The sequence below is a fragment of the Paraburkholderia haematera genome (genome assembly GCF_905220975.1).
Lineage (GTDB): Bacteria > Pseudomonadota > Gammaproteobacteria > Burkholderiales > Burkholderiaceae > Paraburkholderia > Paraburkholderia haematera.
The window spans coordinates 1-55,826 of record NZ_CAJNBK010000031.1 but is presented as its reverse complement, the minus strand read 5'-3'; the positions used below and the strand labels follow the sequence as shown (position 1 = coordinate 55,826).

Genomic DNA, 55,826 nt, shown 5'->3' with positions numbered 1-55,826 from the left:
GGCGTTCAGGCAGCGCGCAAACCAGGCGGCGGTGGCTTCCGCGTCCGCCGAGCACAGTTGCAGATGATCCCACTTGAATTCAATCATTCGATTTCACCGGATAGTTGAAAGCGTCACAGTTCGATGCGGGAAAGCTTCCCCAGCAGCACGGAGTACGAGAGCGCGCCGAGCAGGCATATCGCGCCCATCAGGTTGAGCGCCCAATAGAAGTGGCCGGTGTGGTGGGTGATATAGCCGATCATGAGCGGCGTGGTGACAGCCGCGATGTTGGCCGCGAGGCTGGTGATGCTGCTGGTCAGTCCCACGTACTGTCGAGGCGCGATTTCGGAGACGGCGGCCCACGACATCGATCCGACGCCCTGCGCGAAGAACGCAATAGTCAGAATGGCGATCACCCCCTCGTTCGACTCGACGAAATTGACGAGCACGATAGACGCGCCGAGCAGTGTGCCGATAATGAGCGGCGCCTTGCGCGCAGTGGAAATCGACACCCCGCGCCGGATGAAAAAGTCCGAGAGGAAGCCAGCAAGGAGAATGCCGACTGTCGCGCCGATAAATGGGAGTGCCTGGAAGATCCCGACCTTGATCATCGACATGTGACGCGCTTCGATCAGATAGGTCATGAACCACGTGGTGAAGAAGACCAGCAAGGTGTTGTTGCAGAACTTGCCGATGCAGATGGCGAGAATCTGCCGGTAGCCGAGCAGCTTGAGCGCCATGCGCCAATCGAACTTCTCGCGGGGCTTGCGCGCCGCAGTAGCGCCTTCACTGATGTATTGCAGTTCGGCGGCGTTCACGCCCGAGTGCCGATGCGGATCTCGGTAAACCCGGTACCAGAGAAGACTGAACAGCATGCCGAAGCCGCCCGTCACGAAAAAGACCGTACGCCAACCGTACGCGGCGGAGATCCACAACAGCAGGCCGGTGAACAAGGGCGTCCCGATGTATTGCCCCATGACATAGACGCTGGTCGCGAAGCCGCGCTCCCGGGCGGGAAACCACAACGTCACGGCGCGCGCGTTCGAAGGGAAGGCCGGCGCCTCCATGGCGCCGATTGCGAGCCGCGATCCGAGCAACATGTGATAGCCGGTCGCGAAACCCTGCGTCAACGTGGCGAATGACCAGCCGAGGAGTGACAGCGCATAGGCGAGGCGCGAGCCGAGAACGTCGGTTAGCACGCCGCCGGGCACGAGCGCAATGGAATAGGCAAGCCCGAATCCGGCAAACAGTTCGCCCATCTCCATCTTGTTGAGCGCGAGGCCCTTCGAGAGGCCCGGCGCCACGATGCCCAACGCGGACCGGTCCACGTAATTGAGGATGGTTGCCGCGAGCAGCATCGAGAGCACGACGTACCGTACCCTGGAGCGTTTTGTGGTATCCGCGTAAGCCGGGTTTCGGACCGGCAATGTGTGTTCCTCTACGGCTTTCATCGGTGTCTCCAGAACATTCGCCGGTTGTTTTTTTATAGTTGGCGCAAGGGTGATTTATCCGCGGCCGACGAACGGCATGGTGGTTGCCATGATGGTCATGTTGAGAACATTGGCTTCGAGCGGAAGACTGGCCATGTGCACGACCGCATTCGCCACGTGCGTCACATCCATTCTTGCTTCCGGCGCCATGCTTCCATCCGCTTGCAGTACACCGCGGCTCATACGTTCCGTGAGTGATGTGGCTGCGTTTCCGATATCGATCTGGCTGCAGGCGATGTTGAATGCGCGTCCATCCAGCGCGATCGATTTGGTGATACCGGTGACGGCATGTTTCGTTGCCGTATAGGCGATGGTATGCGGCCTCGGCGAGTGGGCCGAGATCGATCCGTTGTTAATGATTCGTCCACCCTGAGGGGACTGTGCTTTCATCAGGCGATAAGCTGCCTGAGCGCACAGAAAGACGCCGGTTAGATTGGTGGCCACGACGTCGTTCCAGAAGTCGACCTCGTAGTCTTCAAGGGGGACGGCCCCCGCGTTGCGGCCTGCGTTGTTGAAGAGCACGTCGAGCCGCCCGAATGCCTCGGCGATCTGCGAAAACGCGTGCTGGACCGATGCGGCGTCGGCAACGTCGGCCTGGAATACATGCGCTTCTCCGCCGGCAATGCCGATTGCCTCCTTCGTTTCCAGCAGGGGCTCGACTCTGCGCCCGATCAGCGCGACGGCGAATCCCGCGTTGGCGAGCGCGAGGGCCGCGCTGCGGCCGATGCCGGAGCCGGCGCCCGTAACGGCTGCGAACTTCTTCGATGCAGGCATTTGACTTCCTCTTAACGATTCAATTGAACACAGGAAAGAGAGTTGCATCCGCGTGACGCGGTGAGCAATCTTGATTCATTGAATCAACATCTGAGGGCCTTGCCGATGGGGATCGCACCAGGGTTTTCCTGATGCGCGTGTTGCCGGCAGCGAAGCGGAAGGGCGCGTAGACGGAAAACGAATCGCAATGCGCAGGCGCCGCGAACAATAAGGGGCGAATCCTCATCGAGGAGTTGATTCATCCAATCAACATTGACGGTCCCGTCTGCGGTTTCGTAGTCTCTCGACGTCTGCCTACCAAAGGAAAAACCATGTCGGAAGATAAACGCACCAGCCTGTTGATTGCGCGAAAGGTTCCCACAGCCGTGGCGAATCGCGCCGCGGCCGAATTCCATGCCTTCGTGACCGAGTCCGATATGGACTCGTGGTCTGTCGTCGATTTCTGCAAGAAGCACGACGTGCCGGCCGTACTCATCGGGAAAAAATCCGGCCTGCAGGCGGAGCACATTGCCGCGCTGCCCTCGACGGTCAAGATCATTGCTAACGCGAGCGCGGGCTTCGATCACATGGATGTAGCGGCGGCCCGTGAAAGGGGAATCGTCGTCACGAACGCACCCGATGCATTGACCGAGTGCACGGCCGATTTCTCCATGCTGCTCTTGCTGGCTGCGTGCCGTCGCGCGTCGGAATACGAACGGATCATGCGCAACGGATGGGGCAAATCGTTCGGCATGACCGAGATGCTGGGTACGCGAGTGAATGGCAAGACGCTCGGCATCGTCGGATTCGGGCGTATTGGACGGGCAGTCGCCAAGCGCGCGCAGGGATTCGGCATGCGCGTGATCTACACGGACATGCACCGTGCGGCCCCGTCGCTGGAAAATGGCGCGACCTTCTATGCCACGCTCGACGAAATGCTGCCGCACTGCCAGGTGCTCACGCTGCACGTGCCGGGTGGAGGTGTCCCGCTCATGAAGAAAAGAGAGTTTGGACTCCTTCCCGCAGGCGCGATTTTTGTCAACGCGGCGCGTGGCGGCCTGGTGGACGAAGATGCGCTTTATGACGCCCTGACTTCGGGTCATCTGTTCAGCGCGGGTCTGGACGTGTACCGGAACGAGCCCAATGTCGACAAGCGCTTCGCTGAACTCGACAACGTGTTCCTGACGCCTCATATGGCCAGCGCAACGATCGAAACCCGTGAACAGATGGGCTTTACGGCGCTGGACAATGTTGCCGCCGTGCTGGAAGGGCGGCCCGCCTCGAATCCTGTCTAAGGCTCGGCCTCATCGGAACAACAACGTTGCGATGCCGGTCGAAAGACGGAGTAATGCCGAAATCGATTTGTACGCCGCTCGTCCTGCCGCGTCGGTCTGCGCGCGTGGGCAGAGACGGCTATCTGGCTGGCGTTCGGTGATTATTTAGGCGCTGATATTGATGACTGAGCCGACCGTGGCGCCCTGTGTGGTCCCGGAACCCGTAGCGGTTTGTGACGGCATTGGCGAAGAATTCGCCAATGCGCTCAGCGCGCCATGCGCGTGAAGATGGTGGACGCTTTTGCCAGGACTGCTCTGTGACGTTGCCGTCTTCAGGTGAGCCGCAAAACTCGGCTGGCTAGATTCACTCGCTGAGTTTTGCCCCGTCAGCTTCGACAGCCCGGAACTAATGGCGCTGCTCACGCCGCTGAGAAGTGTGGCTGCTGCACCGATTGGAATCATTTCGACGTCCGTCAGAATGGGGCAACCGAAATGCCCGCGCTGTCGCACTATACCGAGTTTTCTCGCGACTTCCGTGAAATTTCTACGTCACCTGGCGCGTGCGAATCTCGTGGGCGGTGTCCATTGCATTTCAGCCAGGAGGAGACGCTGCAGCGATGCCGCCGAGAATGACAAGCCCGCCGTGAGGGTGTTCACTGCTCGGCGCTCGCACCGGTTAGGGCGCGTACCCGGCTTTCATCGGCGGCGAGCTCGCGCGCATTTCCCGAATAGACGATGCCGCCATCGTCTAGCACGTAAGCATAGTCGGCGATCTCGAGACTCATGCGTGCGTTCTGTTCCACCAGCAGGACCGAGATCCCCTCGTCGCGCATCTGCGACACGACTCGGAACACTTCCCGGACGATCAGCGGGGCCAAGCCTTGCGATGGCTCATCAAGAATGAGCAGCCGGGGATTGAGCAGGAGTGCGCGCGCAATCGATAGCATTTCCTGTTCGCCGCCGGAGAGCAGGCGCCCGCGGCTGAACTTGCGTTCGGCGAGGCGTGGAAACAGCTCGTAGATCCGCGCGATTGTCCACGGTCCGCCGCGCTCCAACGGGACCTTCAGATTTTCCTCGACACTGAGATTGGCGAAGATTCTTCGCCCCTCAGGGACGTAGCCGACGCCACACGCGGCGATCCGGAAAGTTGGCCAGCGCGTGGTATCGGCCCCGAAGATCGTCACGCGCCCCTGGCGCGCGGGCGTCAAACCTACGAGGGTACGCAAAGTCGTGGTCTTGCCGGCCCCATTGCGACCGAGCAATGCCGTGATTCGGCCCTCCGCAACCTCCAGGCTCACGCCATGCAGGATATGGCTCTTGCCGTAGTAGGTATGCAGCCCTTCGGCGGCGAGTGCGGCGGTCATCGGATAACCGCCGTGCTTCGCACTGCGGTATGAGCTTGCTTGGGGCGGCCCGGCGCGGCGCTCATGGGGCGTTACCCAGATAGGCCGCCTGGACGGCCTCGTTGGAAGCGATCTCTTTTGGCGAGCCTTCGGCGAGGAGGCTGCCTTGGTCGAGCACCGTGATTCGATCGGCCAGATGGAAGACCACGCGCATGTCATGCTCGATCAGCACGATGGTGAAATTGCCGTCGCTGTGCAGGCGGCGCACGAGTTGCGTAATCTCGTGAGTCTCCTGGTCGCCCATGCCGGCGGTGGGCTCGTCGAGTAGCAGCAGGCGCGGCCGCAGCGCCAGCGCCATGGCGATCTCAGCAACCCGCTGGTCACCGTGCGGAAGCTCTCCAACCAGCCGGTTCGCTTTACCGGCAAGACCCGTGAGCTCAAGCGTCTCCTCGACGTGACGACGAACCCGTTTCCGCTCGGTGTTGCTGATCCACGGGCGCAGGCGAAAACCCTCTGTCACCTCTGCACTGATGCGCACGTTCTCGAATACCGTCAGTTCCGGAAAAATCTCGGTGATCTGAAACGTGCGGGCGATACCGGCTGCAACGCGCCGATATGCAGGAAGCGTCGTGATGTCGAGTCCGTCGAACACGATCGTTCCCATGCTCGGCGGGAAAAAGCCGCTGATGAGATTGAAGAAGGTGGTCTTGCCCGCACCGTTCGGCCCGATGACAGCGCGTAGTTCGCCCTTCTCGACGGTGAGCGATACGTCACGCACCGCGGTCAGGTTGCCGAAGCGCTTGGTGACGCTTTTGACTTCGAGCACGGTCATTGGAGTGCCTTCGTGCTTGGCACTGCGGCGCGAGCGACTTCGGGCGGACGGGCGGCGCTCATGAGTCGCTCCTGTGCTGAATGAAGCCGAGCAGCCCGCGAGGGAAAAACAGCACGATCGCGACGAACAGCATGCCGACGAACGACATCCAGTTGACGGTGATGCTCGAAAGATAGTCCTGTAGCACGACGAATACCGCGGCGCCGAGCAGCGGCCCCCACAGGCTGCGCATGCCGCCCATGACCGCCATCATGACGAAATCGCCCGACTGGCTGTAGTGCAGCCCGCGTGGATCGGCGAAGTTGTTCAGGAGAGCGTAGAGCGCACCGGCAAACCCCATGAAGAAGCAGGACAGCGTGAAGGCGATCCAGATATGCCGGTCGACGGGGATGCCGAGAAAGCGCGCACGCTGCTCATTTTCGCGGATCGCGATCATGGTGCGCCCGAACGGGGAGCGCAGGATGAAACCCATTACGCCGATCGCCAACGCAAGGCAAAACAGCACAAAGTAGTAGAACGCGTTGGCGTTCGACAGAATGTCGATCCGGGCGACGCCGAGATCGAGCGGCTGGCGCGAAAAGCCGCGCAACCCGTCGTCGCCACCGGTGACGGAGCTCCATTGGAATGCGATGTAGTAGAAGACCTGCCCGAACGCGATGGTGACCATCGCGAAGTAGACGCCGCGCCGCCGAGCGATGAGCGCGCCCAGCAGTGCGCCGGCAATGCCGCCGAGCAGCGTGCCGCACAGCAGCGCGAGCGGCGTGCTCGGCGCGAGAAACTTCAGCGCGAGGCCGGCGCCGTAGGCGCCGAGCCCGAAATACGCAGCGTGTCCGAAGGACAGCACACCGGTGAAGCCGAGCAGGAAGTTGACCGACATGGCGGCCAGTCCGAGCACGAGCACGCGCGTGCCGAGCGCGGTGTAGCCGCCGAGCAGCGGCATCCAGTAGGGCGCCAGCAGGAGCACGGCCCAGAGTGCCGCGATGACGGCCAGCCGGGGAGGATGGAAGTAGTCGCTCATGTCATCAAGTCATCATGCCTTCTTCGCCGAGCAGGCCGCGTGGCCGGATCAGCAAAACCACGGCCATCAGCACGTACATGATGGCCTCGCTCGCCGCAGGGAGGAATACCGCGGTGATACCCGAGGCAACGCCGATCAGCAAGCCGCCGAGCAGCGTACCGGTGAGGCTGCCAACCCCGCCGACAATGATGGCGATGAAGCTCGGCATCAGGAGGCCGGTTCCCATCGTCGGCTCCAGCCCGAGCTGGCCCGCAGCGAGCACGCCGCTCAGACCGGCGAGATAGATGCCGACAGCGAAATTGAGCGTGCGGAGCCTGCCCACATTGATGCCGAGCGCCGCGACGGTCTCGAGGTCGAGCGTGCCGGCCCGAATCCGTATGCCGAGCCGGCTGTAGCGCAACAGCAGAAAGAGCAGTGCAACCGCGAGGGTGACCGTGCCGACCATGAACAGGCGATAGCCGGTGATAAAGAAGAGTTCGTTGCTCAAGGGCTGAGCCAGCGCGGGTGGAATGGTCACGGGCTTGCCCTGCGCTCCCCAGATGAAGCGGGTACCGTCCTCGATCATGAAGGCGAGGCCGAATGTCAGCAGCAGGCTGTAGAGCGGATCGCGTCCATAGACCCGCCGGATCAGCACGCGCTCGACGGCGAGACCGATGACGGCCGTGCATATCGGCGCGATCAGCAATGCACCCCAGAACCCGACATACGGCGTGATCGTATAGGCAATGTACCCGCCGATCACGAGAAAGCCGCCGTGGGCGAAGTTGATCACGTTGCTCAAGTTGAGAATGAGCGACAGGCCAAGCGCCATCAGCACGTAAAACGCACCGATGATCAGCCCGTTGGTGACGTTGAAGAGGAGTAGTTGAGTCATCGGCCACTCATGTCCAGGCGCAACCCGTGCATGAGCCGCGTCGGGCAGCCTGGGTCGCTGTGTTGCCGCCCACACGTGTCAGGTTCATGCCAACGGCGGCTCGCACTACCATGCGGAGGTCGTCTTCGGGATCAGGTCGGCCACTGCAGCTTGCAGCCGGTCGCGGCTTCGGGCGGCGCGGTCTTGTCGCCGGCGACCACGCGATCGACACGGAACAGATCCTCCGGGTCGCCCGCCGGCTGAGAAAGCGCTTCGCCGACGAACGACGAGGTCATCAGCTGGTGGTCTCCCTTGCGGTAGTAGCACTTGTTGGGCTGCAGCTTGACGTCGTCCGCGAGTTCGAACCCGCCGAGCGCCTCGGCGAGCTTTTTCGCATCGAGGCTCTTTTCCTTGTTGGCGACCGCGGCGAGCGTATGAACCGACGTGTAGCCGAACCAGTGGCGTGCGGTGGGGACCTTGCCGTTGTTCACTTTGCGGATGTCGGCGACGAACTTATCGACGCCTGGGACGCCCGGTTGCTTCCAGTACCATTCGAACATCCAGATGCCCACGCGTGCCTCCGGCGGCATGGCCTCGAGCGATTCGAGTTCCTGCTGAAGCCCGGCAACGTGGATCTGCTTTCCGATGCCGAATTGCGCGATCTGCTTCAGGCAGTTGACCATGTCGGAACCTTGCGGCAGCACCAGCAGAACATCGGGGTTGGCCGCGCGCGCCTTGATCAGGTATGCAGAGAAATCGGTCGTGCCGAGCGGCGTGAGCTCGTTGCCGGTCATCGTGCCGCCGAGCTTTTGCAAATCCGCCAGCGCGGCCTTCTGCAGCGTATGGCCGAAGGCGTAGTCCGGCGTAATGAAATGCCACTTCTTGCCGTACTGGGTGAAGAGGAGGTCGGATACCGCATTGGCCTCCATGCTGGTCGTGTTGCAGACGCGATAGACGTTCCACTTGCAATCGCTGCCCGTGATCGTGTCGGTGTGGCCGCCCGAGACGATGTGCAACACTTTCTTCTCGTTGGTGACCTGGGCGATTGCCTGAGCGACGCCGGAATTCACGTCCCCGATCAGAAACGTGACCTGATCGCGCTCGATCAGCTTGCGCGCCTTCTGCACGCCGGTGCCGACGTCGTTAGCCGAGTCTTCTACCAGCAGCTCAATGGGACGCCCGAGAATGCCGCCGTTGGCGTTGACCTGTTGCACGGCGAGCCTCGCGCCCATCACTTCATTCTGTGCAACTGCAGCATAGGCGCCGGTCAATGGATCGACCATGCCGATACGCAGCGGCGTCTCGCCGCGTGCCTTGATGATGAAAGGTGAGGCGAGCTGCAACGCTGCAGCAGCAGCGGCCCCCTTGAGCACCGTGCGACGACTAACGGCGCGGATATGACCCGGAGTTTTCATAGGGGTTCTCCCTGATTTTTCACTTCGAACCGGTCAAACGCCTGCATTCTGAACCGAAGCGTGAGCATCCCCGGCTAATACAATCTTGATCTCGTTAGATGGGATCCACAAGTACTCGTTATCCCGCCGGTGAACTAACAGATATCCGCTTTCGCGAGATGCATGACGATGCAATTTTTTCCAACTCATGGCGGTAAGCTCGAGTACAGAGGCGAGGGCAATCAAGGCTGTATCGGGTGCCAATGGCCGGAACTGTGGAGCGCCAGGTGGCAGCGCAGCCCGTGAAATCGCCCGTCAGTTAGATGGTAAGGAAACCTACTGGTTCATACTCGAAATGTCACACGTGGATGATGGCCAAATGGGCGCAGCCCACGCAATCGCTTTCGCTTTCGTTGCCGTCAATTCCACGCTAGACCCACGCGGCGGCCGCGCGGAGAGCCGGCCGCGGGAAAGTCAGTGTTACTATGCCCCGCTCGGATCAAGCCTCGTTGCCGATACCCGCCCGGACAGCCGTTCGAATTTTCTACCCAGCACCTTCGTTCGAAGGAACAAGCAGTGACCCGATCACACTCGCCCGCGTGCTTCGATGCACCCGGAGATGAGCGGCATCAACGTATCGTGGATGCCATTCATGACCATGGCTGGTCGGAGCAGGACAATTTCATTTCGCCGAATTTGACGCTCGCGCTGGGGTTGGAATGCACAGCGCTTGCGAGGGCCGGGATGCTCACATTGGCGGGCGTCAGCCAGGGCGCGGCGCGTTCGCTCCAGCCCGATGTGCGCGGGGACCAGATTCAGTGGCTGGAGGCGGGCCAGTCCGAAGCCTGCGACCAGTATCTCGCGATCATGGAAATGCTGCGTATTGCGTTGAATCGCGGACTTTTTCTGGGACTCGAAGAATACGAAAGCCACTTTGCATACTACGCCCCGGGCGCTTCGTATCTACGACACCGCGATCAATTCCGCGATGACGATAGCCGCACGGTGTCCGTCATCGTCTATCTGAATGCGGACTGGCTGCCTGAGGACGGCGGTGCGTTGCGGCTGCATCCGGAGGGATTGAGCACGCAGGACATCTCGCCAGTCGGCAGCCGGATCGCAGTGTTTCTATCCGCCGACATGCTGCATGAAGTATTGCCCGCGACGCGCGACCGCATGTCGCTCGCGGGATGGTTTAGACGCCGCTCGTGATTTCCCAGGCCGTTCCGGGGCGCCGTGATTTTCGTGCTGCTCACGCTTTCGATTCCCGGCTGGGCTGCCCGGTGCACGCGTTTGAGTGGCGCGAAGCAATATGGAAGAGAATCCGGTATCTTTCGTCGCTCGATGTCCGAGATCAACAATCCGTTACCAACACATCCATGAGTTCGATTCAACTCAATCGCGTGACCCGCGCTGACGCCGCCGATTTAATCGCCGCCAATCGTGCGAATCAGGACTACCAGCTGCCGTGGGTCACGTCTTTCACGGACCAGGCGGGATTCGATAGTTGGTTTGGACGTTGCCTGACCGGCCCGAACGTCGGGCTTGTTGCCCGGGAGCGGGTTTCCGGGCAGATCGTCGGTGTTGTCAACATCAGCGAGATCGTTGCCGGTGCATTCCAGAGTGCTTACCTCGGCTACTACGGAATGGTGAACTTCAGCCGGAAAGGGTTGATGACCGAGACGCTGCGAGCCGCTGTGGATTATGCGTTCCACGACCTCGGGTTGCATCGGCTTGAAGCAAACATCCAGCCTGAAAACGAAGCGTCAATAGCCTTGGTGCGCCGTGTCGGACTTCAGAAGGAAGGTTTTTCGCCGCGCTATCTTCGCATCAATGGCGAATGGCGAGATCATGAGCGATGGGCGTTGCTCTCCGATATGCTCAATGCAAGCTGACAGGAACGTCGTTGGCGATACGCGGCCGAAATCGACGGCTCACGTTTTACTGACGGCAACCAGGTGTCAGCTTCCGCTTACGCAGAAAAACGGGCCGTGAGGCCCGCAAAGTAGTTTGACCGCTATGCGATGCTGTTAGCACTCGCCTTTTTTAGCGTGTCCCGGAGGGCAGTGACCATGATCGTCATGGTGCTGATGCTCGTCCCATTCCTGGCGTCCCCAGTAGCGGTGACCATCCCAGTATCGGTCGCCGTGCCACCCTTGTTGAATAACGACGGGTGCCACGACAACAGGGGCAGGTATGCCGATATTGACGTCTACATTGACGGCGTTGGCCACGCCGGATACGCCAATTCCAAGGCTCGCGATCAACGATGCCAAGAGAGGATATTTCACACCGTACTCCGAAGTTGATTTTAATGAATGCACTCGACCTGTCGCTGCAGTGATTATGCACGGCAGGTGAGACGCCGATCCTCCGTAAACGGGCGACATCGCAATTTCGTTGACGGAAATTCCACAGACGGCAGGCTATTTAATAAGGATTAACATTATTTTCGATGCAGCGTGACTTACGCAGTGTTGCTGGCTTGACCAGCCCGGTTGCGAATTGCGTGTGCCCCCTTTTTGAAGCTTCATGAATGCCTGAACGGCTCAACTTAAGATATTCGTCGAACATTATCGAAGCGAAGAAAACGGGTCGCAATCGGTCCTCATCGAACTGTGATCGAGCGGCGTGGAGCCGTGGGAATCTATGCGCTCCCGCCGTGCGCCGTTATTTTGTCGCGCAACTCCAGCGTCAATGCTTCGATACGCTCGCTCATCTGCTTTGTGAGGGCGGTGAGCTGCGTGTTCTGTTCAAGCAATGCAACCAGCTGTTCGGTCTGCCTCGCCGCCAGCGCCTGCCGTTGTTCGCTTGCACTCGCAAGGTCTTCGCGGTGACGAGCGTCGGCGTCAGAATGAACCTTGTCGCGATCCGCCTGGCGTGTTTGTGCGAGCAGAATGAGCGGCGCAGCGTAAGCGGCCTGGAGACTGAAGGCAAGGTTCAGAAGAATGAAAGGATAAACGTCGAACTTCGTAAAACCCAGCATGTTCACTGCAATCCAGACCGCAACAATCAGTGTCTGCGCAATCAGAAAAGTTGGTGTTCCGAAGAAACGCGCGAAGCTTTCGGCCTTCAGCGCGAACCAGTCGTCGCCGAACACCGAGTTGAGATGGACGTGCGGCATGTGGAACCGATAGTGATGATTGGCGTTCCCATTGGGTTCGTGGTGTGGGGCGTGTTTGTGATTCGCATCGCTCATGATGGTAACCCGTTGATGAAGGATGATTTTGGCGCCGGTCCTGACCCGTCTGTTGGACAGGCTGGGCCGATGCCGTCGATGTCACGTTTGGCGGTTACCGCGGTGTCGGAATATCGGGTAGGTCGTCCGACGCCCGCAGCGCCGCGTTGGCCGTGACAAGCAAGCTCGCATCGTGTTCGCGCAACGCTGCATCCACCGTGTCGAACGCCTTCTTCAGTTTCTTCCAGTCGGATTTCGTCGCATCGTCAGCCTCTGAAATCGCATCGGCTTCTTTCTTCATGCGCTTGACGAGCTTCGCGGCGAACCGGCTATCGAGCGTCCCTTCGTGGAGAAACCCATTGATCTGCGTTGTCAGCGCCGTCAGCGTTGCCGGTGTTGTCTCGTTTCGATCGCGGGTAGGGGTGGAGGAGGATTTCTTGCTCATCAGGATTCTCCGATGCGAGTTTGCTCGCAGTGGGCAGCATGTGGTCCGCGCTAAACACAGACTTTTGAAAAAGTGACAGAGGTTCGGTATGGCGCCGCGGTGTAACGCGGCATTCGGGAAAAGGCCGTATCAGAGATTGTCGGACGGGAATTACACAGCGTCGAGCGTAGCATGGCTTCGTGGTCGCCAAATGACGCTCCGGGTAGACATGCCTTCGTGTAGGGGGCACATGGGTCACGTGCCGACCCTCACCCGGGGGATGTCCCCGCAAGTAGACCAGGAATACGATGGCTTCACGGCATCCCGATTTCTGGAGATGCCTCACCCATGGATCGATAGTTTCAAATTGCGCGATATCGCGCAATTACCGTTTGGAGTTGACACGTGCCTGAACGCAATGTGGTCATTCCCGCCTTCCTGGGCCGCGCGCTGAAAAATGAAATGACGAGAACCGGGACGAGCGGATCGTCCGTGGAACATCAATATTTCCCCGTCATTCTGACCTTTGCCATTGCCTCACATATACGGGTTCCGGTCCGATACTGGTCGAGGCGGCAACCGGCGCCTGTGGCAGCATCGCCATGGGCAATACACCTGCCCAGATCGGTAAGTCCAGGTCTGATTCATCGTCACTCGGCCCGCCCGTTCGAACTTTCGCGGCGGCTTCATCGAGCGCAATACCTAGAATTGTGGTCGCGGCAAACTCTTTCGCATTCCCTTGCCGTGCATCCCGCTCGCGACCTGGCGCAATGAATCTCATGAAAACGTCCATTAGCCGGCGTTTTTCCATCTCATCATTTACGGCATCAAAACGGCCGTAAATGATAGCGGAGCGGTAATTCATGGCGTGATTAAACGCCGACTTTGCCAACACGAGTCCGTCCAGAAGGGTGATCGCCACCGATACCTCTTTGGTACTGGCCAGTTGACGAATTAGCCGCCCGCCATTAGAACCGTGAACGTATAGACGATCACCGTCGCGCCAGCACGCTGTGGGAATGCAATGACTCGATTCGCCGTCGTAGAAAGAAATATGGCAGACGTAAGCAGCATCGATGATCGAATACAGCACGGACTGGTCGTAGAGCGCAAGCTCAGGCAAACGGCGAACGCGTGTGCGGGCAGTAGCGGATGGCATTGGCAGCAGGTGTCCTTGGTATATAGACGGCACCGCAGTTTAGATTGGCATCGCTTTCCTTTCCAGAACCAGCACGCATCTATTTCTTGGAGCCAATACCGGCGTTCGAATTCGATGTGCCTACCTCGCATACCTTTCTGAATCGCGCCAAGGCTGGCGGGGCGACAGTCGTTCTCGATGGGTTAAATGACGAGGCCGTGAAGAGTATTGTCCTTGTTAGTCCAGACGGCCACGAATTCGACCTTTGCGCAAGCGATGACTAGTCTGTTGTCCTATGCGGAAATATAAACCTGCCTGTCGGTCGCGAGTCGGAGTAGATCAATGGTGAGTGTTCGCTCGCGAGAGTATCGAGGGTCCGTTCAGGGTTGACCTGAGACGGTCGTCGTCCGTCGCAGTTTGGCCACAAGCGGCCGTTCGACATCAGCATCCAGATCGTTGACAATTGAGTTACTGTCTTTGGTCATTGACCGTGACGCGAAACGTATGAGCCACCTGCGGAACGACAATTGACCGACGCCGACCTGGAGTTGTACCGACGAGTGGACGAAGTCTTGTACTACGTCTGGGACCCGATCGGGATTGCACAAAGCCCGGTGGCACGCGATGAGTATCAAGGATATCTGCCGAAGGTGTTCGCCATGTTGCAAGAAGGAGCAGACGCATCGTCCGTCGCAGGATATCTGGACACGGTCGCGACCGAGAGAATGGGATTGCAGGAGAACGGTGAGCATTCAAAACACGTCGCCGAGCTGCTGCTGGATTGGAAGACTATGATCTACAGGCCTCGGTAGCGGCAAACTTCAACTCATTATCTATGCGGCGGCGATTCGTCTCCGGGCCGGCTGCAACCAAGACGGCGCTCAGCGGCGCCAATAAGCTCCGCGTCGCTTCCTGACCGTTCTGCACGGAGCTGCACAGAAATCCAGATCGTGATTCTCAATTACTGTCGAATGGGGAAAACCAGATGAAACTCCAGGCCGGATACGATCAGACGTTTCAGTATGTGCGACAAAATGCGCACGGCCTGACGTACGAAGTTGGGTTTCACATATATCAGCGCAACGACGGAACATTTATATTCGGCTACGAAGTAGTGCAGGAGGCAACTGATTGTCGATTCGGAAATGGCGCTAGTAGGTTGGACTTCGAGGGCACGCGCGAAGAAGCGGAAGCACATGTGCGGGCATTACTAGAAAAGATGATCGATAATCTGACGGACGAGGGCGAGGAGAGAGTAACGCGAACAGGCGAACGTGCCGGTTATCGAATTGTCGAATGGAACGACGGGACTGACGGGGCTATCGAGGACTTGGTTCTATGCTATCCAGAATTAGTGCTCGGGCGATATGTTGCAATCGCAAGTTGTGACAGCGGCCCATATGCGCCGACCGATGAGGAATTCACGGCAGGATGGTCAAAGATCGGCGCACTCGCGGTCAGTCCGTTAGTCAAGGTGATATCTCAGCTTCCGATGCCAGGCTTTGACGAGTGGTACGTGTACGATAGGCTGCTAAAACTTGAGCCCCATGCAAATTTCGTAAATCGTTTAGGGTTTAGTCCGCTCAACGTCGATGACACGTACACGGAAGAATTCTGGAGGCAGGTCATCAAGTTGGAGCCTCTGCATGTGCTCGGTTCAGGTACACCCGGTTTATTCTTAGTCACGCGTGACAAAACGCTTTTCGAGGCAGCAGCTCGTAATGTAACACCCTGAGGGCGACGGGCAATTCTGACGGGGCCACCAAAAAGAGGGAGGACATGGATAAGATCTTTGTGCCTCGATACGCGACTGATAGCCAATTGTTGGAAATCGCCGGCAATTGGATAGACCTTCTTGCCAAGCAAGAGTATGAAACCGTTGCTTCGGCTCTCGGGTATGCCGTGGCGTTCGGTGAGCCGCCTGCAGAATGTATTCGCCGGGAAATCCGACAATATCGCTCCTCCACATTCTTTCCCGGTGTCGACGATTTTCGCGTCACGGAGAAAGCATAGACCATCGGTGGTAACCCACAGCCTCGACAGATTGTCACTCGGTATAAGCCAAATTCAACCAGACCGTGGGCAGCCATCGACTACGACCTGCCGCTAAATGGAAAATGGAGCAACTTGTGCGCCAATTTCGTAATCTTTGAAACTAACGAGGCTGATCCTCGCCTGGTCTTGTCTTTGGAGGACATTAGCTCTTACTAACGAGGGCAAGGGGCGCTGACATCGGCCAGCAAGCAGAGCGCGCGGCAAGCAATGCATGAGTGACCGCAATTGAGACGCGCGAAGGTCGGCTTCGGGTCGACCTGAGACAGTCGTCATCCGTCGCAGTGCGGCCAGGAGCTGCCAATCGATCAAGTGCGGTAATGGCCATTCGAGTGTCGGCTCCAGTCGGCTTTCCGCCGTCTGGTTCGGATCCCCGAAGCTTTTCCTGGTAGGAAAGTATGCGTCGCCGATCTGATTCAACACGCTACCTTCTTGACATCGTTGCGCGGCTGATTTGTCAGGATGGCGCTCGTAATAACGTGAAAGAGATGATCCCCCCGTGGCGCGAATCCGGGCTGGCCGACGAGCCAGCCGAGCGCCGACATCAGGGCGAACAGGTCGACCCCATCCATATCGGCGCGCGCCGTTCCCTCAGCCTGAGCGCGGAGCAGTAGTCGCGCGCCCGCTGAACGCAGCGCTGTGCTCGAAGCGTGAAGCGCGGAGTCCGGGTCCGCGTGCGCGGTCGCAAACAAGGCGCAAATACCGTTATAGCTACGAACGAATGCAACCCCTTCGCGAAACCAGGACACCAGCGCTTCGTCAGGTGGATTCGACGTTTCGAGTTCGGCTGCCTGCTGTATCAGTTCGTCCACGTTCATGCGCAGCAACGCTTCGAACAAGGCTTCTCGTGTCGGGAAATGGCGAAATAGTGTGGCCAACCCGACGTCGGCCCGGCGGGCGATATCTCGCATGGACGCATCGGCACCATGTTCGGTGACGACGTCACGCGCGACTGCAAGGAGATGGCTGTAATTTTTTCTGGCGTCGGCTCGCATGGCTTTTCTTGACAAATGGATCGGTGATCCATATATTCCAATCAGGATCTGGATCAGTGATCCATAAGATACAGCGCATTTGTCCAAATGGGAACAGAGACGCTGTCCGACACCACGAAAGGAGATGTCATGGGAAAGCTTGAGGGTAAGGTTGCAGTCATCACGGGTGGATCGAGCGGCATGGCGCTGGCGAGCGCCAAGCGGTTCGTTGAAGAAGGCGCCTATGTTTTCATCACGGGCCGGAGGCAGGAGGCGCTCGACGAGGCCGTCAAGCTGATTGGCCGGAACGTGACCGGCGTGCGCGGCGACTCGGCCAATCTCGACGACCTCGACCGCCTGTTCGATACAGTCAAGCGGGAAAAGGGCAAGATCGACATCCTGTTCGCGAGCGCAGGCACGGGCGAAGCCGTCCCTCTGGGCGAGATTACCGAGCAGCACTTCGATGCGACCTTCGGTCTGAATACGCGCGGAACGCTGTTTGCGGTTCAGAAGGCGTTGCCGCTGTTCAACGATGGCGGATCGATCTTCATGACCGGGTCAGTTGCTTCGGTGAAAGGTTTTCCTGGTTATGGCGTGTATGCGGCGAGCAAGGCGGCGTTGCGCTCATTCGCACGCACTTGGCTTAACGAACTCAAGGGCAGGAATATCCGGGTGAACGTGCTGAGCCCGGGGCCGATCGCCACACCGATGCAGGACCAGGTTCTCACCGAGGAGGCGAAGCGGATGTTCGAATCCCTGATCCCGCGGGGAAAGATGGGTCGTCCTGATGAAATTGCGACGGTCGCGCTGTTTCTTGCTTCAGACGATTCGAGCTTCGTGAATGGGGTGGAGTTGTCTGTCGACGGCGGCTTCTCGGCCATCTGAAATCGCGCCGATAAGCGTGTAGAAGGACCTGTCAACTCGACGAAGATGATTCGAGTTGCGTCTATAAATATGGAATCCTGATCAACACCGAATGGAGAGTTCGCATGAGCTATTCGATTATTGGCTTTGGCGCGGTAGGCCAGGCACTCGCCCGAGCATTTGCAAGAAAGAACATCGATGTGACCGTCGCCAGCCGGCGCCCTCCCGAGACGTTGATGCAGCGGGCACAAGCGATCGGCCCCACCGTTGTACCCGGGACGCTGCAGGATGCAATCGCGTCCGACACGATCTTTCTTGCGGTTCCGTTTTGGGAGCATCGCGAAGTCGCGGAGCAGATCACAACCTGGCAGGGCAAGACGATCATCGACACGACAAATGCTTTCGGTGTTCCCGTTGAAGACCTGGAAGGTCAGCCGCCGGCCGCGGTTGTTGCCAAAGCGTTTACCGGCGCCAGGTTCGTAAAGGGCTTTAACCATCTGCCCGCTGCCCTTCTGGCCGCTGATCCGAGCGTGAATGGCGGCAGCCGCGTCGTGTTTTTGTCGAGCGATGACGAGAATGCGGTGGCACCGGTCGCTGCTTTGGCCGAGCAACTCGGTTTCGCGCCGATTGCGCTAGGACCGCTCAAGGATGGCGGCTCGCTTGTCCAAGGCAGGGGGAATACCTGGGGTCAGCTGATCTTCAAGGATCTCGTCAAGTTCAAATAGCGGCGCCTCACGACAAAGTCACAGCGGCCACGCGCATCGCTAAACGCGTGCTGGTGATCTGACCGAGATTCGGTTAGTGCCTCTGAGCGAGTGCATGATGGCCGCTAGCAACCCGCCGGCTGCGAGCGCCCCTGCGGCCGACGTGATGCGGATGGCGACAGTTTCTTCGAACAACTCGTCGAACTCTTGCGCGTTCATTGTCGTGTAGTTTGATGTGGGAGATGTACTTCTCCAATGATGAACGGCCGCTGTTGGGAAATCTGTGCACACTGGTTTTAACTTGCCTTGATGGTGCAAGGGAGAAAGCTTTTTGCTTTTATAGACTTCGATAGCACCGACCCGACTTCCGTCAGGATGAAGGCACGACTAGATGCCCATGTTGCCGAAGGAATATTGCATTCACACGAAGAAATTTTCGAAGGTAAAAATCTAGCAGGGCGTCGTATCGGCCAAACCCTTTACACAGTTACCAGTTCGCCAGCTCTTAACCCAACAGCTGCCAGCGGCTCAGGCAACTGGGCAAAGCTCAGAAACACCTCCCCGCCGTCGCGCACGCCCTACCTGACTGTGAAGTTCTCCTTCATAGCCCGTCAACATTGTGATGAATAGTCGCTCGCGAAAATCGCTGATACCTTGGCACCAGTAATTCACGAGTGAGGATTCTGCAATGACTGATGCACTTGATGGCGTGCGCGACCACTATCGCGCGACCGGCCTGACCGAGCGGCTGAAGATCGCGCTCACGGTCCTTGGGCCGGAGGATCAGCTGCTCACACCACAGCAACTGGGCGCCCTCGACCACTTTCACACGCGCGGGCTTGCTGCCACCGCCGATCTTGCCCAACTGGCCGGAATCTCCGCCGACATGTCGGTGCTGGACGTTGGTTCGGGCGTTGGCGGGCCGGCCCGTTTTCTGGCTGCAACCTATGGCTGCCGGGTGACGGGTATCGACCTCAGTGAGCCGTTCGTGGTTGCTGCACGCTATCTCACCCAGCGCACAGGGCAGAGCGAACACGTGTCGTTCCATACCGCCAGTGCGCTGGACCTTCCCTTCGACGGCAACTGTTTCGACGCCGTATTGCTGCAGCACGTGGCGATGAACATTGCAGAGCGCGCCCGGCTATACCGGGAGATCCGACGCGTGCTGAGACCAGGCGGAAGATTCGCGACGTTCGACGTAGTCGCAAACGGCCGCGAGCCGTACTATCCCGTTCCGTGGGCGCGAACGCCGACAACGAGCTTTCTCCTTACGGCCAATGCAACGCGCGAGGCGATCGAACAAGCAGATTTCCGCACGCTGACATGTCGAAATGACACCGAGGCAGCAAAGGCCTGGTTCGCCGAGCTGCGTGCGTCAGGGCCGCCGCCCTCACCAAATCTCGGCGTTGTCATGGGACCAGACTTCGCAGAGCTTACCACCAACCTGGGACGAAATCTCCAGGAAGACCGACTCGGCATTCTCACTGCGGTGTTCGAAGCCGCATGATGAAACGCCTTCTTCTTAATTTGACAGCAGCCTCTGTGCTGGTCGCTTCTGCTGGAGTCTCCATGGCGCAAACCACTTCGATGCCCACCACGCCAACCACGAAGATATTGGCGATTGGCACCTTTCCGCCGGGCACGGACATGCAACTTGTCCAGCACATTCTTCCGACCGAAGTTCGCGAGACAGCGCAGCTCTACCTCGAGGGCAAGATTGACCAGTGGTATTCATTGCAAGACCGGGCTGGGGTGGCGTTCATCCTGAACGTTACGGACCTAACTCAAGCGCATGAAATGCTTGAGGCACTTCCCTTGGGGAAAGCGCACTTAATGACATTCTCGCTCCTCCCAATGGGCCCACTGAAGCCGTTGAGTAAGCTTTTGAATCCGCCTTCCCCCCAGTAGAAAGCGCTAGAGTGTACTGGGCTGCTGCGCCGCTGGTTTTCTTGGAGACGCAGGCAACGTGGGCAGACTATCTCGCCGTTGTGGCGATGAAGGCGGTGGTAGATACAGACGGGCCCTGTTCGTTTGGGTAGCAAGGAGATACGTCGTACAACTCCGACGTGATTGGGCCTCTTGAGTCTCCGCGAACTGGTTTTGCTGGCGGCACGAGGCCGCGACCGGTCAGTTGCGGTCGTTCGACATGAGTGTGTAGTTCGTCGACAATGAATATCGAATTCCTGTATTCGCATGCTCTCGAAAAGTAGCTTAGATAAAACCGATGAATATCCGCTTCCCAAAACCGCTTGTTCATGGTGATCTCATCGCGATAACTGCACCCTCATCCGGGGTGCCTGCGCCTTTGCATCCGCGCCTCGATCGGGCAATCGATGCGCTACGCCATCGTGGTTATCGGGTCGTCGAGGGCGAATGTCTTCGCCAGCAATACAAGTCTGCCAGCGCCGCGCGCGAACAGCGTGCTTCGGAGCTGATGCGATTTCTCACGGCACCCGACGTTGCGGCTGTTATGCCGCCGTGGGGTGGTGAACTCGCGATGGATTTGCTTCCGCTTATCGACTTTCGGGCGCTGGAGAACGTCCCGGCCAAATGGTTTTCAGGCTTTTCGGATATCAGTACGCTACATCTTCCCCTTACCACCATTGCAGGCTGGGCGACGCTGCATGGTCCGAATTTGATGGAGCTCGGATATAGCGATACAGATGCGGTAACGGCTGCAGTCTGGGATGTACTGACAGCAAAACCCGACTCGACGCTCGCTCAAAGCGCATCGAAACATCATCAGCACCAAGGTGCGGGCTGGCCGGGCGAATTTGGCCCGCTTCTAGATGAAGAAACGCAGTGGAAACGATTGGGTGACGGCCCAGCCGATCTTGCGCTCAACGGTCGATTGATCGGAGGTTGCCTCGATACGATCTCGCGGCTTGCCGGAACTCGCTTTGGCAATGTGCCCGATTATATAAAGGCATGCGGAGCCGACGGGACGCTTCTCTATCTGGAGAACGCGGAAATGAAGCCGGTCCAGGTGCTGCGAGCTCTTCATAGCCTGCGAATGAATGGGTGGTTCGAGGGAGTGTCGGGAGTACTTCTGGGGCGCAACGCAATACCAGATAGCCTGCAACCCGATAGCTTTAACTACATCGATGCGCTGCAATCGGTGCTGGGCGATCTTCAGTGCCCTGTGCTGTACGACCTGGACATTGGTCATGTACCGCCCCAGCTTTCGCTCGTGAACGGCGCACTGGCCCAAGTCGAGATACACGATGGCCATGGAGAAGTCATTCAGCGGCTAAGGGCATCCACGACTTAATTTCTTTTGACGCGACCGTCCGTTATTTAGAAAGCTGAAGGTCTCTTGAGGGGCGATTCGTGACGGTCGTCTTCTGTCCGGGGCCAAGGCCAATTGTTGCCGTTCACAAAAGATATAAAGCCGCCATTCCAACGGCCGATTGACCTCGATAGCGGTCCTTTCGATCAAGCCCAGGATCGACGCGATGGGCCAAATCCGGAAATGGCCACCCTACCTCTTTTTTATCAGCTCGTCGGAGGGCAAGAGTAGACTGGTCATTTGGGGCAATGTTTGGATATGATGACTTGCAGCCTGCGCACGGTGCATGACAATTGCAAATTGCTCGAAGAGCAGGGAGGAATGTCCATGTTTCGTAAACTCGTAATTGGCGCGCTAGGCGCCATGGCTGTTTTGTTCTCGACTACGGCATTCGCGCAAGGTACTGCGGCGGACGCTAAGGCCATGCTTGAAAAGACGGTTGCGGCCATCAAAGCCGAAAAGACCAAGACGCTCGACCAGATCAACAAGGGCGAAAACGGCTTCCTTGTTGGCGACCTCTATCCGTTCTGCTTCAATCTCAGCGACGGACTCCTCGTCGCGGTCGGCAATCCCAACGTTAAGGGGTTGCTCGGCAAGGATGCGAGGACATTTAAGGACCCTACGGGCGACGTGTATGGCCCAAGGCTCTATGATGCGGCAAAAGAGGGGCAGGTCAACGAGGTCAGCTACATGTCTCCCAAGGCCGGCGCTGACAAGGCGTGGGTGCCGAAGGCGAGCTTCGTTACCGCGGTCGCCGGCCTGGGATGCGGCGTCGGTTACTACAAGTAGTCCGACCAAACCAACCGTCATATGGGCGCCGAACTGCCGAACTCCGACGCCCACACAATGCTATTTTCTCGCGTGCCCGGTCAGTTCTGATGCCCTTCACTCCGCATGTGCGGTTTGCCATCGAGGCTGGTCAGTTTTGATATCCGCCTCGGGTCATTCGCGTCGATATTGTCATGTCTGCTACCTTGTCCGCTATCCACAAGAACCGGCGCACGTGGCAAGCCTGCGCGGATGACCGGATCCCTCTGTTAGCTGCCCTTGGATGCTCGGCCACGCGATCGGCGCGAATGGGTTGAACTGAGCCGATTCGTCTCAGGCGGCCAACTGCGGACGTTGGCCTACGCGTTCTGGCGGACATTCGACCGTCCGATCCGCTTCGTACATCGAACCTTCTTGCGCGGGTCGTGTCCGTCATACCTTCGGCCGAAGCAGCCAGCCAAGGGTACTACGTGCGTCTGCTATGAGAAGAGTACTTGAACTGCCAGCGTCGAACAAAAGCTGCCGGTCAAACCGACATGCAGCCCAACGGAAAGACATGCCCCGTTCTTTCCCTACTCTTTTGTAGGATATCTACCCATCGGCACTGTCAAAGGCTTGCGCGACAATCGTCTACAACACACTAGCCGGTCGGTCCGTCAAGATCATGCCTCGCCTTTTCCATTCGAAGATTGGCGGCATTCTCAGATTGCTTGCAATCCCGATGGCAATGCTCGCACCGCCGGTCTCGCAAACCCTTTCGGCCGATCAACGTGTCGATCTGACCGCGGGCGCTTTATGTTCCGCGCGGAACGGTCCTGACTTTCAGTTACCTAACGAAGTACCCGCCCGGCCGATCCGGCCCCTTCCTGCTGATGGCACGCATCAGGAAAGTGCTATACAGGCCCGCTATCCGATGGATAGAATCCTGAAAAATTTTTGACTACCCATGAAGTTCGGCGCCCACAAACACTCAGTCGCATGGCTTGGCCTTATCGCCATGTGGCTCGTCGTTTTCGCGCCGCTTGTGAGTCAGTTGCTCGTTGCGTCCCGCGCCGATGAGCCAGTCAGTGCGATCTGTTCGGCAGTCGACAGTGACGCCGCCGCACATCATGCGTCCCCGGACAAGATCGCTGCGTGTGGATACTGCGATTTTCTCGCTCATCATGTAGCCGCTCCGAGCGTCCCTCCGGCCGGCCTCGTTGCAACGCTATCACTAGCGGATGCGCAAGTATCGGCGCCGCCCCCGTTTGTCCCTCACACCGCCGCGTTTCCCTCTGGCCGGCCTCGCGATCCTCCCGTCCTTTCCTAGTCGTCGTTTCTGTCGGCCGCAGCGTCAGTCTGATTCGTAATCAGGCCGTCGCGGCAGTCTGTCGTCTCAGGAAAACACGCACGTCTTTCCACCCGGGAAGGGGGTTGACGCGCGCCCGCATCGAGCGGAGAGGAAACCATGTCTACCAACCAGAACGCGCTATTGCGCTGCACACTGCCTTTCGTCATGGCAGCGATCTTTCCCGCTGCGGCGCACGCATGCGCCACTTGCGGCTGCTCCTTGAGCACCGACGCAGCGATGGGCTATTCCGCCGCCCCAGGCTGGCGAATCAACATCGAATACGACTTCATCAACCAGAACCAGTTGCGCAGCGGTACCGGTTCAGTGTCGAACACTCAGCCCGCCAGTATCAATGACGCCGGTGGCAGCCAGGAGGTGGAGCGCCAGACGATCAATCGATACGTCAATCTCGGCATCAGCTATAGCCCCAGCGCGAGCTGGAACTTCAGTGCGCTCATTCCTTACATCTATCGGAGTCACACGACATACGGCAACGCGACGACGGACCAACTCACTCCCGACAACGTGAGCGGCGCCACCAGCAAAGGCCTGGGGGACATCAAGCTGATCGCCAGTTATCAGGGTTTTCTTCCAACGCACAATCTTGGATTGCAGCTTGGTGTCAAGTTACCCACAGGCCGGTACGGTGGTCAGAACGTCAATACGGGCGCAACCGTTGGGCACGATCCGGTGTTCTTCTCGAACGGCCCGAATGCGGCCGCAGGCCAGGCGCTCGACACGAGCTTGCAGCCGGGCACCGGTAGTACTGACCTGATTGTTGGGGCCTACTATTACCAGGCGATCAGCCAGAACTTCGACGCGTTCATTAACGGCCAATTCCAGTCCGCAATCGTCGAAAATCTCGACCATGCCGGCGCGACATACCGCCCCGGAAATCTGGGCAGTATGAGTGTCGGCCTGCGCTACGAGGCGAATCCGAAGTGGGTTCCGCAGTTGCAGATCAACGTTACCCGCAAGAGCCATGACCAGGGCACGTTGGCGGATACTGCGAACACAGCGGGAACGGTCGTTTATGTTAGCCCTGGCATCACCGTTAATGTATGGAAAAACCTGGAGGTGTATGGCTTCGTGCAGCGCGCGATATACAGCAAGCTCGACGGTTATCAGGTGTTTCCACGCTGGACCGGTAACGTGGGGATGAGCTATGCGTTCTGACGAATCGGGCGCATCACTGGCGCCTGTGAACCTCGCGTCCTCGATATCGACTGCGCGGCGCGCGTGGTTGCGAGCCGTGCTGGCAGTGTCCATGGGCGCGGGCGGGTTGGGCCGCCCCCTGGCGGCCCGTGCGGCCACGCTGGCCGTTGGTCAACCTGCTCCGCCCCTCGTCCTTCATACACTGGATGGCCGGAGCATAAACAGCGCTGATTTGCTCGGCAAGGTAGTTATCCTTACGTTCTGGGCCACCTGGTGCGAGCCGTGCCGTGACGAACTTCCTCTGCTGTCCGCCTATGCCACGCGCAACGCAGATCGGGGGCTGCAAGTACTCGGCTTCAGTCTGGACGGCGCCGATGATCTGCCTGCGGTACGCGAGGTTGCCGCCGGCTTGAGCTTTCCGGTGGGCCTGCTGGGGAGCGCCTGGGCAGCCGACTACGGGCGCATGTGGCGCATTCCGGTGAGCTTCACGATCGGACGAACAGGCCTTCTCGCGGACAACGGGTGGGACGACAAATATCCCGTTTGGACATCTGAGCGCTTGCAGCGTGTCGTCGCGCCACTCCTAAGATAATAAATGCGTAGACGGCGGAAGAGAATCATAGTGAACGTCCGCTTGCGACAAACCTGATGGTGGATAGGGGTAGCGAAGGAGCGTTCACGCTCTCGGGTAGCGGACGTTCGCCACGGCCCTGATTCGTGGTCCTCTTCAAAATTGGAATAAATGCTGATTGGATTAGCGTTGCGTTTTTTCGCCCCAAACTTATAGAGCTTCGTGCAAAATACACCTTCTGACCTATCAGTGCTCGTCAGTAATACCGATCTCGGGTGCGCCCAAGCATAAAAATGCAGCGGCAGTCCGGGTTACGTTTACTACCAGTTCAAATGGTTACGCTAAACATGAACAGCCTACCTCAGACTAGCCAGCCGGCACTTATCGCGCGCGGTAGTCGCTTTGCAATGCCGTTTCTCGTTGTAACTATGCTTGTGATCGCGGCATGCTACGTCTTCTTCGCGCAATCGAATCCATTTTTTGAATTTGGCGATTTTTTTATGCTTTTTGTTGCCCCTCTCGTGGCGCTAATAAGCATGAACTTCACGACTCGTGCCGTATTTTTTGACGAGCGGAGTCGAGTGGGCCGCAGTGAGATTTTTTACCAAAATATCGTCAGTGTAAATCGAGGGCGGCTTCTTTTGACTATTCGATGCAACCGACCGAATGAGGTACGCGCCAAACCGCCTCATGCCAAGCTGTCGTTCTATGAAATGCGGCGATCCGAACAGGAAAAATGTCTCGAAATTCTGCGTACGCATCTCTCAGGAGCAGCCGTTTCAAACCTTTAGATTTCGAGGCGGAACATAGACGAGCGACTGAAGTGGACGGGGCGCAGTTCTAGTTAACAAGCGCGAGAGGGCGCGGATGACATCTATAAAGAAACTCAACGATATCAAGCTGGTATTGATTCTCGCGATTGCCAATATCGCAATCTTTCTTTTCCTTTGGATGCAATCGGGCTACAGCAGTCCCGACAATGGGCGTCTGCTTGACTGGGGGGCCAATTTCGCCCCGTTAACGCTGACTGGAGAGTCCTGGCGCTTGCTCAGCAGCGCTTTCCTGCACGCGAACTGGCTGCACCTGGCGCTCAATATGTACATGCTGCTGATACTGGGCAGCCTGCTCGAGCGCATGGTCGGTTCATTGCGGTTTGGCGTCATTTATCTGCTGTCCGCGATCGGCGGAAGCTTGCTAAGTGCATTCTGGCATGGCTACCACGAGGTTAGCGGTATGCAACAGGCGTTGGGCGAGCTGATCCCCGTGACGGCGATTCGTCCCGTGGTCAGCGTCGGTGCGTCGGGTGCGTTGATGGGCCTCGCCGGCGCCGCAATTGCGCTGGCAATTTGGCACCGGGACGGCTGGCCGCGCGATTCGTCCATTCGCATCAGCGGTCGTGCCGTTGCTCAGGTTATCGCCATCAATCTGGTGTCCGGTTTCTTCACGGCCGGAGTTGACCAGGCCGCGCACTGCGGTGGCCTGATTGTGGGCTTTCTGGCTGCGCTCGTGCTCTGTCAGGGCGATCCGACGAAGTCGATTTTTCTACGTGCCGGCTTGCCGCTGGTAGTCGGAGCTCTCGGCAGTGCGGCGCTTTTCGCGGTAGCCCAACACGGTCAAAGCCCCGCCTTGCTGGATTGGAAATCCCAGATCTCGGCCCAACGCGCCAATGAACAGGCTCAGCAGGACGCCATCAAGGAGACGCAGGCCGCTGAGCAGATGATTCGCGAAGACAAGCGAACCCGCCCCGCCCCCGTCGCCGCCAGCATCGCCGCCGGCACAGTCATTAGTGTGAGCAGGAATCCTGACCATATGGCTATCGGCTCGTCGGGTAAATATGTCTACGTCACGGACAATGCCGCCAACACACTGAGCGTGGTCGATGTCGCGAAGCGCGCGGTGATCCGCACTATTCAGGGAGATTCATTCAAGCCGAGCCAGTGCCTCGATAGCTACTGCCGTGGCGTGGGTGCCGCGGGTATCGCGGTGAGCGCCGACGAACGCTATGCCTATGTCGCCTCGATGCGCGAAAACAGCCTGGTGCGCATTGATTTGTCGACCGGAACGTTGCTGGACGCGGTCAAGCTGGGCAGCTTCCCGCGTGAGGTGCTCCTCTCCCCGGACGGAGACAGGCTCTTTGTCGCCAATGGCCAGGAAGACAGCGTTTCAGTTGTCAGCGTCACGCATTGGCCCCGGGTCATGGCCACACTGAAGCTGTCGGACCAGCCCGTTGCGCAAGGGGAGTTCAGGCACCCGGTCATGATGTGGCTATCGGCAGATAATCGCCGCTTCTTTGTGAATACCGTGTCGAAGTCTTCCATGCTCGAGTTCGACACCCAGACTTTCCGTCTCGTCGGGGAGCATGAACTGAACGGTTTCTCCGCTGCCATGCCCATATCGTCCGCTCGTGGCGTGTGGCTCTCCGGCGGACAACCCGCATTGGCGTGGGCTGATCCGGATACGCTCGCCGTGCGCAAGACCTATCCTGTCTGCACCTCGTCCGCCCAGATGATCGCCGGCACCAATGACGGCAAGCTCGTCGCCGTCGCGAACACCTATAGTAAAACGCCGGCGGTGAGCGTGATCAAGGTCGCCACGCGGCTCTCCATGGGAAGCTACCCCGTCGTAAGCGGCGCTTCCCAAGCGATCTTTGGCCAGGACAACAAGACGCTCTATGTCATCGGCTCAGGGCAGGATGCCGGCACGCTCTCGATACTCGATCTCGACAAGTATGTCGCGGGGGATGATGGGGAACGAGGCGACTTCCTGTGCCCAGCCTCGGCAGAAGGGGAAACGCAAGGGTCCTGAGGCTGGAGCACGGTCTTGAGCCTCTCGCCCATTGAGAAAGCGCGGGGCGTCCGGGTGTCGATCGGCATCCGGACAGAAGCAACGCAAGTGGTGGCCGCGCTCAATGGCACTCCGTTTTTGATTCACGCGGTCACGTCTTTCAAACCGTAAAAGTTATCCAATGACGGTACGCTCAGAGGCATTCCGGTCGCTTACGTGCTATATCCCGATGAAGGGCACGGGTTTGCCAAACCGGAAAATCAGGCGTCGTTCAGGGCCATCACCGAGGCGTTCCTCGCGCGGAATCTTGGCGGTCGCGCCGAGCCTATTACTCAAGACGAGATAAACAACTCTTCCATGCAGATACTGGAAGGCGCCGAGTCGCTAGGGCTGTGTGGGTAACCAGGTGATACGCCTACGCTTCAGAGCCGCCTTTGGGAGCAATGGGTTAAAAGAAATACCTTTCCCGACTCCCTCTTGGAATCGGCGAACATTGTTCGAGGCGAAGCGCCAACGGAAACTTGTTGTGATTTCGAGGTGAGCCTTCTTCGGCGGCCTCGCCATCTTCGCGATCCCGGCGCTCTTCGTTGCCACGGCGAGTGCGAAGCCGCTGGTGCGACAGCGCGGGGTGGCACACTGCTCAATGACTTCGCTCTTGATGAGGACTAGGTTCGGCACGCGTCGGACGACGAGGTAGTTAGCAAAATGTCGACCGGCTGCTTTCGAGAGAACTGAGAGGTTGCTTCGGGGCGAACTGAGACGGCCGCGACAGAGTGTGCAGCCGAACGTTCGCTCGAGCCATCGGCCACTATTGCTGCGTGAGCATCAGGTTCAGGTTCTGAACCGCAGCGCCGGATGCGCCCTTGCCAAGATTATCGAAAACCGCGGACAGCAGGACGTGCCCGTGTTCCATATTAGGAAATACGCTTAAGCGCATATCGTTCGTACCGTTCACCACTTGCGGATCCAGGTGCTTTAAGACGCACGATTCGTGCAGCGGCAAGACACGTACGTGGGCCGCCTCGGCATAGTGGCGTGCGAGGCATGCTTGTAACGTGGCGCCATCCACGTCGGGTGCCAGCAGCCGCAATTCCAGGGGCACCGTCAGCACGATGCCCTGGCGAAACGCACCATACGCAGGGACGAAGATGGGACGCTGAGCAAGCCCGGCGTGCTGCTGGATCTCCGGGGTGTGCTTGTGCGCGAGTTCCAGACCATATACCTGGTATAAAGGCGCGTTGACGGCACCCTGTCCCTCATGTTCCTCCACGCCGGCACGCCCGCGCCCGGAGTAGCCGGACACCGCATGGATGCTGATAGGGTAGTTGCCTGGTATGAGCCCGGCCTGCAACAGGGGACGCAGCAAACCAATTGCACCGGTCGGATAGCAACCGGGATTGGTAACCCGGCGTGCGTTCGCAATGCGCTCAGCCTGTCCCAGCGTCATTTCCGGAAAGCCGTATGTCCAGTCCGGATGTGTGCGGTGGGCCGAACTTGCGTCGATTACTCGGACGGCAGGATTAACAATGGCGTCCACTGCCTCGCGCGCGGCGGCATCGGGCAGACAGAGGATGGCGATGTCGCAGGCGTTGATGGCTTCTGCGCGACGCCGCGGATCTTTGCGTTCCGCAGCGGCAAGCGTGAACAGTCTAAGGTCGGTCCGGTTGCGCAGCCGTTCGTGGATTTGCAACCCTGTGGTGCCTTGGTCGCCGTCGACGAAAACAACGGGAGAGCTCATGCGTGGAATACTCCGGTGGCTAGGATGTAATAAGTAGAGCGAGTCCCTATGTTCCACGGACGGCTAGAATAGGGAAAGTTGAATTTCATAACGTGAACATTCAGTTTTTCTGAATCTGGACGTCGACATGCGAGAGATCAGCCTGGACCGCTTACGCACCCTGGTCGCCATTGCCGACCGTGGCTCATTTGCCGATGCGGCGCGTGCGTTGCACCTGGCGCCGCCAACGGTCAGCCTCCATATCGCGGAACTCGAAGACCGCATCGGGGCTCCGCTCCTGTCACGCAAGCGCGGACATGTAAGGCCGTCGGCGATAGGAGAGGTGCTGGTGGAGCGCGCGCGTCGACTGCTGGCCGATGCGGAGCAGGCGTTAGACGATATTCAACGCCAGGTGCAGGGGCTCGAAGGGCGCGCGCGACTCGGTGCGTCGACTGGCGCGATTGCACACCTGTTGCCGCAAGCGCTTGAGGTGCTGCGCCAGCACCACCCCGCTATCGACATTCAGGTTGCAGTACTCACTTCACATGAATCGCTGTCCCGACTGGCGGATGGAACGCTGGATGTTGGGCTGGTCGCACTGCCTCAACCCCCAGTGACCGGACTCGTGATAAAGCCTTGGCGCCGCGACCCCGTAATGGCCTTTGTGCCGGCACATTGGCGGTGTCCGGCCCGCGTCACGCCCGAATGGCTCGCCGCCCAGCCTCTCATTCTCAATGATGCGACCACGCGTCTCTCGCGTCTGACTGCGGAGTGGTTCGCGACCGGGGGGCACCATCCTGCGCCGCGCATTCAGCTCAACTACAACGACGCGATCAAGAGTCTGGTAGCGGCAGGTTACGGCGCAGCGCTGTTGCCCCATGAGGCCAGTACGCCAGTACCCGACAGGCGCATAGTCATGCGTCCACTGCGCCCGGCGTTGTGGCGCCGGCTCGGCATTGCACATCGTGCGGGGTACGTTGAGCGTTCCACGCAACACGTACTTGATGTGTTGTGGGATCTGCGATTGGCGTAGGCGTTGCCATTTGCCGCGTCGGCTCGTTCTCGCTGGGACAGTAGTCCTTATTGCACGCCACGACGAACGAATGGCCGGTTTGTAGAAATTTGACTGACCGAATCGGGTCGACCTCAGACGGTCCTCATCCGTCGCAGTCCGGCCAAAAAACGCTCGTTCGACACTGCCGTTTAGATCGTGGACAATTCTTGTGAATACGAAGTGACAAGACCATCAATCTGGACCTTAGAAGAGAGCCTCATGATAGAGATCCATCCCCCGACGTTCGATGATGCAGAGGCATTGCTCGAGTTCGAACTCGAAAACCGGGCTTACTTTGAAAGTTGGATAAATGCCCGCGAGGATAGCTACTACAATCTAAGCTCGGTCCGACAAGCGATTGCGACGGCTCAAGAAGACGCATCCGCTGATAGGGCGTATCAGTTTCTAGTAAAGCGAAATAAAGTGATTGTTGGACGAGTCAACCTTAGCGGCGTGACACGCCCTTACTTTAACAAGGCGTCGCTCGGATATCGAATCGGCGAGCGCTTCGCGGGTGATGGATATGCGACCAAAGCAGTTGAGCTAGTGTTAAATAAAGCTCGTGATGACGTGGATCTATGGCGAATCGAGGCCATGGTCAGGCCTGAAAATCAGGCGTCTTTTCGTGTTCTAACACGTAATGGTTTTACAGTGTACGGGACAGCCAGACGTAGCATGAAGCTTCATGGCATCTGGTACGATCTGCTGCATTTTGAGTGTCACCTGCAACCCTCCGCTCGGGACGCCGCTCACTCGGTTGCTGAATTGGGAACCGCATCGATCTCCTCCGGTAACCCTGATTCGGACATGTAAAGGACGTGTATTGCCGCATCATTGAACGCCCGCTATCGAGGTTTTCGAATGACGGTTCCGGGTCGGCTACTGAAGTTCGCCATGGGACCGGGTTCGGCCAGGATGAGACGTTCGACAGAGCCTCATAGATCGTCAGCAATGGAATACGCAACCTATTGCTGTGCGGCTCGAAGTAACCGATAGCGTCGTCGATTTGCTCGAGTGTCAATATCAGGATCAACGCATGCCTCGCTCCGAACGTCTCCTTCATCTCTTGCAAGTTTTACGGCGTTATCGGCGTCCCGTGAGTGGTCAAACTTTGGCCGAGGAGCTCGGCGTGAGCATCCGCACGCTATACCGGGACATCGCCAGTCTGCAAGCGCAAGGAGCAATGATCGAGGGGGAGCCGGGCGTTGGTTACGTTATGAAACCGGGTTTCATGCTGCCGCCAATGATGTTCCGCTCAGAGGAACTCGACGCCTTGGTTCTTGGCATGCGCTGGGTGGCTGATCGTTGCGACAAGACGCTATCGGACGGCGCCCTGAGCACGCTTGCGAAGGTAGCCGCCGTACTGCCCACTGAACTGCGTCGAGAACTGGAGGAATCGTCGCTGCTAGTCGGGGCGCCGTTGAAGAGACCTACCCACAAGGTCTCGCCAGACCTTCTACGTGCCGCAGTTCGAGCGGAGCGAAAGCTTAATATTACTTACGCGGACGGCAGGGGATTTAACTCGCAGCGTGTAGTTTGGCCGTTTGCCTTGGTGTATTTCGACCAGGCCCGGGTACTGATGTGTTGGTGCGAGCTCCGGGCAGACTTTCGGAATTTCCGCTCGGACCGGATCTCGAACGTCGAGCAAATGGAGGAGCGCTACCCCAAAAGACGATCAACGCTGCTCCGGGAGTGGCGTAAGGCCCATCATGTAGCTAGCCGCACAATACTGCCAGATTCTGGCAGTATGGACCATTAAACTGAGCTTCCTCTCTTAGCTAGGAACTCAAAATGAAGTTCGCATCTGTTCGTGTTGTTACCCAGGATCTCGAAGGTCTGGTCGAGTTTTACCGAAAACTTTCCGGTATCGAGGCGGTACGTCCGGCTGATGGATTTGCCGAAATGCAATTCGAAGGGGCGGTGCTTGCGATTTCATCTGAGAACCTGATTAAGCTTTTTAATGTCGGTGCTGCCACAGCGGCTGCGAATCGGTCGGCGATCCTGGAGTTTGAAGTGGAGGACGTTGACGCAGTGTTCGAGCGAATGAATGCATCGGGGACCGACATCGTTATGCCGACGACGCCGATGCCGTGGGGCAATCGCTCGCTGTTGCTGCGCGACCCGGATGGGAACCTCGTTAACATATTTTCTCGACCAAAGCGCTGAGTAAGTCCGCCGGACCACGGTATCCGAATAACATACCCAGCCGAATGGCTATCGACAGGCCTGCGAATAACCGCGCGCTTTCCAGATCTTTCAGCTTGAGCGGGTAGTTCTTTAAGCCCGGAAACGATAACCCGCTGCCAAGGCCTGCCATCAGTGCCGCGGCAGCGAATGTCCATGGAAATCTGAGGATGCCGATGCTTTCTGAATTGGAGCCAATACTGTTCGAGGCAAGAGGCTATCGTGCCATCGAACTCGTTCGTGACGACATCCCGATCATTCAAACATTTTTGGAGAACAATCCTGAGTACTTCCTCTCGGCAGAAGGTTGTCCACCGACAGAGGGTCAAGCCAGGGAGGAGTTCGAAAGCGAACTGCCGGAGGGATGGGCATTCACTGGCAAGCACGCAATTGGATTTGTCGACGCGAGCGAAGAATTGGTCGGGTTTGCCACGATCGTTTCAGACCTCTTCGCCAACGGTGTGTGGCATATAGGATTATTGATCCTATCGACCGATAAGCACGGCAAAGGTGTAGCCCGTTACTTGGTCGAAGGCCTTGAGATTTGGCTTAAAGCGTCGGGAGCGAAGTGGTTGCGCCTTGGCTACTCGAATGTGATAAGACTTTCCGGCGAAGGCGGCAGCGGCGCTACGCTTACCTTCGAAAACCCGGCTTCGCTGCCCATCTCCTCGAACTCGCGCACAGTGTACGCGTCACCTCGTGGTGTGGACGCAAGCATCACGAAGGAGAACGCAGCGGCGAACGGTGGCGACACGCGATCCTCATCAGGAACCATATCCACCGCGAGTACCCGCCCTCCGGGGCTGAGGCTTCGGCGTACCCGTGTGAGTAGTTCTACGCAGGTTGACCGATCGAAGTGGTGCAGGAAATTCGTGAGCAGCACAAGATCGAAATTCGTTCCCCATTCGACTTCAAACGCGCTGCCCGCGACCGTGTGATAGCGCGCGCTCACCCCGGCCGCCGCGGCGTTTTCCTTTGCGACTTCCAGTACCGCTTGCCAGTCGGTCGCCACGACTTCTGCGCCGGGGACAGCCTTCGCGATCGAGATTCCGAACAGCCCGTGCCCAGCGGCAATATCGAGCACGCGCTTCGGTGCCTGCGGCCATGTGCCCACTTGTTGAGCTATGTTCTGTGCGATTGGCGCGACAAATGGCACCATCGCACGTGCGAATTTCACCCAAACAGGGTGGTCTGGGGCCATGTTGCCCAGCCCTATGGATCCGCCGTTACGAACGAACGCAACCGGATCGTCCAGCCAGAGTGCAATCATTTCGGGGGCCGCAAAAAAATCCACGATGCTTCCCATCCAGGCCGGCGAGGAAGTCGAAAGGAACACGGAAGTCGAGGGTGTCAATCGATAGCATCCCGTCTCCTTCTGCAGAAATCCCTGCACCGTCAGGTAATCGCACAGTATGCGCACTCCGCGCTCGGGGGCCTGCACGCGCCTCGATATGCGCGCGAGCTCACCGTTCTCTTTCTCGATCGCGGTGAACAGATCGAGCGCAACTGCAGCTTTCAACGCCGCGGTCTTCTGATATCCGCTTACGGCATCTATGAAGGCTTCCGGAGAGATGTCATCCATGACCAAAGTCCTTTCGCGAAAATTGAGAAAATGGCGGGCGATGCTCCTACCTTGCTCCTACCTATTCGTTGCGAAGATAAGGATCCTATCTTTGCGGACATCCGGTAAACCAGCGCGCTGTTCCCGTTACGTTACCCCCAGGCTCCTGCTATGTCAGGTAACGTTCCCTCTGCATCGGGCAGGTCGTTCGCTCATACGCAAGTCTTTATCCGCAGTTCCAACCCGGCTGGCAACGATGTGCAAAACGCTATCCGGCATATCGCTCGCCGGACGTTGACTCTTCTCGCGCGTTTCGAGCGCATGCAGTCAAAGCATAAACCGTACCGCGATGACCTCATTTTTCCTACTGGCATCAGTGAGTTCAAAAAGTCGACGACGCCGGGCCGTTATCGCCGGAGTGCGGGTTCGGCAACGTGGGGTCATCCTGCACGTTGAGCATGATCCGGGCAAGACATTCTATTTGCGGGCCCGCCGCGCGGTGCTTCGTCAAGCGCTCCGTAAGCGGCGAAAATCGCAATTCGATCACACCATGATCGACTGCTGATAGCAATACGGCGATTATCAAGTAAGGCGACCAAATCTAAGATGCCTCCATGGTTCGGCTTCAGCTCGAACCGATCCACGCTAGTGCCGTTGGCACGTCAGATCAAGGAGCATCGCAATGGATATCCTTACGAGGAGCACGAGGATTCACGTCGAGGAGCAGGGGGACGGCAAAATGGCTCTCGTGTTTCTTCACTACTGGGGCGGATCGTCCCGTTCATGGGACGGCGTTGTCGGCGAGCTATCGAACCGGTACCGGACCATCACGACCGACCATCGTGGATGGGGCGATTCGGACGCGCCTGAGCACGGCTACACAATTGCCGATCTGGCGAACGATGCACAGGATGTCATCGAGGCGCTAAATCTGCGGCGCTACGTTTTAGTCGGTCACTCAATGGGCGGAAAAGTCGCGCAATTGCTCGCGTCGCGACGCCCCAATGGACTGGAGGGCGTCGTGCTGGTCGCTCCTTCACCGCCTTCGCCCATGGTCCTTTCTGACGAGCAACGCGCAGCGATGGCAGCGGCCTACGATTCGCGTGAATCCATCAGTTGGGTACTCGACAACGTCCTCACCGCGAACCTGCTCACGCCCGCAGATCGCGAGCAGGTCATCGTGGACAGCCTGCGCGGCGCGCCGCAGGCCAAGGCGGCGTGGCCCAATGCCGCAATGCTTGAAGACATTACGGGCGACGTCGTGTCCATCAATGTGCCCGTCATGGTGATTGCGGGCGAACTGGACCAGGTTGATCGTGTAGAGACCTTGCAGAAAGAATTGCTGCCCAGGATCGCAGCCGCACGCCTGCATGTATTGCCGGGCACCGGACACCTCTCGCCGCTTGAGGCTCCCTTCGCACTCGCAACGGGTATCCGCGCGTTTGTTGGCGAACTGGAATCGCAGTCGAATACCAGTACGCGTAACACGCCGGAGCAGGTTCCTGCGGCCTTCGACGCCGCATTCAACAATGGCGATATCGATAGCCTGCTCGGCTTGTTCAGCGATAACGCAACGATGCGGATGGCGGACGGTGAAACCGTGGTAAGCGGTCTTGAGGAACTACGCCGTCAGTTCTCGGGACTCTTGAAGTCCGGGCCACGCATCCGCAACCAGGTGGTGTTTTCACTCGTCAGCGACGACATCGCACTGGTACTGCTCGACTGGACCGTGACCGTGACGCTGCCCGACGGCGATCACGCCAGTAGTCGCGGCACAGCTACGCAGGTGATGACACGCGGCGACGACGGAGGTTGGAAGCTACGGATATCCAACCCACTCGGAACCGCGCGGGCTGCCGAAGTTGCCAGCGTGTAGCATCCATTCGGTTTGCTGCCTCGGCACCTATCGGCCCGCACGCTTGGGCTCGCCCTGGGATCCACGCACGCGTAATGTGCGTTGTGGCGTGACGTGATCCCACGGCGGCTCGTCGCCAAGTGCAGCTGCCAGATAGTCGAGCAGGTGGCGCACTTTAAGAGGCATATGACGTGCGCTCGGATAGACCGCCTGGATCGTCAGTTCCGAAGTGTGGTACTCCGGCAGCAGCTCGACGAGTTTTCCGCGCGCGATCTGTTCTCCGAACACGAATGTTGGCCCGTAGACGATGCCGGCTCCGGCGAGCGCCGCTGCAAGCAGCATCTGGGTATTGTTGGCTGCCATCCGGCACGGACCACTGATCACGTGCGCACGAAGTTTCGTATCGACCAGCGTCCAGTCTCCAACGGAGACGGCTTCGCTGAACGTGAGCCGCGGCGCCTGCCGCAGGTCGCCCGGGTTGCGCGGTGTTCCATGACGCTTGAGGTAGCCTGGGGACGCGCAGATAACCATTCGACACGGCGCGAGCCGGCGTGCAACCAACCCTGAATCGGGCAAACGCCCGATTCGTATTGCCACGTCTACGCCGGTTTCGAGCAGGTCGACATAGCGGTCGCTTAGCGACACTTCAATGTTGACGTGTGGGTGTTCTTCCAGATATTTCGCGAGGACGTCACCGAGATGCATTGCCCCGAAGGTGACGGGAGCGGCAATTCGCAGCACGCCACGAGCGGTTCCGTGAGCATCGCTTGCCTCGCGATTGGCCTCATCATAGGCTTCGAGGATCCGTTTGCATCGCTCGTAGTAGACCTGACCGATGTCGGTCAGGCTGAGACGGCGCGTTGTGCGCTGGAGCAGCCTCGCATTCAGCTCGGCTTCGATTGCGCTGACGTACTTGCCGGCCATCGCAGCGGATAACCCGAAGCGCCGTGCAGCAGCGGCGAAACTGCCTTCATCGACTGCTGCGACGAATACTCCCATGCCAGTTAGCCGGTCCATGCGTTCCCCGATTCGATAGCTGGATTATCGGATAGATCGGAGTGGACGACAATTGTCGACTGCGCGGGGCCACAATCGAGTTCGGCTTGCGGGATGTTTGTGCGCGTCTCCTGACTGTCGCGGAACAGACACCGGAAGTGATGGGTTGATGGTCCGGTCAAGGGAGACTTGTGCCGCGTACAGCCGGCAGCTACGAGCGGTCATTCGACATCGATGCCTGGATCATTGACAATCTGAACCGCTAACAAGGTTTCCGTTGACTTACACCGGCCGCAAACACATTCGGAGAATCCAATGTTCGTCACCATGACGAAGTTGATACTGTATGTCCGCGATGTTGCATTGCTGAAGTCGTTCTATCAGACACATTTTGATCTTCCCGTGACGGAAGAAATTAAAGGTGAATGGGTTGTGCTAAAGGCGGGAGAGGTCGAGATCGCCTTGCACCGTGTCGGCGAGGCCTTTCGCGACAAGGCACCAAAGACCAATACTTCAAATTCCAAGATTGTTTTCTCTGTGCAATCGGGATTGCCAGAGTTGCGCGAGAGACTCGTGAGCGCAGGTGTCCCGATGCGCAACCTGAAGCGCTACGACGGTTTTGCGCAACTGATGTGTGACGGAGAAGATCCGGAAGGGAACGTATTCCAGCTTTCGCAAGCAGACCTGGAGAGGCCAGACCCCCGCGTATGAAACGTCTTTAGGGACCGCTGCTGGGCGAGCCGGAAAGTACGGCCTAATCTACGGTGCGAGTTCTCGAAGCCGAATCAGTCGGCGTGACGGCAAGACGAAGTTCGCGGTAAGCCGTCACCAGCGCGTCGAGGCTGAATGTGCGGTTCAGTCCGCTGGGATTGGGCAACACCCATGCGCGGGCGCTACCGAATGCTGTCGGTTGCGGGCCCCAGTGGATTTCGCGCTCGCCGGACATTGCACAGAGCGCCATCTTTCCGAGGAACGCAACGCATTGCGGCGCATATCGTTCGATCTTCTGTTCGAATTCCGTCGCGGCCGCTTTGAACTCCCATTGCGACAGTTCGTCCGCTCGTGCGGTTGGACGCGAGACCACGGTCGTCAGGCCATAACCAAACTGCAGAAGAGTGCGATCGTTCGTAGGACAAAGTTGTTCAGGTGTAAAACCCGCCAGATGAAGCACCCGCCAGAACCGATTGCCTCTGCCAGCAAAATGGCGGCCGGTCGATGCCGCCAGTACGCCCGGATTTATTCCGCAAAATATCACTGACAAACCCGGTTCAAGGATATCGGGGAGACCTTGGAGTGAATCGGGAGGAGTCACGGAGGGGATGGGCTCTTTCTTCATGAAAGACAGTTTGACCTACCCCGTCACGGCGGACAAGCGACAAAAGGGGCGATTTCAGATCAAACGTGCGTCGCTTCTGATCAAAGCTGGATTCCGCGACACAGCCACGCGCCGTGCCGCGGAATTTGCCACTTGCTTTAACTGATTATTCGAGTCTTATCAGAACGGCCACCAGCCGAACCCACCGTCATTACCCTTTCCATTGCCGTTGTGATGACCGTCCTGGTCCTGGTCCCGGTCGAATTGGAACGAGTCGAAAAGATCTCCGATGGCCGGCGAGTTAACCGGTACGTACGGATTGCCTGGGAGCTGCACCGGGTTCGGCAGATTGTCGCGGCTGCGCTTCGTGATCGGAGACAGCGACCAGTTGCGATCGATGAACTTGACGATCGACGCATGATCCGAATATTCATGCACCACGCGGCCGCCACGAGAAAACGGTGACACCACGATCATCGGAATGCGCGGACCGTCGCCGAAGAAATCCACTGGCTGGATGTAGCCGGAATCGTAGTAGCCGCCGCCTTCGTCGGTGGTGATCAGGATCGCCGTCGACGCCCACAGCTTCGGATTGGTCTGGACCGCATTCACAAGCTTGTGCACGAACGCCTCATACAGGCCGAACTTCGACGACTCGGGGTGACCGTCCAGCAGACCGCCCGGCTTCACGAACGATACGGCCGGCAACGTTCCGGCCGCGATATCCGCGTAGAGGTCGGTCGTGTCCTGCAAGTGCGCGGCGACAAGCGCCGGATTGGTCATGACCGCGGTTTCGTAGAGGAACGGATTGCAGATGTTGCAATAGACACTCGTGGACGGCGTGCTGACGAACGTCTTCCAGCCTTCGCCGTAATACTTCCACGAGATGTTTTTCGCCAGCAGCGAATCCGCGATCGTGCGCACCGGTGAAGGCGGAATCGTGAAGGCGCTGCTCGTGTTCACGCTGCCGTCGCCGTTATAGCCCGGGTTGTAGTTATTGAGCAGATAGTAGGTATTGGCCGCGCAGTTCGGGTCGGGGTTATAGGGCAGCGTGCCCAGGTAGTGGCGGATCGCGCCTACCCCGGGTTGCTTCGGGTCGGAGCAGTTGCTGTAGGTGCCGCCTGAGTAACCGTCCTGCGTGTACCAGTTGTTGGTGCCTGCCAGCGGATGCGGATTTTCGATCTCATTGGCGGGAGGGGTTGCGGCGTGACCGTTGCTGTCGGTGTAGTAGAGCGCGTCAGCCGTACCGATCATGATGCTGTTCGCCCCCGTGCCGCCCATCACCGGCTGGTGATAGTTGTCGCTGATCGTGAATTGACGCGCGAGTTCGGTGAAATAGGGCATATCGCCGGTATTCACGTTGTAGTAGCCGAGTGCCGTCGATCCTTCTCCTGTGGTCTCGTCGGTGAAGTTGGCCGGCTGCGGCTTGCCGTTCGAGCCGGCACCGATCGACGTTTCGACCCATGCGAACAGGTCCATTTTGCAACCGCTCGGGTTGTCGTAGGTTGCATGCGAGAAGTTACAGTCCGACTGCTGCCAGTTCTGATAGAAGCGGTGCACCGGGCTATTCATGTACTGATCGTAGTTCGGACCCACCCGCGAAATCTGATACGGGCCGTTCGGCAGATTGAAGGTGTTCGTGCCGAATCGTGTATCCGGTACCTGTTGCGCCAAACCCGACGCGCCGGTCGTCAGACGCACGACGTCCTGTGGCTCGAGTGCCGACCCTTCAGCAGCCTGAGCCGCCGCAAGGGTTGCGAAGGGCGGAGGGCTGGTGTCGCTCGGGGCGGTCGCCACAAAGCCGGTGTTGGGTGCCGGCAGTACGGTGTAGGGCTTCTTGCCGGAAGGGCTCAGCTCGAAGCGGTTGGGCGTGTCGGCCGTGGCGGTGTACTGTGCGGCTACCGCGAAATTGGGCCCCGGTTTGCCGTCCTGCGTGATGATGCCTTTGGAGAGCAGATTCGATACCGTTTGCCCACTTCGCGGGGTGTAGGCGCCGAACACATGATCGAAGGTGCGGTTTTCGCCCACGATTACGATCACATGCTTGATCGGCGAGGCCGTGTGAATGGACGCGGCGTCGGTCTGCTGACTGGTGGAAATGGAAGGGTAGAGTGCGGCACCGACCGCTAATGCAGCTGCGGTGCACGTTAGAAGGGCCTGCAGGACGGGTCTTCGTGGGACGTTATCAATACGCTTCATGAATCTCTCCAAACGGGGATTGACACAGGGCACACCGAGCGCTTGCAAGCGCAATGCGTTGCTTGCCAAGCGTTGCTTTGTATTACCGCGCGTTACATCGGAGAGAAAGTTAGGCTTGCTGTGTGTCCACCATGCGTTGGAAAAATGTCCGAGCCGCGTGAGTCATGTGACGCACCTGACGTATGCCTTTCGAAGTCTTGCGAAGGGGGGCTGAGGTGCGGCGGGCTGATGGATCCAGCACCCATCTGCCCTTTGAACAGGCGTCCGGTGAACGACGCCATGAGGAGATTCTGCGCGGATGATTCTGACCGGCGAGCGTCAGTCGAATGACTGATCTGTTTGGAGGAAGCTGTTCACTCTTCGCATTTCACGTCCTGCTTTCGCACAACGATAATCACCGGGTATGTCCCGTGCTCGAGCTCCACGCGCGCGACGACAGCCATCGTCGTGCTGTCGACGTCGTCGTACACGCTGACTTTTTCACGCCGAAGGTCTGTAACGCCGGTACATCCGGACGCGCGACCTTCGTCGGAGATCTTGCATTGGATCGGGTTGTCGGCAATGAAGCGATACTTGTCTCTATCGGGCGTGGCGAGGTATTCACGAAAGCTCTGCGCCGAGCCACCGACGCCCGTGACATACCCAATGGCGCACTGCGGTGTGGGTGTACCGCTGCTCCCGGATGCCTGGGCTGTCGCGGCCGTGCTCACGGTCGCGATGATCGCCGCGAGTGTCGATGCAAGGAGGTATTTCATAGCGCAAATTATCGTTGTCGGATCGAAGTAGTGGATTGTAATGGGATCTTGCGCGATGGCTGCGGGCCGTTGCGTCGAAGGTCGGGCAGCCAGGGTGCCCAGTCCGGGTCTTTTTCGAGCGTTAAGCGTGTTGTCGCCGTGGCTAGTCTGACGAGCGGTCACGCGTCAGCCCTATCCCATGGCGGCACGTCGCCGAATGCATCGACCAGGAAATCGATCATCGCGCGTATCTTGGCACTCAGGTGCCGCCGGCTCGGGTACACAGCGAGTACGTCGATGTCAGGCAAACGATACGCCGGCAATACTTGAACGAGCGTGCCGGCGCGCAGGTCGTTGCCGACCAGAAACGTGGGTTGCCAGATCACGCCTTGTCCGGCCAGCGCCGCTGCGCGCGCCGTATCGCCGTTATTTGTATGCATGTGACAGTCGACCTTCACGGTGTGCGCCTTGCGCTCACTGTCGATCAGTTGCCACTCGTCGCCGGTGGCCGCGTACGAGTAGCCGATGCATCGATGCTCGATCAGATCGGCGGGCGCGGCGGGATATCCGGAACGCGCCAGATAGTCAGGCGACGCACAAAGAATGTTTCTCGATGTCGCCAGCTTGCGGGCTGCGTGGCTGGTCGAGCCGGCGTGCGAGATGCGGATCGCGAGGTCGTAGCCTTCATCGACGATATCGACAACGCGGTCAATCAGCGCCACGTCGAGTTCCACTTCGGGATATTTCCGCATGAACGCGGGCCATAGCGGCGCCAGGTGCAGAATCCCAAAGCTCACGGGCGCATTGAGGCGCAGTCGGCCGCGCGGATCGACCGACGTGGATGACACAAGCCCCTCCGTCTCGGCGACGTCCTCGAGGATCGATTTGCAGCGGGCGTAAAAGGTCTCGCCGCCCTCGGTGAGAGAAAGCCTGCGTGAGGTGCGATTCAGCAGGCGCGTGCCGAGATGCGCTTCCAACTCGTTCACGTAGCGGGTCACGTTGGCGGGCGACGTCTCGAGCGCATCGGCTGCGCGCGTGAAGCTGCCGCGGCTCACCACGGTCACGAAGACTTCAAAAGCGCGCAGCCGATCCATGTGTGTTCTCGATCATTCACAAAAGCTGAATGATATACCCATGTTTTGTGCCTTTCTGGGTTTGTGGCTGAAGCCTATAGTGCTTCTCACGGACCAAGGCATTGGGCACTGGCCAACAAACTGCAGCAGGAGATTGAACATGCAACGCTTGACAGGAAAAGTCGCCATCGTGACCGGTGCCAGTGCGGGAATTGGCCGTGCTACGGCAAAACTGTTTGCCGCGGAAGGGGCAAAGGTGGTGATCGCGGCACGTCGCGAAGCCGAACTTGAAACGCTCGCTTCTGAGATCGTCAGCGAAGGCGGCGAGGTGGCGTTTCTGGCGGGCGACGTGCAGTCAGAGGACTTTGCGAAGGCGTTGGTCGCGCTTGCCGTCAGCCGCTTCGGCCGTCTTGACATCGCCTATAACAACGCCGGTACCCTGGGCGAAATGGGTCCGACAACAGGTGTGTCGGAGGCTGGCTGGTCGGCCGCATTGGCGACCAACCTGACGAGCGCCTTTTTGGGTGCGAAGCACCAGATCCCCGAAATGCTGAAGCAAGGCGGTGGCTCAATCATCTTCACGTCGACGTTCGTTGGTTATTCGTTCGCGTTCCCGGGCACCGCGGCCTACGCTGCGAGCAAAGCTGGGTTGATCGGGCTGACGCAGGCGCTTGCCGCGGAGTATGGACCGCAAGGCGTACGCGTCAACGCCATTCTGCCTGGCGCGGTAGACACACCGATGTATCGCGACATGAACGACTCAGCCGAGTCACAGGCGTTCGTGACCGGGTTGCACGCCCTCAAGCGCGTTGCGCGGCCAGAAGAACTTGCCCGCTCGGTGTTGTATCTCGCGTCCGATGACTCGTCCTTCGTGACCGGAACCGCTTCGCTAGTCGATGGCGGCGCGTCGATTACGCGTACGTGAATGGTGAGGCGGCGCGCGGGCGAAGTGCAACGGCTCTTTTCCGCTGATGATTCGGTGATTGCCATCGAGTGAGCGGATCGTGTGCCGGTGTACGGCTCTCTTCAGCCGCTCACAGGTTCATTTCAGCAACGCTCTCAATGCGAAAAAAGTGCCGGAGAATAATTCTCTGAACAGCACGTTGGCGCACGTCATTGTTACCGGATAAAAAAAGCCGCAGACGATGCTGCGGCTAACAAACACACACGCCGAACGTTGGGGACGCTGACGTGTTTCTTCATGCTATCCAAGCTCGCTACGGATGCAAATCGGGTGTTTTGTATGAAGCATTCAGTCGCCCCGCAGAGGCTTGCAGGACATGCCCGCAGTTGATTCTGGGTCGAATGGAAGTCGCGAAAAAACCACACAGGGCCGCGCGTCCGCATGAAAAATAAATTAAGCGAACTGGCAATGATCGGCATAGACGACAGTCCAGCGATGTGAAATCATCCTCCAACCCGGCTGAACCGAAGCTATGTCTGCGGTCCGACTCCCGTTGCTTGTAGCAGTCACTCCAAAGTGGACTGAGGACCTGTCCGAAATGACCCAGCGCACGCCGCATGAAGACGAGGGGCAGTTCGCCCTGTGGCGTCTGAAGCGTCCCACCAGTGCAGTCGACTCTCAAAGCGTGATCGTTGCCCATGCCGAAAAATCGATAGGGGAATCGATAGCGTTGCTGCTGAGATTGAAAGGTTTTATCGCCGTAGCCACGTCGACGATGGAAAACCTGGAACTGATGCTGGAGCACTGGAAGCCGCGCGCCTTGCTGATCGGCACGCACCTGTGTCATGCCGATGACTTCCGGCTCGTCCGGCATGCGGCGAACGACGCCGCCTTCGGCGGTGTTCTGATGATTGCGCTGACGGATATCTCGCCTGAAGAGACCCCGATCGATATGAAACAGATTGGCTTTGACGGCCTATGTTGCAGGCCGTGTCCGGTTTGGCGGCTTGTCGATATGCTTGAGAGACGTTGTCGTCTCCTGTCCGACGGTCACTAACCTCGCGAGCCTCTGCCGGGGAACGATACTTCGGAATCCTATCCGACCTATCCGGCTTCGGGAGTGCCATTCACCTCGAATCACGATCCGTCGAACGATTGCAATCCTTAGCCTTCCTGGCGCGTGGGCCGGAACAGGATCTCGTTGACGTCGACCTCTGGAGGCTGGCTGATTGCAAAAGCGACCGCGCGCGCGAACGAGTCGGCGGGAATCGCGTATTGCTCGTAGAACTTGCTGATGAAACCGGCCACATCCGGCTCGGTCACGCTGCTCGGGAGTTCCGTCGCCACCGCGCCTGGAGAAATGACAGTCGTGCGGATGTCATAGGGCTTGACCTCCTGGCGCAACCCCTCGGACAACATCAGGACGGCACTCTTGGTTGCCGCGTAGACAGCGCTGCTGGGCCGCACGGTACGGCCGGCGACCGATGAAACATTGATGATGTGGCCGCTCTTCTGATCTTTCATGTGCGGTAACGCCGCCGCGATGCCGTACAGCACACCCTTGATATTGACGTCGATGGTCCGGTCCCAGTCGTCGATCTTCAGACGCTCGAGCGGCGAGTGCGGCATCAGTCCGGCATTGTTGATCATCACGTCCACGCGACCGAACGTCTGCACCGCGGTGTCGACGAGTGCTTTGACGTCTTCGTGCCGGGTGACGTCAGTCGCAACCGCGACCGCTTGACCACCATTGCTGACCAGATCGGCCGCGAGCGCCTGAATGCGCTCGGCGCGGCGTGCACCCAATACAACCTTGGCACCTCGCGCGCTCAGATAGCGGGCAGTCGCTTCGCCCAATCCGCTGCTTGCGCCCGTGATGACGACGATCTTTCCTTCGATATTCGTTTCCATATGCTTTTCCTTTGGACCCGCGCGAACTCGGCTCTCGCCGGGCAACGGCGTGAGCGAGTGTAGAGAGGGTCATTGATGTCAGGACCATCGGCGCGCTGCGAAAGGCAGCCGACGAGCGTTTCATTGCATACTAGTTTGTTGTTTGATACTTAACAATGAACGTAGAATTTCACGGGGTGTTAAGGAAAATTCATCTATGAAACTGCGCGCCGGACTATCCGAGCTGACCGCTTTCATCGCCATTGCTGAACATCGAAGTTTCCGCGCGGCGGCGCGAACGCTGGGTGTCTCGCCACCCGCGCTCAGCCATGCGGTGCGAAATCTCGAAGAGAGTCTCAATGTGCGGTTGTTTAACCGGACCACCCGTTCGGTGGCATTGACTGAGGCGGGTGAACATCTGCTGCGGCGCGTGGGTCCCGCGCTTGCCGATCTGGAGGACGGTATTAACGAGGTCGCATCGGCAGGCAACCGGCCGTCTGGGTCGATCAGGATCAGCGCGGCAGAGGCCGGAGCCCGGCCGTTGATCCTTCACGTTCTCCCAGCATTTCTGGCCGCTTATCCAGACATCCATGTCGAGATCGTTGTCGATACGCGGCTTGTCGATATCGTGGCCGACGGTTTTGACGCCGGGATACGGATTCTTGAAGACGTGCCGCGTGACATGATCGCCGTGCAGTTCGGGCCCGACTTGCGATTCGCCGCAGTGGCGTCCCCCGAGTATCTGTCTCGCCACGCGGCTCCCACGACACCTCAGGAACTGGCCCAGCATCGCTGCATCCGGTTCCGGTTCACGAGCGGCGCGTTGTACCGTTGGGAACTCGAGCATCACGGCAGTAACGCCAGTATCGACGTCGCTGGGCCAATGACGCTTGGCAATACGAGCCTGATGGTGGACGCGGCGTTGGCCGGGATTGGTATTGCCTGGGTCCCGGATTATCACGTCGTCGATCATTTGGCGTCGGGGCGGCTGGTCCGTCTGCTACCGGAGTGGTGTCCTTCGCTGCCTGGCCTGTGCCTTTACTACCCGGCCAACCGGCACCCTCCGGCGGCGCTGCGACTGTTTTCGCAGGCAGTGCGCGAATGGGCGAACGCCGGTTTGCCATAAGCGGTGTTTTTAGCCGGCCGGTGAGGGTGAAGCCTGGCACGGCCTACTGCGAGCTATCGAGCGCCACGTTTCGATCGGCGCAACGGTTCCTGCTGCTGAGCCAGGCGGCGACAGGTCAACTCCACGGCGTTGCGTTCATTTGTTCATGTGCGTGCCGGCTTCCGTCGGCGCGAGCCTTCGCGCGATTGAACGCCGGGTTGGGTGTCCACGGCGGCAAGGAGATGCTGGCGACCCTCGTCAAGAATTTCATCCGCTAGCGCCTGGTCAACGTCGGCAACAGCACGCGAAAGCAGCAGCGTACCGACCATCTGGCTGAACAGGTTGATCGCCTTCTTGCGGCTGCCTTCGCTGCTCCCCTCGGTCTCTTCGAAGATCTTGGTGAACCGTTCGAGGATCGACGCGAGACCTTCCGCGTAAGAACCGCGCGCCACGTCGCCGAGCCGGCGGGCGTCGCCTACAAAACCCGACAACGGGCAACCCGCATCGATACTCCCGCGATGCTCGGGGGACAGGTACCACTGAATGTTTCGCTTAACGGGGTCGGCTTCGTCTGACCGGGCGTTCTCGATTCGAGAGTCAAAATCCTCCCCACCTTCTTCCATCGCCTTTTGCATCACGGCGGCGACTAGCGCGTCTTTCGATTTGAAGTGGTTGTAGAAACCGCCCTGCGTAAAGCCCGCCGCCTTCATCAGTTCGGCGAGCCCGACCGCATCGACACCGCGCTCGCGAAACAGCTTCTCGGCGGCTGCCACGATTGCGTGCCGATTTTCAACCGCCTGCTGCCTGGAAACACCCACTTCTCCCCCTTCGGCCGATAGCGGCCCAATTAGATCCATCGAAAAATACAATGTCGATCACCATTGACATCGATGGGGCGGGCGCCCACAATCCATTTCAATGACAATGTCATTCACCATTGTCTTAAGTATAGCCTTCTTTGCCTGAACGTCCAGGTAGCAGCGGGCACAACGGCTATCTGACGCCTGCGGGCGTCGTTACCTCAATCTGCAAACAGGATCTCAACATGACGAAGACAACCCCTGAACAGAACAAGGCGCTCGCGCTGGAAGCATTCGACACCTTGTTCAACAACCGCGATTACGTTGCAGCCGAGCGCTTCTGGTCCGACCGCTACATTCAGCACAGCGCCCATATCGCCCCGGGACGCGACGGCCTGTTCAACCTGGTTCGCACGCTGCCTGACGGCGTGCGTTATGAGAATCAGCTGATCGTGGCCGACGGCGACTATGTCATCACCCACGGCCGCTTCTCCGGGATCGGCAGGCCCGCTGCGTGGATTGCAGCCGACATTATCCGTTTCGAAGACGGCAAGCTCGTCGAGCACTGGGACGTCCTTCAGGACGAAGCGACCAGGGCCGAATCCGCGAGCGGCCTGCCGATGTTCGGCGACCGGTTCCCCGCGTGACCACTTCAATCCTACCTACAGCACTAACAACGCCAAGTTGCACCTGACTTTCAACAGGAAAACGATCATGAAACTCAACGGAAACACGATCTTCATTACGGGTGGCGGTTCGGGCATTGGCCGCGGGCTTGCCGAGGCGCTTCACAAGCGCGGCAACAAGGTCATCATCAGCGGCCGCCGGCGCAGCCATCTCGACGAAGTGGTGGCGGCGAATCCCGGCATGACGGCAATCGAGCTCGACATTACCGATCCGGCCAGCATCGCGAAGGTTGCGGCCCAACTGATCGCGGATTATCCCGATCTCAACGTGCTGATCAACAACGCAGGGGTCATGCAGGCTGACCATGCGGGCGGCCACATCGACGACGCGCTGATGGTGTCGACTATTACGACCAACCTCATGGGCCCGATCCGCATGACGTCGGCGCTGATCGATCATCTCAAGACCAAAGACGACGCTGTCGTCGCCTACACAAGCTCGGTCCTTGCGTTCGTTCCGCTGGCTGTGACGGCGGTGTATTCGTCGACCAAGGCGGCGCTGCATTCATACATCCTTTCGCAACGCTTCATGCTTCAAAATACGAAGGTTCGCGTACTCGAGATTGCACCGCCCTGGGTGCGCACGGACCTCATGAACAGCCGCGAGGCCGAACAGGCGATGCCGCTTGAGCCCTTCATCGAAGAAACAATGGCGGTCCTCGGAACGGATGTGGATGAAGTTCTGGTTGAAGGCGCGAAGCAGTTCCGCGAGAACCCGGGACCCGGCGAGCACGCTTTCGTCAATGGTCTGAATGCGCAGATGCTGGAAGTGTTCGGCGGATGAATGCGTGCCTGCGGGATGGGTGACGCAGGTCAATTTCCAGAGATAATTGCCTTTTGCACTCAACATCATGACTACTTCCCCCGAGACCGCATCGCAAGTGGTTCAAGAGTTTTGGCGCCTTATGGCCACAAACGATTTTCACGCCGTCGAAGCGGTTCTCGCGGAGGACTTTGTCCTTGAGTGGCCTCAATCGAAAGAGCGTATCCGGGGCGCGACGAATTTTGCTCGGCTCAACACTGAATACCCGGCGCAAGGACCGTGGGTTTTCACGGTCAATCGTCTCGTCGGCGGTGGGAATGAGGCGGTGTCGGACGTGTTTGTAACCGATGGCGCCCTGCACGCAAGAGCAATCTCATTCTTTACGGTCGAACGCGGCAAAATCACCCGGATGGTCGAGTTCTGGCCAGAGCCATACGACGCTCCGTTTGATCGTACGCAGTTTGTCGAGCGAATTGAGTGAGCCGGTTGTCTCTATCGACGAATGTCGGCTAGCCTGATTCGCTGATAGGTGTTTGTTGCCGATGTGCCTCTACCCACCGCGCAAATTCTTTTGGTGTCAACGGAGGCGAATACAGATATCCCTGGTACATAAGGCAGCCGTGGTGATGGAGAAAGTCGCGCTGCGCTTGCGTTTCCACACCTTCTGCGATGACACTCAACTTCAGCACGTTGCCAATGTTAATGACAGTCTGTGCCAGAGATTCGGCCATTGCATCGGCTCCGATACCCCGCACAAAGCTCTTGTCGATTTTCAGTTCTTTGACAGGGAACCGGTGCAGATAGCTTAGGGACGAGTAGCCCGTACCGAAGTCATCTATTGACAGAGCTATGCCGAGGGCATGTATCGCATCGAGCGATGTGCGAATGTCATCGACCGACTCATCAAACATGACTCGCTCGGTCATTTCCAGGATCAGGTTCTCAGGCGCGAGGCCATGGGCTTTCAGGGTGCGCGCGATAAAGCCCGGATAGTGCGGACGCTTGAAGTCGGCAGCACAGACATTCACCGATATGTTCGGTATATCGATACCCTCAGTGCGCCATTCGGCGAGTTGACGGCAGGCCTCGTCCAGCACCCAATCATCGAGTTCTGCAATCAGGCCGCTTTCTTCTGCGATGGCGATAAAGCGGTCCGGCGGAACGACGCCCAGTTTCTCGTCGTTCCACCGAACCAGGGCTTCGGCGCCATGCAGTGTTCCCGTCACGTCGACTTTGGGCTGGTAGGCGACGCTCAGTGCACTCCCTTGCAAGGCTCGCTGCAGCGCGATTTCCAGTTCGAGCTGTTCTTTGGCTTGACGCTCATACACTGGCGCGTAGAAATGCACCTGGTTACGTCCCGTACTCTTCGCCTTGTACATCGCCATGTCTGCGTTACGCAGCAGGGTATCGGCGTCCTGCCCGTCATGGGGATACAGCGAGACGCCGATGCTCGCACTGAGCGTGATGCTGGTGTCATACTTTGCGTTGACGGTGATAGGCTGGTACAGGGCTTGCAGGATGCGTCCAGCTACGTGAGCTGCCCTGTGTACGTCACAATTTCGCAGTACTGCCAGGAACTCATCTCCACCGAGGCGGCCGATCACGTCCTCACCCCGGACGCAATTCCGGAGACGCCGCGCGATTTCGCTCAACACTTCGTCACCGGCAGAATGGCCCTGCGTGTCGTTGACACGCTTGAAACGGTCCAGATCAATGAACAGAATCGCGAACTGTGACGAACTCCGGCTGGCGTCCGCCAGGATACCGAGCGTTTCCTTGTTGAGTTGTGCCCGGTTGGGCAAGCCGGTCAGGGCATCGAACCATGCCAGCGTCTGCAACTGACGCTCCATGGCGAATCTCATCCGCAATTGTCCGCTGAACATCAGCGAAAGCATGATGGTCAGCGCATCCAGTATGGCCGTAACGAAACCAATGGCAAACGCCCGCTTACGCCACCCGGCGTAGATATCCTCAGTCGCGAGGCCAACGACCACGACGAGTGGATAGTTCCCGATCCGCCTGAAGCTGTATAGGCGCTCGACGTGGTCTAGCACCGCAAAGTCGACATAGGTTCCGTGATCCGATTGCACGAGAGGCGGAAAGGAATGTCCACCGGCGAGGGTGCTGCCAATATGGTCCCCGTGATACGGTTGCCGCATCAGGACAGTCCCGTCTGTGCGCAAAAGCGTAAGGGTTCCGTGATCGCCGAGTATCGCGCCTTCGAATAGCTGGTGGAAATAGCTTAACTTGAGCGTACTCGCAACAATGCCAGCGAAGTGGCCATTTGCATCATCGAGGCGCAGGCTCAGTGCTATCGACGGCTGCGCAGCATTGCTTGCGCGAGGTACGAACGGCTTGCTGAGATACAAGCCCGCGCCTTTCTGCTGTTGTTGAACCTGAAAGTAATCGCGATCACGCACATTGAACTTGATCGGCGGAGCCCCGCGGGAGTCGAGGGCGCTGTTGCCGGCAGCATCTGCCGCGAATATCACACCCAGTTCCCTGACATTGCTTGCCGCGCTGAAAGCGACGAGCTGCCGGGCATCGGGAGTGAGTTTGAGAATGCCGGGGGTCTCGATCGTAGTCACGACATCACGCATGGCAAGTTGGCAGATGTCGAGATTACGCTCGGTCTCTTTTTGCAGGGAGAGCACGAGGTTTTGCGCAGCGTCGCGTGCCTGTGACATTGCGTCCAGTCTCATTTGATACAGCGAGACTGCCGTGACGCCGGTGGTGGCAAGCGTGATACCAATCCCGGCGAAAATAAACAGGGTCGGTTTTGCCAGAAGGGAACGCGTGATTCGAATCATGGTCTTCCGGACTACGTCTGCGCCCGGCCTGCTTTCAGATCAGCCATCAATTTGTCAGGAATCGTTGCTTACCGTCACCGGACTCCTGAATCATCGCTGGAACATGCGACCATCGGATTTCAGCCCGCTCGTTGGCGTTGTGCACCTTGTCAGCCGCGTTTAACAATGACTTGAACAATGTGCTGTTCTCGGCTGAGCTGGTGAGCCCGATGCTGCATGTATAAGCCGGAAGACAAGTGCCAATCTGCCACACGATGAGGCGGCACTTCAAGCTATATATCGACACGGATGGAACAATCTTTACGTCCTGCCTCGATAGTTTTCTACCTGGCTGACACAGGGTGGCCGCGTCGGCGCACCCCGCGATTCTGATGACCGGGTTACTGATTGACCGGCTGAAGCGTCGATCTGCTTTCGGTTAGCCAGGAAATAAGTTCACTGACAGGCATGGCCCTGGCAAACAGCCAGCCCTGTCCATACTGGACGCCTCTCTGTACCAGGTATTCGACCTGGACATCGCGCTCGACGCCTTCCGCCACGATTTCCACCCCCAGTTCGTGTGCCATTTCGATGATATGAGGCGCGACGATACTGGATGCCGCATCTTGTGCCATGGTGTCGATAAATGACTTGTCGATCTTCAGGACGTCGATCGTAAAGGTTTGCAGATACGAAAGGCTGGAGTATCCGGTCCCGAAATCGTCGATATAGACCGGGTGACCCGCGTCCCGGAATGCCGTGATCGTCTGCCGCGTTGCGTCGGCATCCATGAAGCTTCGCTCTGTTGCTTCGATTCTGACCTGCGCAGGGAGGATGCCGGTTCCCCCCAGCCGGGCGGTGATAACGTCCAGGAAACGGCGCGTCCGTAAATCTTCGCTGCTCACGTTGATAGAGACATAGAACGAAGGACGCGAGCGCAGGAGCTTCGACAGCTCGTCGATCGTCTTGTCCAGTACCAGGTCCGTCAACTGCTGAATAAGGCCGTTTTGCTCCGCGACCGCGACAAAGATTTCCGGCGAGATGTTGCGCCCGTTCAAGTTCCATCTGACGAGCGCTTCCACGCCAACGCATTCGCCGCTCGCAAGACGGACGATCGGCTGGAAGACCACGTCGATTCTCTTGCGTGCAATGGCCCATTCGAGCGTCGCTGCAAAGGAGAGTTGCCGAGAGATTCGCCTGAACGCAATCCAGCCAAGCACACCTCCCGTGAGGACGCCAATCGAAAGCCACATGACGAGCAAACCCGGCCAGTGACCCACGAGGCTGCTACGCGGAGCTTTGACGACCACCCCAAGGGGCCGGCTTGGCGAACGGGCGACAGCGTAGTGCCATTGTTCATCGTTCACTTGCCCAGCCAGCTTCCATGCGTTGAGCATATCGTCGCCGTCCGCGCCGGGGGACAGCGCGAGGATTGTATTCGTCTCGACATTGATCGCTGCGATCGGTCTCCGGGCGGGGTCGATAAGATCGACGTAGGACTGCGGATCGATCGAGACATAATTTCCATCGCGGCCAATCTGAATATCCTGGCGCTCGTCGCTGAGAGGATTCTTCTGCCTGTACCAGACCAGATAGCCGTCGTTGCTCCGCCAATCGGGCGGAGGCATCGTCAGATGCTGCGCCCGAACGTCGCCCAGAAGCGGTGAGCATAAATATTGCCCGTCGCCGTATGTCCCCGCGTCCTGCACATACCGGTAATTAAAAACCACGCGGGCAAGCTGCGCGATATGCGCGGGAGAGCATCGACCGCCGGGCGCAGCCTTCATGTCCGCGATAGCGGTAAATGCCTGGTAGGTGACAAGCTCCGTGCGCATCACGGCTTTCGCGGCGAACTGCTGCAGATCCGCTTGCTCGCGACGTTCCGCATCTTCGTCGGCGATATAGATGCTGGTCAGTACCGGGACAACCGTCGCTACGCAGCCCAGTGCGACAGAAGCAGAAATAAGCGACAGCCGCTTGATCATCTCGCGAGTTCCGTCGTGAATAGCCGTAGGGGAGACTTCGCACTAGAGGTGCGGCATGCTCAGGGCCGAACGCATGGAAATGCGATGCCAGCCTGCAGGATAGTATCTGGAGCTATTTTTTCAATGCGTTTGAATTGTGCATCGTATATTCGCTCGGAGGTGAATATGAACAGCCGATCAATTTGTTTGATGCCTGGCAACACCAGCCAGGCTAGCGGGATCAACGGGCGCGGCCAGGCAGTCGGTTTCTCGAACATCTCGAGCGACGATCAGCACGCTGTTGTTTGAATGTAGGTCAATGCCGCTATAGTTCATGATTGCCTCTTTCCGGTTAAAGCGGTTTGGCAAACTCACTTTCACCCCGTCGCCCGTCAGGGCGGCGATGTCGCTTCCTGGCGATGTCGACGGGTTGCATGTTCTCGATGCGGGATGTGAACCAGGCATTTGAATCTAAAAGGAAACATGAGACGACTGCTTCTCGCTGCGCTTGCAGCTACCTCTTTCGTGACTTGCGTTCATGCGCAAAGCAACGCCTCCGGCCCGCTCCTCACGCCCTCGGGTAACCTGCAATTCGTGCGCGTCGACCGCGATTTCGCGGGGATGCTCGACAAGGAGATTTTCGATCGCTTCAGTGCGAGCGCGCTCACGCATTTCGATGACGTCGGCGACGCAAATGACAGTGTCACGCGCACGCTTGTGCAGACTGATGCCGGCCCGGTGCTGTACGATTTTCGCCACCAGCCGCCACTTGTGCAACGCTCGGGTAAGCGCATAACGGTCAAGCGCGTGTTCTGGCAAGGCGATGAAGTCGTGATGCAAAGCGCTCAAGGCTGGTTCCGATTCCAACATGGCGTGCTAACGAAGCTGCAGTCGTCTACAACGACGTACCATTGATCGCGCGAAGGCCGAACACACGCTCGCCAGTGATGACCTACACCGCCTCGCCGTGCACCCCATTGCCTTTTCGCCAAGTGGCCTTAGCCTCTTGTGGGTCGCGCTGAGCCCGTCGTCGCGCGATAGGGTTCAGCCACAAGGGGCCAATCGCCGCCCCGAACGGAGCGGCGGCAGCCAGACCTGACGGGTTTTGCCGAATTGCTGAGAACACATCGTCCACCCAGTCGGGGTAGTTCATGGCGCTCAGGGCGAATGCCAACTGCCACACCAAGGCGAACACGCAAACGCCATTAGCAAACTAATCAAATGTCTGTGTCCGACCGGTTACGTTCGGACACACTTCGTTGCGAATCAGAATGCGGCCACCGGCTACAATCGGCGCCAAAATGAACAGTTTCAATTCGGCAGCCTAGATCTGCCTGACGCACAGCATTTTCCGCTCGGCAGCAATGATTTACGGAACGAAGGTGATAGCGGGACTCAACGCCGCAGAGGCACGTGACGTGCTGCAAAGCGGAGACGACTCCGATGAGTTTCGTGCGGAAGAGCGGCGATACCAGGCGATGGGCATCCAGTCGGATGCCGGCAATCATTTTCAACCATCGCTATCTTGTGAGCGGCGGATAGCCCGTCGAAACCTTCGAGCAGGTTATCCAACAGATTCGGCCGAAGCGTAGTGTGGCATTTCTGGAGTGGGAGAATCAGCGTGATGAAGAAGACGAGAATTTCGATCATCCTGTTCGTGCTGGCCGTGCTCAGCCCGCTGGCTCATGCGAGCCTGGCTACAGGTGCCCACGAGTTCAAGAACGACGTCAAAACGGCCGGAAAGAAAACCGGGCATGCTGTGCGCGATGCCACGCACGCGGTCGGCCATGGTGCGAAGACGGCTGGCCATGCCGTTGCCGATGCAACGAAGCACGGCTATCACGCGACGAAAAAGTTCGTGACGGGTCACGCATAAAGGTCGCTTCCCGACCACGACCGCCAACCTGGATACCGGCAACTACGCGCTGAATCTTCCCGCGGCTGCGTAGCCGAGCGGCAAAGAGAAAAGCCGATCACACCAGCAGGGTGACGCCCGCCCAGGCGATCAGCACGACGCCCAGCACGCGGCCGACACGCTCACCGCCGGGCAGGATTTTTTCCACGAAAACG

56 protein-coding genes and 3 pseudogenes (1 of these 59 running past the window's edge) are annotated in these 55,826 nt (G+C 58.6%); 33 read left to right on the top strand and 26 right to left on the bottom strand.

All coding sequences use genetic code 11. From position 1 onward, the window contains the following. The 3 genes in view from KHO23_RS31215 to KHO23_RS31205 are tightly spaced (at most 54 nt apart) and all read right to left on the bottom strand, a layout consistent with a single transcriptional unit that may run on beyond the window. On the bottom strand, positions 1–87 hold the start of the coding sequence (locus tag KHO23_RS31215) for a VOC family protein (RefSeq protein ID WP_211616382.1). The gene continues 303 nt to the left of window position 1, outside the view; the window shows 87 of its 390 coding nt (coding positions 1–87); its start codon is at positions 85–87; its stop codon lies beyond the left edge, outside the window. A gap of 26 nt (positions 88–113) precedes the next feature. After that, positions 114–1,430 (bottom strand): MFS transporter, encoded by a 1,317-nt coding sequence (locus tag KHO23_RS31210; RefSeq protein ID WP_211616380.1) that lies wholly within the window; start codon positions 1,428–1,430, stop codon positions 114–116. Between the two features lie 54 nt (positions 1,431–1,484). Beyond that, positions 1,485–2,243, bottom strand: coding sequence for an SDR family oxidoreductase (locus KHO23_RS31205; RefSeq protein ID WP_211616378.1), 759 nt, complete (start codon positions 2,241–2,243; stop codon positions 1,485–1,487). Between the two features lie 311 nt (positions 2,244–2,554). Here KHO23_RS31205 and KHO23_RS31200 point away from each other — a divergent pair, with 311 nt between their 5' ends. Then, positions 2,555–3,517 carry a 2-hydroxyacid dehydrogenase gene (locus KHO23_RS31200; protein WP_211616376.1) on the top strand — a complete coding sequence of 321 codons (963 nt, stop codon included), beginning with the start codon at positions 2,555–2,557 and terminating at the stop codon, positions 3,515–3,517. Between the two features lie 632 nt (positions 3,518–4,149). On the opposite strand, the gene KHO23_RS31195 is transcribed toward KHO23_RS31200, so the two are convergent. The 5 genes from KHO23_RS31195 to KHO23_RS31175 all read right to left on the bottom strand — a co-directional run bounded on the left by KHO23_RS31195 (position 4,150) and on the right by KHO23_RS31175 (position 8,957). Beyond that, complete coding sequence (locus KHO23_RS31195) at positions 4,150–4,860, bottom strand: ABC transporter ATP-binding protein (protein WP_211616374.1); 711 nt, start codon at positions 4,858–4,860, stop codon at positions 4,150–4,152. Between the two features lie 61 nt (positions 4,861–4,921). Beyond that, positions 4,922–5,671, bottom strand: a complete 750-nt coding sequence (locus KHO23_RS31190; protein WP_211616372.1) for an ABC transporter ATP-binding protein — start codon at positions 5,669–5,671, stop codon at positions 4,922–4,924. A 58-nt stretch (positions 5,672–5,729) separates the two neighbouring features. Beyond that, complete coding sequence (locus KHO23_RS31185) at positions 5,730–6,689, bottom strand: branched-chain amino acid ABC transporter permease (protein ID WP_211616370.1); 960 nt, start codon at positions 6,687–6,689, stop codon at positions 5,730–5,732. A 4-nt stretch (positions 6,690–6,693) separates the two neighbouring features. Beyond that, entirely contained in the window at positions 6,694–7,563 is an 870-nt protein-coding gene (locus KHO23_RS31180) for a branched-chain amino acid ABC transporter permease (RefSeq protein WP_211616368.1), read from the bottom strand. 131 nt (positions 7,564–7,694) lie between these two features. Then, positions 7,695–8,957 (bottom strand): ABC transporter substrate-binding protein, encoded by a 1,263-nt coding sequence (locus tag KHO23_RS31175; protein WP_211616366.1) that lies wholly within the window; start codon positions 8,955–8,957, stop codon positions 7,695–7,697. Between the two features lie 555 nt (positions 8,958–9,512). Here KHO23_RS31175 and KHO23_RS31170 point away from each other — a divergent pair. Together KHO23_RS31170 and KHO23_RS31165 are read left to right on the top strand one after the other, a co-directional pair. Then, the gene (locus tag KHO23_RS31170) at positions 9,513–10,148 is read left to right on the top strand and encodes a 2OG-Fe(II) oxygenase (RefSeq protein ID WP_211616364.1); all 636 of its coding nucleotides are present in this window, start codon (positions 9,513–9,515) and stop codon (positions 10,146–10,148) included. Between the two features lie 167 nt (positions 10,149–10,315). After that, a complete protein-coding gene (locus tag KHO23_RS31165; RefSeq protein WP_211616362.1) occupies positions 10,316–10,831 on the top strand; it encodes a GNAT family N-acetyltransferase in 516 nt (171 codons plus the stop codon). A gap of 135 nt (positions 10,832–10,966) precedes the next feature. On the opposite strand, the gene KHO23_RS31160 is transcribed toward KHO23_RS31165, so the two are convergent. From KHO23_RS31160 to KHO23_RS31145, 4 genes are all read right to left on the bottom strand, one after another. Continuing rightward, the gene (locus KHO23_RS31160) at positions 10,967–11,227 is read right to left on the bottom strand and encodes a hypothetical protein (protein ID WP_211616360.1); all 261 of its coding nucleotides are present in this window, start codon (positions 11,225–11,227) and stop codon (positions 10,967–10,969) included. 356 nt (positions 11,228–11,583) lie between these two features. Then, positions 11,584–12,135 (bottom strand): DUF1003 domain-containing protein, encoded by a 552-nt coding sequence (locus KHO23_RS31155; RefSeq protein ID WP_211616358.1) that lies wholly within the window; start codon positions 12,133–12,135, stop codon positions 11,584–11,586. 94 nt (positions 12,136–12,229) lie between these two features. Continuing rightward, the gene (locus KHO23_RS31150) at positions 12,230–12,559 is read right to left on the bottom strand and encodes a hypothetical protein (RefSeq protein WP_211616357.1); all 330 of its coding nucleotides are present in this window, start codon (positions 12,557–12,559) and stop codon (positions 12,230–12,232) included. A gap of 493 nt (positions 12,560–13,052) precedes the next feature. After that, complete coding sequence (locus KHO23_RS31145; protein WP_211616355.1) at positions 13,053–13,697, bottom strand: pyridoxamine 5'-phosphate oxidase family protein; 645 nt, start codon at positions 13,695–13,697, stop codon at positions 13,053–13,055. A gap of 506 nt (positions 13,698–14,203) precedes the next feature. Here KHO23_RS31145 and KHO23_RS31140 point away from each other — a divergent pair. From KHO23_RS31140 to KHO23_RS31130, 3 genes are all read left to right on the top strand, one after another. Beyond that, on the top strand, positions 14,204–14,488 hold the full coding sequence (locus tag KHO23_RS31140; protein ID WP_211616404.1) for a hypothetical protein: 285 nt from the start codon (positions 14,204–14,206) through the stop codon (positions 14,486–14,488). 173 nt (positions 14,489–14,661) lie between these two features. Further along, entirely contained in the window at positions 14,662–15,411 is a 750-nt protein-coding gene (locus KHO23_RS35295) for a hypothetical protein (RefSeq protein ID WP_236067060.1), read from the top strand. A 44-nt stretch (positions 15,412–15,455) separates the two neighbouring features. Then, a complete protein-coding gene (locus KHO23_RS31130) occupies positions 15,456–15,689 on the top strand; it encodes a hypothetical protein (RefSeq protein ID WP_211616353.1) in 234 nt (77 codons plus the stop codon). Positions 15,690–16,144: 455 nt separating this feature from the next. On the opposite strand, the gene KHO23_RS31125 is transcribed toward KHO23_RS31130, so the two are convergent. After that, a complete protein-coding gene (locus KHO23_RS31125) occupies positions 16,145–16,723 on the bottom strand; it encodes a TetR/AcrR family transcriptional regulator (protein ID WP_211616400.1) in 579 nt (192 codons plus the stop codon). Between the two features lie 129 nt (positions 16,724–16,852). On the opposite strand from KHO23_RS31125, the gene KHO23_RS31120 reads away from it, so the two are divergent. From KHO23_RS31120 to KHO23_RS31070, 11 genes are all read left to right on the top strand, one after another. Further along, positions 16,853–17,587, top strand: a complete 735-nt coding sequence (locus tag KHO23_RS31120) for an SDR family NAD(P)-dependent oxidoreductase (RefSeq protein WP_211616350.1) — start codon at positions 16,853–16,855, stop codon at positions 17,585–17,587. Between the two features lie 104 nt (positions 17,588–17,691). Beyond that, positions 17,692–18,291, top strand: coding sequence for an NADPH-dependent F420 reductase (locus KHO23_RS31115; protein WP_211616348.1), 600 nt, complete (start codon positions 17,692–17,694; stop codon positions 18,289–18,291). 667 nt (positions 18,292–18,958) lie between these two features. Further along, positions 18,959–19,777 carry a class I SAM-dependent methyltransferase gene (locus tag KHO23_RS31110; protein ID WP_211616346.1) on the top strand — a complete coding sequence of 273 codons (819 nt, stop codon included), beginning with the start codon at positions 18,959–18,961 and terminating at the stop codon, positions 19,775–19,777. After that, positions 19,774–20,178, top strand: a complete 405-nt coding sequence (locus KHO23_RS31105) for a hypothetical protein (RefSeq protein WP_236067059.1) — start codon at positions 19,774–19,776, stop codon at positions 20,176–20,178. Before KHO23_RS31110 ends, KHO23_RS31105 begins: the two co-directional genes overlap by 4 nt. 316 nt (positions 20,179–20,494) lie before the next feature. Beyond that, on the top strand, positions 20,495–21,541 hold the full coding sequence (locus KHO23_RS31100; RefSeq protein WP_211616344.1) for a S66 family peptidase: 1,047 nt from the start codon (positions 20,495–20,497) through the stop codon (positions 21,539–21,541). 345 nt (positions 21,542–21,886) lie between these two features. Continuing rightward, entirely contained in the window at positions 21,887–22,348 is a 462-nt protein-coding gene (locus tag KHO23_RS31095) for a cache domain-containing protein (RefSeq protein WP_211616342.1), read from the top strand. 925 nt (positions 22,349–23,273) lie between these two features. After that, on the top strand, positions 23,274–23,636 hold the full coding sequence (locus KHO23_RS31090; protein WP_211616340.1) for a DUF2946 domain-containing protein: 363 nt from the start codon (positions 23,274–23,276) through the stop codon (positions 23,634–23,636). Between the two features lie 138 nt (positions 23,637–23,774). Continuing rightward, positions 23,775–24,833 carry a transporter gene (locus KHO23_RS31085; protein ID WP_211616338.1) on the top strand — a complete coding sequence of 353 codons (1,059 nt, stop codon included), beginning with the start codon at positions 23,775–23,777 and terminating at the stop codon, positions 24,831–24,833. Then, complete coding sequence (locus KHO23_RS31080) at positions 24,823–25,404, top strand: peroxiredoxin family protein (protein ID WP_211616336.1); 582 nt, start codon at positions 24,823–24,825, stop codon at positions 25,402–25,404. The genes KHO23_RS31085 and KHO23_RS31080 overlap by 11 nt, the downstream gene beginning before the upstream one ends. Before the next feature lie 326 nt (positions 25,405–25,730). Beyond that, a complete protein-coding gene (locus KHO23_RS31075) occupies positions 25,731–26,174 on the top strand; it encodes a hypothetical protein (protein WP_211616334.1) in 444 nt (147 codons plus the stop codon). 76 nt (positions 26,175–26,250) lie between these two features. Then, the gene (locus KHO23_RS31070) at positions 26,251–28,188 is read left to right on the top strand and encodes a rhomboid family intramembrane serine protease (RefSeq protein WP_211616332.1); all 1,938 of its coding nucleotides are present in this window, start codon (positions 26,251–26,253) and stop codon (positions 28,186–28,188) included. Between the two features lie 787 nt (positions 28,189–28,975). On the opposite strand, the gene argC is transcribed toward KHO23_RS31070, so the two are convergent. Beyond that, positions 28,976–29,905, bottom strand: coding sequence for an N-acetyl-gamma-glutamyl-phosphate reductase (argC, locus tag KHO23_RS31065; RefSeq protein WP_211616330.1), 930 nt, complete (start codon positions 29,903–29,905; stop codon positions 28,976–28,978). A 127-nt stretch (positions 29,906–30,032) separates the two neighbouring features. Between argC and KHO23_RS31060 the strand changes: the two genes are divergently transcribed. From KHO23_RS31060 to KHO23_RS35725, 5 genes and pseudogenes are all read left to right on the top strand, one after another. After that, positions 30,033–30,917 carry a LysR family transcriptional regulator gene (locus tag KHO23_RS31060; protein ID WP_211616328.1) on the top strand — a complete coding sequence of 295 codons (885 nt, stop codon included), beginning with the start codon at positions 30,033–30,035 and terminating at the stop codon, positions 30,915–30,917. A 240-nt stretch (positions 30,918–31,157) separates the two neighbouring features. Then, entirely contained in the window at positions 31,158–31,751 is a 594-nt protein-coding gene (locus KHO23_RS31055) for a GNAT family N-acetyltransferase (protein ID WP_211616326.1), read from the top strand. Between the two features lie 223 nt (positions 31,752–31,974). After that, positions 31,975–32,697, top strand: a complete 723-nt coding sequence (locus KHO23_RS31050) for a helix-turn-helix transcriptional regulator (protein ID WP_211616324.1) — start codon at positions 31,975–31,977, stop codon at positions 32,695–32,697. Positions 32,698–32,729: 32 nt separating this feature from the next. After that, positions 32,730–33,104, top strand: a complete 375-nt coding sequence (locus KHO23_RS31045; protein ID WP_211616322.1) for a VOC family protein — start codon at positions 32,730–32,732, stop codon at positions 33,102–33,104. 188 nt (positions 33,105–33,292) lie between these two features. Then, a pseudogene (locus tag KHO23_RS35725) lies at positions 33,293–33,679 on the top strand (GNAT family N-acetyltransferase); the annotation flags it as partial. 26 nt (positions 33,680–33,705) lie between these two features. Here KHO23_RS35725 and KHO23_RS31035 read toward each other — a convergent pair. Then, positions 33,706–34,704, bottom strand: a complete 999-nt coding sequence (locus KHO23_RS31035; protein ID WP_211616320.1) for a methyltransferase — start codon at positions 34,702–34,704, stop codon at positions 33,706–33,708. Between the two features lie 661 nt (positions 34,705–35,365). Here KHO23_RS31035 and KHO23_RS31030 point away from each other — a divergent pair. Beyond that, positions 35,366–36,559, top strand: a complete 1,194-nt coding sequence (locus KHO23_RS31030) for an alpha/beta fold hydrolase (protein WP_211616318.1) — start codon at positions 35,366–35,368, stop codon at positions 36,557–36,559. A 27-nt stretch (positions 36,560–36,586) separates the two neighbouring features. Here KHO23_RS31030 and KHO23_RS31025 read toward each other — a convergent pair whose 3' ends face one another. Continuing rightward, positions 36,587–37,555 carry a LysR family transcriptional regulator gene (locus KHO23_RS31025; RefSeq protein ID WP_211616316.1) on the bottom strand — a complete coding sequence of 323 codons (969 nt, stop codon included), beginning with the start codon at positions 37,553–37,555 and terminating at the stop codon, positions 36,587–36,589. Between the two features lie 294 nt (positions 37,556–37,849). Between KHO23_RS31025 and KHO23_RS31020 the strand changes: the two genes are divergently transcribed. Further along, positions 37,850–38,245, top strand: coding sequence for a VOC family protein (locus KHO23_RS31020; protein ID WP_211616314.1), 396 nt, complete (start codon positions 37,850–37,852; stop codon positions 38,243–38,245). A gap of 43 nt (positions 38,246–38,288) precedes the next feature. Here the strand turns inward: KHO23_RS31020 and mug are convergent, their stop codons facing one another. From mug to KHO23_RS31000, 4 genes are all read right to left on the bottom strand, one after another. Beyond that, the gene (gene mug / locus KHO23_RS31015; protein ID WP_211616312.1) at positions 38,289–38,870 is read right to left on the bottom strand and encodes a G/U mismatch-specific DNA glycosylase; all 582 of its coding nucleotides are present in this window, start codon (positions 38,868–38,870) and stop codon (positions 38,289–38,291) included. Positions 38,871–39,029: 159 nt separating this feature from the next. Further along, on the bottom strand, positions 39,030–41,048 hold the full coding sequence (locus tag KHO23_RS31010) for an alkaline phosphatase family protein (RefSeq protein WP_211616310.1): 2,019 nt from the start codon (positions 41,046–41,048) through the stop codon (positions 39,030–39,032). Between the two features lie 353 nt (positions 41,049–41,401). Then, the gene (locus tag KHO23_RS31005) at positions 41,402–41,803 is read right to left on the bottom strand and encodes a hypothetical protein (RefSeq protein ID WP_211616308.1); all 402 of its coding nucleotides are present in this window, start codon (positions 41,801–41,803) and stop codon (positions 41,402–41,404) included. Between the two features lie 158 nt (positions 41,804–41,961). After that, positions 41,962–42,876, bottom strand: coding sequence for a LysR family transcriptional regulator (locus KHO23_RS31000; RefSeq protein WP_211616306.1), 915 nt, complete (start codon positions 42,874–42,876; stop codon positions 41,962–41,964). Between the two features lie 139 nt (positions 42,877–43,015). On the opposite strand from KHO23_RS31000, the gene KHO23_RS30995 reads away from it, so the two are divergent. Both KHO23_RS30995 and KHO23_RS30990 read left to right on the top strand, forming a co-directional pair. Next, entirely contained in the window at positions 43,016–43,780 is a 765-nt protein-coding gene (locus KHO23_RS30995) for an SDR family oxidoreductase (protein WP_211616304.1), read from the top strand. A 577-nt stretch (positions 43,781–44,357) separates the two neighbouring features. Then, positions 44,358–44,816: a response regulator receiver protein gene (locus tag KHO23_RS30990; protein ID WP_211616302.1), complete on the top strand. Its 459-nt coding sequence runs from the start codon at positions 44,358–44,360 to the stop codon at positions 44,814–44,816. Between the two features lie 107 nt (positions 44,817–44,923). On the opposite strand, the gene KHO23_RS30985 is transcribed toward KHO23_RS30990, so the two are convergent. Beyond that, entirely contained in the window at positions 44,924–45,670 is a 747-nt protein-coding gene (locus KHO23_RS30985; protein WP_211616300.1) for an SDR family oxidoreductase, read from the bottom strand. Between the two features lie 196 nt (positions 45,671–45,866). Here KHO23_RS30985 and KHO23_RS30980 point away from each other — a divergent pair, with 196 nt between their 5' ends. Beyond that, positions 45,867–46,775 carry a LysR family transcriptional regulator gene (locus KHO23_RS30980; RefSeq protein ID WP_211616298.1) on the top strand — a complete coding sequence of 303 codons (909 nt, stop codon included), beginning with the start codon at positions 45,867–45,869 and terminating at the stop codon, positions 46,773–46,775. Positions 46,776–46,918: 143 nt separating this feature from the next. Here the strand turns inward: KHO23_RS30980 and KHO23_RS30975 are convergent, their stop codons facing one another. Next, a complete protein-coding gene (locus tag KHO23_RS30975; protein WP_211616396.1) occupies positions 46,919–47,572 on the bottom strand; it encodes a TetR/AcrR family transcriptional regulator in 654 nt (217 codons plus the stop codon). Positions 47,573–47,799: 227 nt separating this feature from the next. On the opposite strand from KHO23_RS30975, the gene KHO23_RS30970 reads away from it, so the two are divergent. The 3 genes from KHO23_RS30970 (at position 47,800) to KHO23_RS30960 (ending at position 49,484) form a co-directional block, all read left to right on the top strand. After that, on the top strand, positions 47,800–48,201 hold the full coding sequence (locus tag KHO23_RS30970) for a nuclear transport factor 2 family protein (protein ID WP_211616296.1): 402 nt from the start codon (positions 47,800–47,802) through the stop codon (positions 48,199–48,201). Positions 48,202–48,268: 67 nt separating this feature from the next. Continuing rightward, positions 48,269–49,024, top strand: a complete 756-nt coding sequence (locus KHO23_RS30965; RefSeq protein WP_211616294.1) for an SDR family oxidoreductase — start codon at positions 48,269–48,271, stop codon at positions 49,022–49,024. Between the two features lie 67 nt (positions 49,025–49,091). Continuing rightward, positions 49,092–49,484, top strand: a complete 393-nt coding sequence (locus tag KHO23_RS30960) for a nuclear transport factor 2 family protein (RefSeq protein ID WP_211616292.1) — start codon at positions 49,092–49,094, stop codon at positions 49,482–49,484. 28 nt (positions 49,485–49,512) lie between these two features. Here the strand turns inward: KHO23_RS30960 and KHO23_RS30955 are convergent, their stop codons facing one another. From KHO23_RS30955 to KHO23_RS30945, 3 genes are all read right to left on the bottom strand, one after another. Further along, a complete protein-coding gene (locus KHO23_RS30955) occupies positions 49,513–51,813 on the bottom strand; it encodes a putative bifunctional diguanylate cyclase/phosphodiesterase (RefSeq protein ID WP_211616290.1) in 2,301 nt (766 codons plus the stop codon). A 380-nt stretch (positions 51,814–52,193) separates the two neighbouring features. Then, on the bottom strand, positions 52,194–53,777 hold the full coding sequence (locus tag KHO23_RS30950; RefSeq protein ID WP_211616288.1) for an EAL domain-containing protein: 1,584 nt from the start codon (positions 53,775–53,777) through the stop codon (positions 52,194–52,196). A 177-nt stretch (positions 53,778–53,954) separates the two neighbouring features. After that, entirely contained in the window at positions 53,955–54,092 is a 138-nt protein-coding gene (locus KHO23_RS30945; RefSeq protein WP_211616286.1) for a hypothetical protein, read from the bottom strand. Between the two features lie 147 nt (positions 54,093–54,239). On the opposite strand from KHO23_RS30945, the gene KHO23_RS30940 reads away from it, so the two are divergent. The 3 genes and pseudogenes from KHO23_RS30940 to KHO23_RS30935 all read left to right on the top strand — a co-directional run bounded on the left by KHO23_RS30940 (position 54,240) and on the right by KHO23_RS30935 (position 55,632). Then, positions 54,240–54,671: a hypothetical protein gene (locus KHO23_RS30940; RefSeq protein WP_211616284.1), complete on the top strand. Its 432-nt coding sequence runs from the start codon at positions 54,240–54,242 to the stop codon at positions 54,669–54,671. A gap of 476 nt (positions 54,672–55,147) precedes the next feature. Beyond that, positions 55,148–55,298: pseudogene (locus KHO23_RS35290) on the top strand (DsbA family oxidoreductase); the annotation flags it as partial. 82 nt (positions 55,299–55,380) lie between these two features. Then, positions 55,381–55,632, top strand: a complete 252-nt coding sequence (locus KHO23_RS30935) for a hypothetical protein (RefSeq protein ID WP_211616282.1) — start codon at positions 55,381–55,383, stop codon at positions 55,630–55,632. Between the two features lie 97 nt (positions 55,633–55,729). Here KHO23_RS30935 and KHO23_RS35285 read toward each other — a convergent pair. Then, positions 55,730–55,826: pseudogene (locus KHO23_RS35285) on the bottom strand (DUF2182 domain-containing protein); the annotation flags it as partial.

Excerpts from the sequence above, each read along its gene's own strand:
- KHO23_RS31175 (WP_211616366.1), bottom strand. The coding sequence starts at position 8,957 with ATGAAAACTCCGGGTCATATCCGCGCCGTTAGTCGTCGCACGGTGCTC.
- KHO23_RS31150 (WP_211616357.1), bottom strand. The coding sequence starts at position 12,559 with ATGAGCAAGAAATCCTCCTCCACCCCTACCCGCGATCGAAACGAGACA.
- KHO23_RS31045 (WP_211616322.1), top strand. The coding sequence starts at position 32,730 with ATGAAGTTCGCATCTGTTCGTGTTGTTACCCAGGATCTCGAAGGTCTG.
- KHO23_RS31205 (WP_211616378.1), bottom strand. The coding sequence starts at position 2,243 with ATGCCTGCATCGAAGAAGTTCGCAGCCGTTACGGGCGCCGGCTCCGGC.
- KHO23_RS30945 (WP_211616286.1), bottom strand. The coding sequence starts at position 54,092 with ATGAACTATAGCGGCATTGACCTACATTCAAACAACAGCGTGCTGATC.
- mug (WP_211616312.1), bottom strand. The coding sequence starts at position 38,870 with ATGAAGAAAGAGCCCATCCCCTCCGTGACTCCTCCCGATTCACTCCAA.
- KHO23_RS31050 (WP_211616324.1), top strand. The coding sequence starts at position 31,975 with ATGCCTCGCTCCGAACGTCTCCTTCATCTCTTGCAAGTTTTACGGCGT.
- KHO23_RS31130 (WP_211616353.1), top strand. The coding sequence starts at position 15,456 with ATGGATAAGATCTTTGTGCCTCGATACGCGACTGATAGCCAATTGTTG.
- KHO23_RS31115 (WP_211616348.1), top strand. The coding sequence starts at position 17,692 with ATGAGCTATTCGATTATTGGCTTTGGCGCGGTAGGCCAGGCACTCGCC.
- KHO23_RS31070 (WP_211616332.1), top strand. The coding sequence starts at position 26,251 with ATGACATCTATAAAGAAACTCAACGATATCAAGCTGGTATTGATTCTC.
- KHO23_RS31195 (WP_211616374.1), bottom strand. The coding sequence starts at position 4,860 with ATGACCGCCGCACTCGCCGCCGAAGGGCTGCATACCTACTACGGCAAG.
- KHO23_RS30990 (WP_211616302.1), top strand. The coding sequence starts at position 44,358 with ATGACCCAGCGCACGCCGCATGAAGACGAGGGGCAGTTCGCCCTGTGG.
- KHO23_RS31200 (WP_211616376.1), top strand. The coding sequence starts at position 2,555 with ATGTCGGAAGATAAACGCACCAGCCTGTTGATTGCGCGAAAGGTTCCC.
- KHO23_RS35295 (WP_236067060.1), top strand. The coding sequence starts at position 14,662 with ATGAAACTCCAGGCCGGATACGATCAGACGTTTCAGTATGTGCGACAA.
- KHO23_RS31000 (WP_211616306.1), bottom strand. The coding sequence starts at position 42,876 with ATGGATCGGCTGCGCGCTTTTGAAGTCTTCGTGACCGTGGTGAGCCGC.
- KHO23_RS31020 (WP_211616314.1), top strand. The coding sequence starts at position 37,850 with ATGTTCGTCACCATGACGAAGTTGATACTGTATGTCCGCGATGTTGCA.
- KHO23_RS31100 (WP_211616344.1), top strand. The coding sequence starts at position 20,495 with ATGAATATCCGCTTCCCAAAACCGCTTGTTCATGGTGATCTCATCGCG.
- KHO23_RS31025 (WP_211616316.1), bottom strand. The coding sequence starts at position 37,555 with ATGGACCGGCTAACTGGCATGGGAGTATTCGTCGCAGCAGTCGATGAA.
- KHO23_RS31075 (WP_211616334.1), top strand. The coding sequence starts at position 25,731 with ATGAACAGCCTACCTCAGACTAGCCAGCCGGCACTTATCGCGCGCGGT.
- KHO23_RS31190 (WP_211616372.1), bottom strand. The coding sequence starts at position 5,671 with ATGACCGTGCTCGAAGTCAAAAGCGTCACCAAGCGCTTCGGCAACCTG.
- KHO23_RS30940 (WP_211616284.1), top strand. The coding sequence starts at position 54,240 with ATGAGACGACTGCTTCTCGCTGCGCTTGCAGCTACCTCTTTCGTGACT.
- KHO23_RS31035 (WP_211616320.1), bottom strand. The coding sequence starts at position 34,704 with ATGGATGACATCTCTCCGGAAGCCTTCATAGATGCCGTAAGCGGATAT.
- KHO23_RS31055 (WP_211616326.1), top strand. The coding sequence starts at position 31,158 with ATGATAGAGATCCATCCCCCGACGTTCGATGATGCAGAGGCATTGCTC.
- KHO23_RS30950 (WP_211616288.1), bottom strand. The coding sequence starts at position 53,777 with ATGATCAAGCGGCTGTCGCTTATTTCTGCTTCTGTCGCACTGGGCTGC.
- KHO23_RS30935 (WP_211616282.1), top strand. The coding sequence starts at position 55,381 with ATGAAGAAGACGAGAATTTCGATCATCCTGTTCGTGCTGGCCGTGCTC.
- KHO23_RS31080 (WP_211616336.1), top strand. The coding sequence starts at position 24,823 with ATGCGTTCTGACGAATCGGGCGCATCACTGGCGCCTGTGAACCTCGCG.
- KHO23_RS31125 (WP_211616400.1), bottom strand. The coding sequence starts at position 16,723 with ATGCGAGCCGACGCCAGAAAAAATTACAGCCATCTCCTTGCAGTCGCG.
- KHO23_RS31005 (WP_211616308.1), bottom strand. The coding sequence starts at position 41,803 with ATGAAATACCTCCTTGCATCGACACTCGCGGCGATCATCGCGACCGTG.
- KHO23_RS31165 (WP_211616362.1), top strand. The coding sequence starts at position 10,316 with ATGAGTTCGATTCAACTCAATCGCGTGACCCGCGCTGACGCCGCCGAT.
- KHO23_RS30980 (WP_211616298.1), top strand. The coding sequence starts at position 45,867 with ATGAAACTGCGCGCCGGACTATCCGAGCTGACCGCTTTCATCGCCATT.
- KHO23_RS31110 (WP_211616346.1), top strand. The coding sequence starts at position 18,959 with ATGACTGATGCACTTGATGGCGTGCGCGACCACTATCGCGCGACCGGC.
- KHO23_RS31010 (WP_211616310.1), bottom strand. The coding sequence starts at position 41,048 with ATGAAGCGTATTGATAACGTCCCACGAAGACCCGTCCTGCAGGCCCTT.
- KHO23_RS30960 (WP_211616292.1), top strand. The coding sequence starts at position 49,092 with ATGACTACTTCCCCCGAGACCGCATCGCAAGTGGTTCAAGAGTTTTGG.
- KHO23_RS31180 (WP_211616368.1), bottom strand. The coding sequence starts at position 7,563 with ATGACTCAACTACTCCTCTTCAACGTCACCAACGGGCTGATCATCGGT.
- KHO23_RS31155 (WP_211616358.1), bottom strand. The coding sequence starts at position 12,135 with ATGAGCGATGCGAATCACAAACACGCCCCACACCACGAACCCAATGGG.
- KHO23_RS31095 (WP_211616342.1), top strand. The coding sequence starts at position 21,887 with ATGTTTCGTAAACTCGTAATTGGCGCGCTAGGCGCCATGGCTGTTTTG.
- KHO23_RS31145 (WP_211616355.1), bottom strand. The coding sequence starts at position 13,697 with ATGCCATCCGCTACTGCCCGCACACGCGTTCGCCGTTTGCCTGAGCTT.
- KHO23_RS30985 (WP_211616300.1), bottom strand. The coding sequence starts at position 45,670 with ATGGAAACGAATATCGAAGGAAAGATCGTCGTCATCACGGGCGCAAGC.
- KHO23_RS31060 (WP_211616328.1), top strand. The coding sequence starts at position 30,033 with ATGCGAGAGATCAGCCTGGACCGCTTACGCACCCTGGTCGCCATTGCC.
- KHO23_RS31210 (WP_211616380.1), bottom strand. The coding sequence starts at position 1,430 with ATGAAAGCCGTAGAGGAACACACATTGCCGGTCCGAAACCCGGCTTAC.
- KHO23_RS30995 (WP_211616304.1), top strand. The coding sequence starts at position 43,016 with ATGCAACGCTTGACAGGAAAAGTCGCCATCGTGACCGGTGCCAGTGCG.
- KHO23_RS30955 (WP_211616290.1), bottom strand. The coding sequence starts at position 51,813 with ATGATTCGAATCACGCGTTCCCTTCTGGCAAAACCGACCCTGTTTATT.
- argC (WP_211616330.1), bottom strand. The coding sequence starts at position 29,905 with ATGAGCTCTCCCGTTGTTTTCGTCGACGGCGACCAAGGCACCACAGGG.
- KHO23_RS30965 (WP_211616294.1), top strand. The coding sequence starts at position 48,269 with ATGAAACTCAACGGAAACACGATCTTCATTACGGGTGGCGGTTCGGGC.
- KHO23_RS31085 (WP_211616338.1), top strand. The coding sequence starts at position 23,775 with ATGTCTACCAACCAGAACGCGCTATTGCGCTGCACACTGCCTTTCGTC.
- KHO23_RS31185 (WP_211616370.1), bottom strand. The coding sequence starts at position 6,689 with ATGAGCGACTACTTCCATCCTCCCCGGCTGGCCGTCATCGCGGCACTC.
- KHO23_RS30970 (WP_211616296.1), top strand. The coding sequence starts at position 47,800 with ATGACGAAGACAACCCCTGAACAGAACAAGGCGCTCGCGCTGGAAGCA.
- KHO23_RS31105 (WP_236067059.1), top strand. The coding sequence starts at position 19,774 with ATGATGAAACGCCTTCTTCTTAATTTGACAGCAGCCTCTGTGCTGGTC.
- KHO23_RS31030 (WP_211616318.1), top strand. The coding sequence starts at position 35,366 with ATGGATATCCTTACGAGGAGCACGAGGATTCACGTCGAGGAGCAGGGG.
- KHO23_RS31090 (WP_211616340.1), top strand. The coding sequence starts at position 23,274 with ATGAAGTTCGGCGCCCACAAACACTCAGTCGCATGGCTTGGCCTTATC.
- KHO23_RS31120 (WP_211616350.1), top strand. The coding sequence starts at position 16,853 with ATGGGAAAGCTTGAGGGTAAGGTTGCAGTCATCACGGGTGGATCGAGC.